We start from the raw sequence: 57,671 nt of genomic DNA on the forward strand, positions 1-57,671 counted from the left end.
TCCGCTCATGGGCGGCGCTTTTTCTTTTGCGCAGGGGGCCGCGGGCCCCGGGGAGGCCCGGGGCCCGCGGCCCCCTTTCTTTTATTTGCCGTGGCCACGCCGCAGGCGCACCCTGGCACTCCAGACGGGCCTCCTGCAGCCGGGGCGAGTTCTTTCCTTTGTTGCGCGCTGAATCTTCTATTGTTTTACCTGCGATAAGCCGTTTGCTTTCTGCTTGTTGGCTTTGCTACCCTCTCACCTGCGTGAAATTTTTGTCGGGACCACTGATTTAAGCCTTGCATGCTAATCTTTTCTTGAAGGTTTCGGCATATTGCGCTAGGATAAGCCCTGTTTGATGCTATTTCGCGTCGCGAATTTTTTTTGTGATTAATTGTTACTCTCTTTTTCTTTGGTGATTATTGTGCACTTAGCACATTCTCATATCTTGTTTCCCTATTTGAGGAGGACCCGTGAAGTTCTTTCTTGACACCGCTGACCTTGCGGAAATCGAGGAGGCTGCAAGCTGGGGCGCCCTTGCCGGCGTCACGACGAACCCGTCGCTTTATGCGCGCATCGGTGGAAAGCTCGATGACTTCCACAACCATATTAAGCGCATTTGCGACATCGTTGGCCCGGATTGCCCTGTTTCAGCTGAATCTGTAGCTATGAAGCGTGACGAGATTATCGCCGATGGTCGTGAGCTTGCGGCGATCGCGCCGAACGTGGTCGTTAAGGTCCCGACTATGGTCGAGGGTCTTGCTGCAACTCATACTCTTGCTGCCGAGGGCATTCCCGTTAACATGACGCTTTGCTTCAGTGTTCCGCAGGCTCTTCTCGCTGCTCGCGCCGGTGCTCGTTACATCAGCCCCTTCATCGGCCGATTCGACGACATCTCTGAAGACGGCCTTGAGCAGGTCGCCAATATCGTGACGGCGATCAACAACTACGATTTTACTGCCAACACGGTCAATGGCGAGCAGGTCGAGATCATCGCGGCCTCGATTCGCTCCGCGAACCATGTTACGCAGGCTGCCCTCATGGGTGCCGACATCGCGACCGTCCCCTTCGGCGTTCTGAAGAAGATGGTGCAGCACCCTCTGACCGATCGCGGTCTCGATTCCTTCCTCAAGGACTGGGAGAAAGTGCAGCAGGCATAAATTATGAGCGATAACGAAGTGGCGGAGACCAAAGCAGCTGAAGCTTCCGAAGCCCCGAAGAAGGCTGCTGACAAAACGACCTCCGCTTCCCCCGTGAAGCGCGGCCCTGGCCGCCCGCGGAAGGCGAAGGCTGAAGCTGCCGAGGCACCTGCGGAAGCTAAACCGAAGCGCGGCCCTGGGCGTCCTCGCAAAACGCCCGTTGTCTCTGAGGCTGCCGAGTCGGCTTCAACCCCGGCGCCTGCTAAGGCTGCCAAGGCTGCGGCTCAATCGGCTTCCGAGGCCCCTGCGGAAGAGAAACCCAAGCGCCGACCTGGTCGTCCGCGAAAGAACCCTCTTTCCGTTGATGCGGAAGGCACATCCAAGGGAGCGCCTGTGCGGGCGGCTGAAACCAAGGCGGGCGAGACTCCTGCTGACGGCGAATCGAAAGCGGCCAAGCCCGCTGTGCGTAAGACGACGTCTCGCAGGAGCGTTGAGCGCGCATCGGATGCGGATGCTTCTGAAGCTCTCACTGGGGAGGCTCGCAAGTCCGACGATCGAAACGACGAACAGGCTTCAGAGGCGTCTTCTTCCGATGCTTCCCATAAAGACTCGGCCTCACCCTCGAAGACCACGGTTCATGTGCGTCGATCCCGCGGGGAACAGAACTCCTCGAACGATCAGAAGCAATCCGGAAAGAACCATTCCGGTTACAACAAAGATCGCAACAACAACCAAAAGCAGTACCAGCAAAAGCACGGCAACGACCGCAAGCAGCGCCGCGGCCGCAACCAGCAGAACCGCGAGATCACTCCGAGCGTGAATCGTGAGGAACTTGCAGCGCTCAAGGTCGCTGAACTGAGGGCGAAGGCCGCCGAGCTCGAGCTGGATGTGACGGGCCTTAAGAAGGCGGAGCTTGTCGATGCGGTCTACGAGGCGAGCGTGAAAGCCGAAGGATTCATCGAGGTCACCGGCATTCTCGATATTATGCCCGATGGGTACGGCTTCCTGCGCACGCAGGGATACCTTCCCAGCGAGACGGATGCTTATGTGGGTCTTTCCATGATTCGTCGCAACGGTTTGCGCAAGGGCGACATGGTATGCGGGCAGACGCGCCCTGCACGCGAGAATGAGAAGTTCGCTGCGATCCAGAAGCTTATCTCGATCAACGGGAAGGCTCCTGAAGAGGGGTCGAAGCGTCCTAAGTTCTCCGACTTGACCCCCGTTTACCCCGATGAGCGCCTGGTCATGGAGCATGGCAAGAGCACGATTACCGCTCGTGTGATCGATCTTGCGGCGCCGATCGGCAAAGGCCAGCGCGGTCTTATCGTGTCGCCTCCGAAGGCGGGCAAGACGACCATCCTGAAGGATATCGCAGCTTCCATCACAGCGAACAACCCCGAGGTCCACCTCATGTGCCTGCTCGTCGATGAGCGTCCCGAAGAGGTTACCGATATGGAGCGCTCGGTTCGCGGCGAGGTGGTTTCCTCGACCTTCGACATGCCTTGCGAGAACCATATCGCCGTGTCGGAGCTCGTTATCGAGCGTGCGAAGCGTCTGGTGGAAATGGGTGAAGATGTTGTTATCCTCCTCGACTCCATCACGCGACTTGCCCGTGCGTACAACCTTGCGCAGCCCGCTTCCGGGCGCATCCTTTCGGGTGGTGTCGATTCGACGGCGCTCTATCCGCCCAAACGCTTCTTGGGCGCGGCGCGCAATATCGAAGGCGGCGGCAGCTTGACCATCCTCGCCTCTGCTCTCATCGATACCGGATCGAAGATGGACGAGGTTATTTTCGAGGAGTTCAAGGGAACGGGCAATATGGAGCTCAAGCTCGACCGCAACCTCGCCGATCGCAGGATCTTCCCGGCGATCGATCCGGTAACGAGTGGCACCCGCAAGGAAGATTTGCTGCTTGATCCGCAAGAAGCCCCGCTTATTTGGGCGGTTCGTCGTATCCTGTCGAATATGAACAACACGGAGCGCGCGATGGATATGCTGATCAAGTCGCTTAAGCGCACCGAGACGAACCAAGAGTTCCTCTTGCGCACGGCGAAAAAGGCGCAATCTGCTCATGGGAAGGTCGAAGACGGCTTCGAGCTGTAGCGCGATTGTCTGCGGCACCCCTAGATTTCGCGAAGCGCCGAGGATTTTGCTTTATCGGTAGACGCGCCGGGCATGTTCGTCCGGCGCGTTTTTTCATAAGGTAGTATGGAGTCAGGACGATTAGGAGGGAAGATGAACGACCAGCCCGAAAACTCTCGAGCGAGCGGCGTTTCCAACAATGCCAATGCTCCTTACGGCGCCTATCAGCCGCAACCTGGCAATCAGGCCTATTGGCAGCAGCCGTCGTACGCGCCGCCGTACGCCGCGCCGGTGCAACCGCAGAAGAAAAGCCGCGGTTGGATTGTCGCGCTTGTTGCAGTGGTGCTGCTGTTCGCCTTTCTGTTCACGGCGCTTGCCTCGTGCACGAGCGTGATGGCGGGGGCGAGCTCGTCGATGTTCGGGGCGGGTTCGCAAAGTGCGGTCGATTCGCTTTCCGAAGATGCTGTCGGCGTGATCACCATCGACGGGACGATCAACTACGACGGCTCCACGGCAAGCCCGGAAGGCTTGAAGGCCCAGCTCGATCGCGCGGAGAACAACCCGCACATCAAGGCGGTCGTCCTGCGCGTCAACTCGGGTGGTGGCACGGCGACTGCGGGCGAGGAGATGGCCTGCTATGTCAACGACTTTTCGAAGCCGGTTGTGGTCTCGAGCGCTTCGGTGAACGCTTCCGCAGCTTATGAGATTTCGTCCCAGGCCGATTACATCTTTACCGCGAAGACCACAGCCATCGGTGCAATCGGAACCGCCATGCAGGTGACTGACCTTTCGGGCCTGCTCGACAAGCTCGGTATCTCGGTTGAGAACATCACTTCGGCTGAAAGCAAGGATTCGAGCTATGGGACCCGCCCGCTCACCGAAGAGGAGCGCGCGTACTACCAGGCCATGGTCGACACTGTTAACGAGACGTTTATGGAGACCGTCGCGTCGGGTCGCTCGCTTCCGATCGAGCGGGTTCGCGAGCTTGCCACGGGTCTTACCTATACTGGCATCGACGCGGTTCAAAACGGCCTTGCTGACGAGATCGGCACAAGGGAAGATGCCATCGCGAAGGCGGCGGAGCTTGCTGGCATGCGCACCTATACGGTGGTGAGCCTCGAGCCCGAGTCCGACGATCTGTCTGATCTCGTCGGACTGCTTTCGAGCAGCAAGATGTCGAACGAAGATTTGATTGAAAGATTGAAGGAGCTTAACGGCAATGGCTCACAGCACTAACGAGAACCCGGTGGAATGGCCTGCACGCGCGGTCGTCACCGCGGGCATGCCATACGGCAACAAGCCGCTGCATTTCGGGCACGTCGGAGGCGTGTTCGTCCCGGCAGACGCGTTTGCGCGCTTCTTGCGGGACCGCATCGGCAAGGATAACGTCCGATTTGTCTCGGGAACCGACTGCTTTGGCTCCCCGATCAACGAGGGCTATCGAAAGCTCGTCGAGGCGGGGGAGTTCGACGGGAGCATCTCCGACTATGTGATGCGCAACCATGAGCGTCAGGCGAACACGCTGCGCTCGTACGGTATTAGCCTCTCGATTTACGATGGCTCGGGAATCGGTCACGCCGGCGAGGTCCATCAGCATGTTTCCGAGGCGTTCATCGAGAAGCTTCACGAGAACGGTTTCCTCCGCAAGGAATCGACACTTCAGTTCTACGACACCGAGGCGCAGACTTTTCTGAACGGTCGCCAGGTGGTGGGGCATTGCCCAGTCCAGGGGTGCAAGTCTGAGCACGCTTATGCGGACGAGTGCGATTTGGGTCATCAGTACGACCCGGTCGACCTCATCGCGCCGAAGTCGTCCGTTACGGGAACCGTGCCCGAGATGCGCCCCGTCGAGAACTGGTATTTCGACCTGCCCGCTTTCTCCGAGTTCCTGAAAAAGCATGTGGAGGAACTCAGGGCCGATCCCACGATTCGCGATGTTGTCCCGCAGACGATCGAGGAGTTCCTCACGCCTCCGGTCGTCTATGTGAAGAACGAGGCCGAGGAGGCGTATCGGGAGATTGCGGCGGACCTGCCGAAGCACGCCTTCCGCCCTGCGGAGAAGGGCAAGCAAAGCTTCGAGCTCGAGTTCTCGTCGATCGAGGACCGCGACGCGGCGCGACCGCTGCTCACGCGGGCGAACATCCGCTTCCGCATGGGAAAGACGCTCGTCCCCTTCCGCATCACCGGTAACATCGAGTGGGGCGTGAAGGCGCCGGTTATCGAGGGCGTCAGCGGACTCACCGTGTGGTGCTGGCCGGAGTCGCTGTGGGCGCCGATCTCGTTCACCATGGCCGTGAACGATGAGCTCGGTCTTCCGCGCTCGAGCTGGCAGGAGTGGTGGTGCTCAGACGATGCGGAGGTGTTCCAGTTCATTGGACAGGACAACCTCTACTTCTACGGTGTTGCCCAGCCGGCAATGTGGGAGGCGCTCAAGCCTGGCAATTTCTTCGGGGGCGAAGAATCTCCCGCGTTGCGCCAGACGACGCTCATCGCAAACCATCATCTGCTGCTCGGCAACAAGAAGGCATCGTCGTCGAGCGCTGTGAAGCCGCCCTCGGCCGACGAGCTGCTCGATTACTACACTCCCGAGCAGCTGCGCGCGCATTTCCTCGCGCTCGGGCTCGACCAGAAGTCGGTCGGGTTCAAGCCCAAACCGTTCGATCCCGACGAGTCGAAGCGCACCGATCCGCGTGTGGCCGACCCGGCGCTCAAAGAGGGAACGCTGCTCACCAACGTGTTCAATCGTCTGGCGCGTAGCTGCTTTTACGAGGCACAGAAGAACTTCGAAGGAATGATGCCGCTTTGCGCGATCAGCGAGGATGTCGTTGCGCGCGCCCAGAAGGCGATCCATACCTACGACGAGCTTATGCGCAAGGTCGAGCTGCACACGGTGATGTCGCTTATGGACGAGTTCATCCGCTACTCGAACAAGTACTGGACCGACGGCATCAGGGAAGCCGAGCTATCCGGCGACGACGATGCGCGCCGGCAGGTGCTTGCGGACTCGTTCTATCTTTTGCGCATCTGCACGCTGCTCATGCACCCGATCGTTCCGTTCGGTTGCGAGAAGATCTGCATGCAGATGAACTTCGATGCCGACGAGTTTTTCAGCTGGAACTATGACTTCGGGGGAATGGGCGAGCTGTGCGGCGCCGCCGAGCTCGACGAGGGGGCGCATCGCGTCCGCGAGCTTCCGCCGCGTTTTGATTTCTTCGAGAAGCACGAAAGCCAGATCAAGAAGAAGTAGCAGGTGTCTGCGCGATTGTGGCAGTGTGTTTTGATGCGGGTGGGAAAGCGCGCTTTTCCGCCCGCATTTTCTTTTGAGCTGAGCATTCTGCGGCAATTGCAACTAAGCTCAGCATCTTCGGTTCCGCCGTCCCGTTTCTCTTCCTCGAAAAGAAAACGCTAATTTGCTCTTGCAGGCGCATATGAAAGAGCGTTATAATTCAACGGTTTCTATATTACACATGCTTGCGCGACCCACGCCGCCAGTGGCCAACCGAAAAAGGCTGCGGTAGTTGGGGATGACCGCAGGCAGAGGATTAACGAATGGAGAAGAACATGACGAAAGTCAGCATTCAGTCGCTGCTCGATGCAGGCGCGCACTTCGGTCATCAGACCCGCCGCTGGAACCCCAAGATGAAGCCGTACATCTTCGGCCATCGCGGTGACATCTACATCATCGACCTCAAGCAGACCCTCATCGGTCTCGACCAGGCCTACACCTTCGCTTCCGAAACCGCCAAGAAGGGCGGCACCGTGCTGTTCGTCGGCACCAAGAAGCAGGCTCAGGAGCCCATCGCCGATGCTGCGAACCGCTGCGGCATGCCGTATGTGAACGCTCGTTGGCTCGGTGGCATGCTCACCAACTTCCAGACCATCCGCTCCCGCGTTGCCCGCATGGAGGAGCTCGAGGCCATGGACACCGACGGCCGCATGGCATCGCTTCCCAAGAAGGAGCAGATCCTGCTGCACAAGGAGCTCGCTAAGCTGCAGGCCAACCTCAACGGCATCCGCAACATGAAGCGCACCCCCGACGCCGTCTTCGTGATCGACACCAACCGCGAGGGCATCGCTATCCACGAGTGCAAGCGTCTTGGCATCCCCGTCATCGGCACGCTCGACACCAACTGCGATCCGGACGACGTCGAGTTCGGCATCCCGGCCAACGACGACGCCATCCGCTCCGTGCGCCTGCTCGCCGACTTCGTGGCTGACGCCGTCATCGCTGGCACGGGTGCTCCCGTGACCGCTGCCGAGATGGAGGCCGCTCCTGCCGAGGAAGCTCCTGCTGCTGAATAGCACGAACGTTTAGCTCCAGCCGCGCGCTCGATAGAGGGCGCGCGGTCTTTTCATTCATCTTTCACTTGAGAGAAAGGAACATCCGTGGCTGCAATTACCGCTGCAATGGTCAAAGAGCTCCGCGAAATGACCGACGCCGGCATGATGGAGTGCAAGAAGGCGCTCGTCGAGGCCGATGGCGATATGGACAAGGCCGTTGACGTTCTTCGTACCCGTGGTCTGGCCGCTGCTGCCAAGAAGGTCGGCCGTGCCACCAACGAGGGCACTGTTATGGCCATCGTTTCCGACGACGCAACCAAGGGCGCTGTCGTCGAGCTCAACTGCGAGACCGACTTCGTCGGCATGAACGAGAAGTTCAAGGGCTACGCTGAGAAGATCGCCCGTGCCGCTATGGCCGCCAACGTCGAGGACGTTGAGGCTCTGAAGGCTGTCGACGCCGAGGGCGAGACCGTCGAAGACGTGCTCACCGACGCTATCCACACGCTCGGCGAGAACATGAACCTCGCTCGCGCAGCCGTTGTCGAGGCAGGTGGCGTCGCCTCCTACATCCATGGTGGCGGCAAGATCGGCGTTCTCGTGACGTTCGACGTCGAGGGCATCGACCCCGCTTCCGACGAGTTCCAGCACTGCGGCCGCGACGTCGCTATGCAGGTTGCTGCCGCTTCCCCGGTTTCCGCAACCCGTGAGTCCGTCCCTGCCGAGGTCGTCGCGCACGAGATGGAGATCTACAAGGCTCAGGCTGCCGAGTCCGGCAAGCCTGAGAACATCCAGGAGAAGATCGCCACTGGCCGTCTTGAGAAGTTCTACAAGGAGAGCTGCCTCACCGAGCAGGCTTTCGTCAAGAACCCGGACCAGAGCGTCACCGACTACGTCAACGAGGTCGCCAAGAAGCTCGGTGGCACCATCAAGGTGACCGGCTTCAAGCGCTTCATGCTTGGCGAATAGTCGACACGCTTTTTTCTGGCGCATCGGTGGGTTTTCGCCCCTGCGCTGCAACCAAACGCTTTACTTGTGAAGGCTCGCTCTATGCGGGCCTTCGCTTTTTATAATGGATGGACTGGAATGTTGATATTGCACGGCTTGGCCCCGGGGGCCGCCTTTCCGTGCATCGTGATAGAAGGTGTCCTTTCATGGAAGAGGAAATCATCGTTTCGAGCAACGGGGTGCTCGAGGGGGAAGTCCGCGTATCCGGCGCGAAGAACTCGGCGTTGAAGCTTATCGCCGCAGCGATTCTCGGACGGGGCAAGACGGTGCTCCACAACGTGCCGCGCATCTCCGATATCGAGATCATGTCCGAAGTCCTTGCTCATCTCGGTGCCGATGTCGAACGCGGCGCCGACCATTCGCTGTCCGTCGACACGTCCACCGTCGATAAATACGAGGCTCCTTACAAACTCGTCTCGAAGATGCGCGCGAGCATTTCTGTCCTTGGACCGCTTATCGGGCGCTTCGGCGAAGCCCGTGTCGCCATGCCGGGCGGCTGCCAGATCGGCGCGCGCAAGATTGACATGCACCTCGTCGGGCTCGAGGCGTTAGGCGTCCACTTCGACAACGCCCACGGAGTTCTCCATGCGACGACGCCGAACGGCCTGCATGGCGCCCACGTGATGCTCGAGTTCCCGAGCGTCGGCGCAACGGAGAACACGCTCATGGCCGCCGTGGTGGCGAACGGGATGACGTTCATCGAGAACGCGGCGCGCGAGCCCGAGATCGTCGACTTGGCGAACATGCTCTCGAGCATGGGCGCCCATATCGAGGGTGCAGGCAGCTCCACCATCGAGGTACACGGTGTCTCCCTCGATGATTTGGGGCCGTGCGAACATATCGTGGTGGGCGACCGCATCGAGGCGGGAACGTTCCTTGTCGGAGGCGCGCTTACCGGCGGTCCGGTCACGGTCAGGGGGATTGACCCATCGTTTCTGCGCATGGCGCTCATGAAGCTCGAGGCCATGGGGTGCGAAATCACCACTGGCGAAGATTTCATCACCGTCTTGCGCACCGAACCCCTTCGCGCGGTCGACATCCAAACGCTTCCGCATCCTGGGTTCCCGACCGATCTGCAGGCACAGTTTATGTTGCTGGCGTCGCTCGCCGAGGGGCCTTCAGTCATCACGGAGAACGTTTTCGAGAACCGTTTCATGTTCGCCGCCGAGCTCTCGCGCATGGGCGCCGACATCACCATCGAGGATCATCATGCGCTCGTCCGCGGGGTCGAGCTTCTGCAGGGTGCGCCCGTGAAGGCGACTGACCTTCGCGCGGGAGCCGCCCTGGTGCTCGCTGGCATCGTCGCCGAGGGCGAGACACGCGTCAGCCATATCTATCACATCGACCGAGGGTATGAGGACTACGTCGGCAAGCTGCGCGGGCTTGGCGCGGACGTATCCAGGCTCGCCGTCGACGAGAGCCTCTAGGCGCCCATTGCGATGTTCGGCAAGAAGAAGGGCTTTAGCGCCTCGCAATCGAAACATACCTCCCGTAAAATGACGTCCCACACCATCGGCACGCATGTGGCGAAGGGTGGCGCTCCGCGCCATTCGCGCGGGATGAACGCCTCGTCGGTCGGGTTCTCAAGCGATCGCAAGAAGCGTCGTGCCGCGCGCGGCATCGTCGATCATGTGACCCCCCAGACCGCTTCAGGCGAGAACTATCGTGCCTATTCCCGCCGCGTGAGCAAGCGCGGCTATATCCAGAGCGCCCAGCGCAAAAGCGGGATGCGACGCGCCGCTGTGGGTGTCATCTCGGTGATCGTCATCATCGCGGTCGCGGTTGGCGTCGGCGTCACCGTCTTTTTCAACGCATCGAACTCGAAGCTGTCGCTTGAGCATTCGAATGCGAGCAGCGCGCTTACCGCCGCCAAGGAAGGGTCGCCCTACTACGTTCTCGCCGCGGCGAGCCTCGGCTCTCCCAAAGGGGGCTCCGATGTGTCGAGCGAGGCATACATCCTTGCGCGCGTGGACGAGTCCACGCGGACGCTCACGCTCGTCTCCATCCCCGGCAACCTTGCCGTAAGCCTCTCGGACGGCAAAACCCATCCGCTCTACGACGCCTATGGAGTAGGCGGTGACGAGGCGCTCGTGAAGGCTGTCTCGTCCTTTGCGGGAGTGGGCATATCCCATCTCGTGAAGACGAACGAGGAGGGCATCCGCTCGCTCGTCGATTTGGTGGGCGGTATCGGCATGACGCTTCCCGAATCCGTCGACGATCCGTATGCGGGTAGCATCTACCTTGAGGCGGGGGAGCAGGTCCTCGATGCCGAAAGCTCGCTTGTCGTACTTCGCGCAAGCAATTATGCGAAGGCGTCCGAGACGCAGGCCTCGGTGCGCACGTCCTTCGCCTACGCGATGGCGCTACGCCTGCTCGAGGCGGGCGGGCTCGACTTCGCCACCGAGCTCGACGGAATTGCGGGCAACGTGCGGACCGATCTGTCGTCTTCGCAGGTGATTGATTTGGCGAACGCGTTTCGCCCCTTAGGTGAGGCGACGGTGTACACGGCATATGTGCCGGGAAGCGAAAGCGAGCAGGACGGCGCGAGCCTGTTCAAGGCTTCCGATTCCCAATGGAAGACGGTTATGGAAAGCGTTGATGCCGGAACCGATCCGAACGCTGTCGAAGAGGCGGAGACGGTGAGCGACCCCACCGGCATCAAGGTCGAGATCCGCAACGGCGGCGGCGTCACTGGCGTCGGGGCGAAGATGGGCGAGATCCTCGGCAACGCGGGATTCACCATCGGGACCATTGGCAACGTCGCCGATGCCGGCACCTACAACGAGACGCTCGTGATCTATCGCGACGAGGCGTACAAGGCGGCGGCGAACACCATCGTGAAGACGATCGACGGCGGGCGCGTCGTCAACGGCGGCGACTACTACACCTTCGATGCGAACGTCCTTGTGGTGATCGGCAAGGACTGGCAGCCGATTCAGTAGCGACAAGTTGCACCGACCTTGCGCTTCGCGTGCGCGCGGCGTTGGGGCGGCGGCTTGTGGTACTATAGCGAATTAAGAGAAACATCCAGTACTCGAGAAGGAGCAACGATGGTTGAGAAGACCGATGTGGCCGCGGTTTTGGAGCTTATCCGACCGAGCCTTCAGGCGGACGGCGGCGACGTGAAGCTGATCGACGTCAGCGAAGACGGCATCGTCACGGTTGAGCTTCAGGGCGCTTGCAAGGGCTGCCCGATGTCGGAGATGACGCTTGCCAACGGCGTCGAGCGCATCTTGAAGGAGCGCGTGCCGGGCGTCGAGCGCGTCGTGCCGTACCACGAGGGATACTAGTCGATTACTTGTGAGACGCGAGAAGGGCGGGGTATCCCGCCCTTCTCTTTATTTCGGGCAAGCTGTTCAGGGCAGAGGTCGCGCGTCTTGTCGCGCGGTTGCCGGGACGGTAGTGCCAGTGAAGGAGGAGAAGGTGTCTCATTGCTGGGAGATGCGGGGTTGCGATGACGAGATGCAGGAACGCTGCCCTCACAACACGCCGGGCGAGCCGTGCCCTGCCGACTGCCATTACGCTGCATGCCATCGTCCGACGCACGAGGTCTGCGATGATTTCGAGCTGCTGCTCAATCCTGATTTGGGCTACGACGCGGCGGTGAAGGAAGTGTGCCATTTCTGCACGTTCTTCCTGACGCACGGCCCGAGCATCAAGGAGTGCCCGCGCCAGGAGCACAAGCTCGGCGCGCGCAATCGATTCATCCTGTAGGACGCCTTGTGCCCAAACACTGCTACAATGAAGTAAACACGACCGACTGCGATGAGGAGGCGAGAGCTGTGGTTCGAACGCTGAGCTGTCCCACGTGCGGACAAAGCGACCTGGACGTATGCCGCTACGACTCCATGATGGTCCTTCGCAGCGATGTCGCGATGTTCACGGTCACATGCCCCCGATGCGGTGCGTCCGTCTCGTCGGTCCAGACGATTCCTTTGGCCCTGCGCGAAGAGGTGCGCTTCGCCGCCATCGAAGTGGGCGCTGGAATGGGAAGGGACTAGCTCCTTGCTCAACGAAATCTATCAAAGCCTTGACCCGATCGCGTTCTCGGTCGGGCCTTTTTCTGTGCGCTGGTACGGTATCGCATACGTGCTCGGATTCATCTGCGCCGCTCTCGTGCTCATGAGCACGGCGAAGCGCTGGCGAGTGCGCGTCGACTCGGATGCGCTCATCACCATCATGCTGTGCGTGGTCGTGGGCGTCATCGTGGGCGGACGTCTGGGGTACGTCCTGTTTTACGGAGACGGCTACTACCTGCAGCATCCCGCCGACATCTTCGCGCTCTCGAAGGGCGGCATGAGCTTTCACGGCGGGCTCATCGGCGCGCTGCTCTCGGGAATCGTCGCCGCGCGTTTCACGCATATTCCGTACCTCACGCTGGCTGACCTCGGTTGCATCGGGGCTCCTATCGGGCTGTTCTTCGGGCGCTGCGCCAACTTCGTGAACGGCGAACTGTGGGGCGCGCCGACCGATGCCGCATGGGGCGTCGTGTTCGGGGGGCAGGCGGGAATGATGCCCCGCCATCCTTCCCAGCTTTATGAGGCGGTGCTCGAGGGCGTCGTCATCTTCCTTGTGTTGTTCGCGCTTTCGCGCAAGCGTCCGCCGCACGCCCAGGGGACCTTTCTCGGCGTGTTCCTCATCATGTACGGGTGCTTCCGCTTCGCCATCGAGTTCGTGCGCGAGCCCGACGTGCAGCTAGGGTATCTGTGGGGCGGTTGGCTCACGATGGGGCAGGTTCTCTCGGCTCCGCTTATTGCGATAGGCATTGGCGTGCTGCTTTATGCGCTTATTGCGAAGAAGTCTCAACAAGGACTTCCAGAATTGAAACAAAGCGAGTAACATATGCAGCAGAGCAAGGCTATGACACGAGAGGAGCCTTGTTTGCAGTAGCCACGCGCTTCCCGGATGGGGACGCGCGGGGCACAGACGAGAAAGGGATACGTTATGGACGTCACGTTCTATAAATGCAACCACTGCGGCAACGTTGCCGTGAAGCCCTTCGACAAGAAGGCCCCGCTTTCCTGCTGCGGCGAGAAGATGACCGAGCTGGTCGCGAATTCCACTGATGCGTCGGTTGAGAAGCACGTCCCCGTCGTGAGCGTTTCGGGCAATGCCGTTCACGTCGAGGTCGGCAGCGTGGCCCATCCGATGACCGACGAGCACCTCATTGCGTTTATCTGCTTGGTTACCGAGAAGGGCTACCAGATCGCGGAGCTGACGAGCGCCGACAAGCCGGAAGCCGACTTCGCTATCGCCGAGGGCGACCGCGCGATCAAGGTCTACGAGTACTGCAACCTGCACGGTCTGTGGGTCGCCGAGGTGTAGCGAGCGGGGGAGCGCTTGAGGCGTGCCCACTGCTTGCGTTGCCGCGCATTTTGTCTCTCCGTGTTGCAGTTGCGTGACGAGATGGGCGTTTGGCGACGCGCTTGGGGTTGTGCACTCTGAAGTACGAGCGTTTTTTTTCAAATGGCGGGCTTGCATTGTTTTGCAGGCTCGCCATTTCGTGTCTCTGGCTCCATTTGCGAGACGAGTGGATTCTGCGAACAATACAAAGCCAGCGAGCGCGCGAAGCGACAATCCTGTTTTTGAAGCCAAAGACTATTCTCAAAATGGTGTGAAGGAGGTTCTATAATTAGCGAATGATTATAATAAGGGCTTCCTGAGGTAAGGAGATGTTGCGAAATGGAAGAACGGATGCATTTGGTTCATTCTGCGTGCGCGCTTGGGGTTTCAGCTGCGCTCGTATTGACGCTTTGCGCAGCTCCCCAAGCAGCATTCGCGTCGGAGTCCGCCGATTCGCCCGATGCAAGTCTCAGTGCCCTTTCGGCCTCTGCTGATGAAAGCCAAGCGCCGTTTTCCGACGTTTCGGACGGCGAATGGTATGCGCAGGTTGTCGATCGCGCCTATACGCTGGGACTTTTGACTGGATATGAGGGTACGGATTTGTTCGGTCCTTTCGATGATATGACGCGCGGGCAAATGGTCGTGGTACTGAAGCGCTTGTTCGACGGTGCTGATTTTTCGGGAACGCCGTATTGGGGAAGCCATGCTGATGAGCTTCGCCTCGATTTTCCATCCGACAACGAAACGGGCTTCACCGACGTTTCCGACGGCGAATACTACACGGCGGCAATCAACTGGGCGGTGCACTACCACATCGTGTCAGGATACGACGGCGCGGATAAGTTTGGTCCGAACGATCCGCTCACGAGGGAGCAATGCGCGAAGATGATAGCGAGCTGGCTCGGTTTCTACGACTACGACCCCTCTGCAAGCTACCCCGACTGGGATAGAAGCGACGAGGTATTTCTCGCATATTCCGACGCGGGCGATATCTCACTTTGGGCACGCAATGCGGTGCTTGCCGCACGTCAAAATGGATGCATGACAGGCGTGCCGGACGACAGCGGTCTGCCGCAGTTTTGCCCGAAGCGCTCTTTGGAGAGATGCGAAGCGGCGAAAATCGCCGTCGTGCTTCACGAGACGATGCACGGGCAGATTTAAGCGCCACTTTTGTGCGGGCGGTGAATCGATGGGATTCGCCGCCCGTTTTATATTGCATTGTTTATGCGCTGTGGTATCATAAACAAGCTTGTCTCGCCTTGGTCGGAAACCAAGGCATGGTAAAGGAGAACCAACATGAAGCAAGGAATCCATCCGGATTACGTCGAGTGCACCGTCAAGTGCACCTGCGGCAACACGTTCACGACCCGCTCCACCAAGTCCGAGCTGCGCGTTGACATCTGCAACGCCTGCCACCCGTTCTTCACGGGCCAGCAGAAGTTCATCGACACCGGCGGACGCGTCCAGCGCTTTGCCGACAAGTTCGGCTCCGCGAAGGACATGGTTGCCGAGCGCGAGGCTGCCAAGAAGGCCAAGCGCGCTGCCGCTGTCGCCGAGGCAGAGGCTGCCAAGAAGGCCGAGCGTGAGAAGAAGGCTGCCGAGAAGGCCAAGCGTGCTGAAGAGTACGCCAAGAAGGCTGAAGAGGAAGCTGCCCGCGCTGCCGAGGCTGCTGCTACCGCCGAGGCTGAGGGCTCCGCCGAAGAGGTTGCCGCCGACGCCGAGGCTGAGGCCGCTCTCGAGGTCGAGGCTCCCGCAGCCGAATAGCTTTTCCCCTGGGAAAAAGCAAGCCCGAACAGCTCAGCTGTTCGGGCTTTTTCTTTTGCCGAAAGGTGGGATCTCGGCTTATAGGACAAAAAGTGTGTCTCATTTAGGGGCATCGGCGCAGGTCGATGCCCCTTTCTCGTTCGTTTAAATTCGTCGGCCCTATTTAAGCACTCGGACAAAATGTGTGTCCTCGCGCTCGCCGTTCCTCCAGATGGATAGCCTTTTCCTGGAACGTTAAAAACCTTCTGGAAGAGGTGGGTCATGAAGGCGGTCAAATGCCCTTGCTGCGGCGGTCCGACGAAGAGGAACGGCAGGACCTCGTCGGGGGCCCAGAGGTGGAGGTGCGCCGCGTGCGGCGCTTCGGCCACCGTGCGCTACGACGACTCGTCCGCCCGCCTCGAGGAGTTCCTGTCGTGGCTGATGTCGAAGGGCACCCAGCTCGAGATGCCGGGCGCCGGCCGGACCTTCAGGCGGCGGACCTCGGAGTTCTGGGAGGTCTGGCCCATGCCCGTGCCCGACGGGGAAGCCCACCGCGTCCTTTTCGTCGACGGGATCTGGCTGGCGGAGCGCCTGGTCGTGCTGATCTGCTGCAGCGGCGAGCGCGTCGTCTCGTGGTACATGGCGGAATCCGAGAGCTCAAGGGCGTGGTCGGCGCTCATGGAGCCGATACCGGCCCCCGACGTCGTGGTCACCGACGGCGGGAGCGGCTTCGCGAAGGCCGTGCGCGCGACCTGGCCCCGAACCAAGGTCCAAAGATGCGTGTTCCACGCGTTCTCCCAGGTCAAGAGGTGCACGACGACGAGGCCGAAGCTCCAGGCGGGCAGGGAGCTGTACGGGATGGCCCTCGACCTCATGCACATCGAGACGCTGCACCAGGCGGAGCTGTGGCGCGAGCGCTACCTCGACTGGTGCGGCTTCTGGGCGGACTTCCTCGAGGACACCACGATCGTCGACGGGAGGCGGGCCTACACCCACGAGAGGCTCAGGAAGGCGAGGAGGTCGCTGTCCTCGCTCGTCTCGGCGGGGACGCTCTTCACCTACCTCGACCCCGAGCTCACGAAGGCCGGGCCGCTCCCGGCGACCAACAACAGGATAGAAGGGGGCGTTAACGCCCAGCTCAGGGCTATTCTCCGCAACCGCAGGGGGCTTACGTCCCTGAAGCGCGTGAAGGCTGTGTTCTGGTGGTGCCACGCGCATTCCGGCGACGCGAGGACCGCCAGGGAGAAGCTGGCGACCATGCCGAGGGACGCCGACATAGACCTGCTCTACGACGTCTACTCGTCATCCCCGAAGCAAGGCGATGGGAGGCCGGAATGGGGTGACAGGGCTGTCTGGGAAGAGCTCCACAGCAAGGACCCCTTCCCGTTCTGGCTGGATTAGAATGAGAGGAACATGTGTTCTATCGAGACACACTTTTTGTCCTATAAGCCGGGATCTCGGCAGGCCATGGGCCGCGCGGGAGGGCTGGGAGCCAGCCGCAAGGGCGAGCCACAAAAAGAAGCAGGCCGCGGGGCTGGAATCTGCCGCTGACTACAGGGCAGGGTCACCAGCGTTAGTCGACGCCGATCATGAGGTCGGTGGACTTCACGATGGCGATCGCCTTGTTGCCGACTTCCAGGCCGAGCTCCCCGATCATGTCGTTGAAGACCGAGCCGGTGATGATATTGCCGTCTGCTAGCGTGAGGGATACGCGCCCGTCCGTCTTCCCCGGGCGAACCGTGGTCACGGTGCCGACGAGCTGGTTTCGGGCCGACAGGTTGTCAAGGGGCTCGTCTCCGCGCGCGAACATGACGTGGCTCGCCTTTATGACGGCGTATGCCGGCATGCCCTTCTTAAGGTCGAGATCATGAATGGCCTCCATGGTGATGACAGAGGTAAGGGCCGTCTCTCCGACCTTGATCGAGACGACTCCGCTCACGGCGCCGATCTCGACGTCGGTGATCGTGCCCTTCAAGACGTTTCGTGCTGAAATGCGCATAGTTCCCCGTTCGCTGTTCGTATCGGTCATTCCCCGCATAGGGGGGTTGCTCCTATCAAGTATAGGCAATGCTCCCAGTGCGCACAACCGCGCTAGTCAAGCTACCTAATCGACGTTCCAGGCAATGAAAGCCCAGGTGATGGTTCTCGGCTCGCGAAGGCGAAGGGCTCCTTGCGGAATTCCCCTCTCCCCAGGTTTGCCGGCGTCCTCGTTCTCGACGATTTGCGTCTCGAGCCAGGGTTTGAGCTTCGAGAGCGCGATCTGCGTGCGCGTCTCGGGCAGGAGGGTGCACGCTTTGCGCACCATGTCGTCGTACTTGTGCAGTGCGTCGTCGAAGGTTTCGAACGTGTCGTGCCGGGAGCTCTTGATGTAGGTGAGTTCGGGCTCGAATCCCATGCTCGAGAGGATGTTCACGGCGTAGAGGTGGTCGCGGCCGACGCGCGAGGCGAGGCCGAGCGCCTCGATCACGTGGTCGTCGGTTCGCGGGGAGGCGCCGGTCGGCAGCGTGATGCATACGCGGCGACGGGCGACCATGGTGAGCTTTAAGAGCGCGGCGCGCATATCGTCGACGGCGATCGAGCGCGATGCGGTGCACACGTCGTGCGATTTCGGGGCGATGCCGTGTTCCTCCCAGTCGTCTTCCCAGCTCATCTGCTCGCAATGCACGCTTTTTATACCACGTGCCTCAAGTTCCCCGCGAAGGATGGAAAGCATCCCTTCCGAGAAGTCAGCGGCCGTGACGGCATGCCCCGCTTCCCCGAGCGGCAGGGCGAGAGCACCTGTCCCGCAGCCCATGTCGAACACGCTTTCCTCGGGAGCGACTCCTGCGCGCTCAAGAAACGAGTTCACGTAGGGATTGGGATAGTCTTTGGACGTGAAGGTCTTCGCGCGCTCGTTCCAGTAGACCGCGCTGTCGCGGTGGCGCCGCGCTTTTTGCAGCTGCATCCATTCAGCGTTCCAGTCGGTGGTGGTGAGCAGGGGGGTGAAGCTCTCTGTCATGGGAAGCTGCCTTTCTCGGGGAGATTTTCGCATTGGGGCGAATCGGAGGCGACCCGATGCGCGCGTTTGCCTATCATGTTAGCGGACAATAGCCGATGGTGGGCGAAGACGGCCCTAAAAACTGCGGGTTGCCGCCATCGGGAAACGAGGAATCGTGAACGATACCAAGGAAGAGGGGGAGCTCTCTATGCATGTTGAGCTTTTGTATCATACGCCCGACCCCGAGCGCGCGATCGCCACTGCGGCGCGGCTGTGCTATGCGCCGGTTGGTGCGGCCGAGCTTATGGAAACAATGCCTGAGGAGCGCATTCGCAGCGTGCTTACGACCATCATGGAGAGTGGGCACTTCTCCACGCTCGAGCACGCGAGCTACACCTTCGCTGTCGATGGCGTCTCCCGCGCGCTCACCCACCAGCTCGTGCGTCACCGCATCGCGAGCTTCAACCAGCAAAGTCAGCGCTACGTGAAGTTCAAGGACGGCGTCGACGTGGTCACGCCCGACACCATTGCCTCCGATCCCGAGCGGAAGGCCCTCTTCGACGAGGCCATCGCCGCCGCCGTCAGCGCGTACGAGAAGCTGCTCGACGCGGGCGTGCCTGCCGAAGACGCCCGCTACCTGTTGCCGAACGCTGCGGAGAGCAAGATCGTCATCACCATGAACGTTCGCGAGCTGCTGCATTTCTTCAAGCTGCGCTGCTGCAACCGCGCCCAGTGGGAAATCCGCGACATGGCGCACCGCATGCTCGAGCTTGCCCGTCCCACGGCGCCGTTCATCTTCGCCGACGCGGGCGCCCCTTGCGTTTCGGGCGCATGCCCTGAGGGCAAGATGAGCTGCAAAAACCCGTACCCTCGTGTGGAAAGGAGCTAGCGGACAGGTGACTCGCGAGAAAAGCGACCTCTCCCGCGCGTTCTCGGAAGACGGCGCGCGCAAGACCCACGTCGGCGGGCAGGCACTGCTCGAGGGCATCATGATGCGCGGCAAGTACAACTGGTCGGTCGCCGTGCGCGAGCCCTCCGGCGCTGTGTACACCGAAGAGCACGACCTGGCGAGCGGGAAGGAGAAGAACGGCTGGCTGTACTGGCCGCTCGTGCGCGGATGCCGTGCCCTGGTCGAGTCGCTCGTCTTGGGCTTCAAGGCGTTAGAGATTGCGACCCTTCACGCCTATGCGGAAGAGGATGAAGGGGAAGAAGGCTCCTCTATACGCACCGCGGCCTGCCCACAGGCAACCTCGTGCTCAGGCAGTCCTGCTTGCACGGAGGCGCCAAAGGGCACTTCCGGCTCGTACGGAACTGAGCGCGAGGCCGCCTGCGAGCAGGGGCCGGAGCATGAAGTCGCCTCCGGGCAGCCCGCGCGTCAGGAATCCGATCCTGAATTCTCCTGGAAGGACGATTTCGGACGCCCCGACACCGTGATCGACGCACTCGGCGCGCAAAGCTCACTTGAGGTGGTGGGAGAAGCCGAGGGCGACGCTTCCGAGCCCATCGCAAATAGCAAGGATGCTCACAATATCCCAAGTACGAAGGAGCCCGAGCCCGAGTTCGGCAAGAAGGAGATGGCCATCTCGATGGTTTGCGGGCTCGTGCTCGGTGTCGTGCTCTTCATCGTGGCGCCCGCCTTCATCACGAATCTCATCGTGGGTGAGTACGACGGTAACACGCTTCTGTGGAACATCGTCGACGGCGTGCTGCGCGTTGCCGTGTTCGTCTTCTACATCTGGCTCATCGGGCGCATGTCGGAGATCAAGCGCATGTTCGGCTACCACGGCGCGGAGCACAAGACCATCCACTGCTACGAGCACGGCTTGCCGCTCACGCCCGAAAACGCGCGCAGCTTCCCCCGCCTGCACGTGCGCTGCGGAACCGCGTTCCTCATCATGGTCATGCTCATCGCCATCTTCGTGTACACGGTGGTGCCCTTAAACGCGCTCATCGCCGCGTGGGGCGTGCCCGATGGCGCGCCAAAGCTTGCGCTCGTCATCTTGTCGCGTATCGTGCTCATGCCGGTGATCGCGGGCGTGTCCTACGAGATCACGGTCAAGTGGGCGGGCTCGCATCCGGACAACCCGCTTGTGAAGGTGGTGCTTTGGCCTGGCATGCAGATGCAGTACCTCACCACGAACGAGCCCGACGACGGCATGCTCGAGTGCGCAATCGCCGCTATGAAGCTCGTGCTCGAGCGTGAGGAGGCCGAAGCGGCGCGGGCGGCGCAAGTGGAGCAGGCGACGCAGACGGCGTAGGGCCCAGGGCGCTTTCCCCCGTGCCGTTTTCGCAATAGGCCCCAGGCTCGCCTTCCAGGTTCTCGAGACGAAAACTCCGTTTCGGGAACCTTTTTTGGCCCAGCGTCCTCAAATCGTGTATGCTAAGGCGCGTTATGCGCAACGTTTGGACGCTGCGCGCGATAGGGTAGGAGAATCCCCGCACACGTAAAAACTGACGAATCGGGGCAATCGTGTGAACGATTTCCAGTGCGCGACAGGCGCTCTGGGGCAAGGAGGACCAAGTGAAACTGGTCGTAACGGAGAAAAACGACGCCGCAACCAAGATTGCGAGCCTTTTGGGCGCGGGCAAGCCGAAGGCCGACAAGGTGTATTCGACGCCGATCTACCGGTTCGAGGTGGACGGCGAGGAGTGGGTGACCATCGGTCTGCGCGGCCATATCCTGGAGCCTGACTTCACTCCCAACCTGGTATATAAGAAACGCGGCGGCTGGCAAGGCGTGACCGTCGAGGGCGAGACCGTGCCCGCCGATGTGCCCGCAAGTCTGGCCAAGCCCCCCTTCAAGAAGAAAAAGCCCTTCACCGAAGACGGCGTGGAGCTCAAAGGGTGGAAGATGGACGCGCTGCCGTACCTGGTCTACGCGCCAATCGAGAAGCTTCCTAAGGAAAAGGAAATCATCCGCAGCCTGAAGAACCTCGCCAAGAAGGCGGACTCCATCGTGATCGCGACGGACTTCGACCGCGAGGGCGAGCTCATTGGCTCCGATGCGCTCTCGTGCATCCAGGAAGTGAACCCTACCGCCCCCGTCTCGCGTGCCCGCTATTCCGCCTTCACGAAGGAGGAAATCACCCACGCGTTCTCCAACCTCGTGGAGCTTGACGTCAATCTGGCGTCCGCCGGTGCATCGCGCCAGGATATCGACCTTATCTGGGGCGCGGTGCTCACGCGCTACCTCACCCTCGTGAAGTTCGCGGGCTACGGCAACGTGCGCTCGTCGGGCCGCGTGCAGACGCCGACGCTCGCCCTCATCGTGGCGCGCGAACGCGAACGTCTGGCGTTTGTCCCCGAGGACTACTGGGTGATCAAGGGCGCCTTCGACGCCGCCGAGAAGACCGGCCCCACACCAGGCGAGGGCCCGCTTGCCTTCGAGGCGCCCCACGCCACGGCGCGCTTCAAGGACGAGGCGCAGGCGAAGGCCGCCATGGCCGCTGTCGAGGGGGCGACAAGCGCGAAGGTGCTCTCCATCGAGAAGCGCTCGCGCAAGCAGCAGCCGCCCGTTCCCTTCAACACCACAAGCCTTATGACCGCAGCGTCGGCGGAGGGCCTTTCCCCTGCACGCACGATGCGCCTCGCCGAGAGCCTCTACATGGACGGCTACATCTCCTATCCGCGCGTCGACAACACGGTGTACCCGAGCTCGCTCGACTTGGAGGAGGTCGTGAAGACCATCTCCGGTAACCCGGCCTACGCGCCGTTTTGCAAGGAGCTGCTCGCGAAGGGGCCGCTTACGGCAACCCGCGGCAAGAAGGAGACGACCGACCACCCGCCGATCTACCCGACGGCCATGGTCACGCCCGACGATCTGCCTCCTGCGGAGTACAAGCTCTACAACCTGATCGCCCGCCGCTTCTTGGCGACGCTCTCCGAAGCCGCCGTCGTCGAGGGCACTAAGGTCACGCTCGATATCTCAGGCGAGCACTTCACCGCGAAAGGCGACGTTCTCGTGCACGAGGGCTATCGTACCATCTACCCCTACGGCATGAAGAAAGACGAGCAGCTGCCTGCACTCGCCGAGGGCCAGCAGATCGCCTTCAACGGCGCCACCTGCACGAAGAAGCAGACCGAACCGCCCGCCCGCTACAGCCAAGGCAAGCTCATCCAGGAGATGGAAAAGCTCGGGCTCGGCACGAAGTCCACGCGCCACAGCATCATCGAGCGCCTCTACACGGTGAAGTACATCCAGAACGACCCCATCGAGCCCTCGCAGCTCGGCATGGCGGTGTGCGACGCGCTCGACAAGTTCGCGCCGCATATCACCCACTCGGAGATGACGGCGGAACTCGAGGCCGAGATGGACAACATCGCCGAAGGCCAGAAGACCAAGGCCGATGTGGTCATGAACTCCCGCAACCTGCTCTCCGAGCAGCTGGCCGACCTCATGCCTCATTCCGAGGAGGTCAAGGACGCCCTCGCCGACGCCGTCGCGGCCGACGCGTACGTGGGCAAGTGCCCCAAATGCGGTAAGGACCTGCAGATTCGCGCTTCGCAGAAAACGCGCGGGATGTTCATCGGATGTGCCGGGTGGCCCGACTGCGATGTGACCTACCCGCTCCCGAAGGGCAAGATCGAGTCGATGGAGGAGCTGTGCCCCACGTGTGGGATGCCCCAGGTGAAGGTGACGGCCTTCCGGTCGAAGCCGCGCGTCATCTGCATCGACCCGAACTGCGAGACCAACAAAGAGCCCGATGTGGTCGTCGGCGAGTGCCCGGTGTGCAAGGCCGCCGGCAAGCAGGCGAAGCTCATCGCGCAGAAGAACCCGCGCACGCTCAAGCGCTTCATCCGTTGCGAGAACCATGACGAGTGCGGCGTGGGCTACCCGCTGCCCCAGTACGGCAAGCTCACTGCCACCGACGAGGTCTGCGAGCATTGCGGCGCGCCGCTTGTGATCGTGACGACTGCTCGAGGACCGTGGAAGCTCTGCCCGAACTTCGACTGCCCGGGCAAGGAGCAGGACGACGCGGAGAAGGCGACCTCGAAGGGGAAGAAGACCGCTGCGAAGAAGCCTGCCGCAAAGAAGGCGGCGACGAGCAAGGCTGCGGCCAAGAAGCCCTCGACCCGCAAGGCGTCATCGAAGACGGCGGAGAAATAGCGCTATGCCCGAGAAGACGAGCGAGAAGACGGCGGCCCGCCTTGAAAAGCAACCTGTCGCTAGGTCGCGGACAGGTGCGAAGTCTGCGGCAGCGCCGAAGGTAGACCGTCGCATCCTCTTCACGAAGGGCCTCATCAAAGAGGCGTTTCTGGAATTGAAGAAGTCGAGTTCGCTCGCTGATATCAAGGTGACCGACCTCTGCGAGCGCGCGGGAATCGGGCGCGGCACGTTCTACCGCCATTACCGCAACATGACCGAGGTGCTCGACGAGGTGCTCGACGACGCCTTTTCGCAGTCGAGCTCGCTCGCTCGCCATCTCGTTTCGCGTGAGATGCGCACGGCGGGCGCATGCTCTGGGTGCGATATGCCGTTTTGCCAGTTCGTGCGCGAGAACAAGCACTATTCGGGCATCTTTCTGGACGAAAGCCTCACGCGCATCGTCCTTGACAAGATGGTCGATAGCCAAAAGGGCGTCTACCTGCGCGCGATGCAGGGTATCTGCGATTTGAGCGAAGGGGAGCTTGCCGATCTTTTGTACTTCCAGTCGAGCGGATGCCTCTCCGCGGTGCGTCGCTGCATCAACGCAAGCCCGGAGGAATGGGCGCGCACGCAGGCGGCGATCGACAACTTCATCCTAGGCGGCCTGGCGGCGAGCACGCGCAGGCTGTAAGCGCTGCTTGCGCGAGAGAAAAGAAGCTTGGGCCCCGAGTTCATCATTCCACGCTGCGGGGCCGGGCTTTTGCGTTTTCGCGTTGTGGAGTTTCGCCGATGCGGGGCCTTACAGCTGCTCTCCCGCCTCGATTGCCCGGTAGAGGTCGCCGCCTTGGGAATCGACGGCCACAAAGACGGGGAAGTCAACGAGCTCGATGCGGCGCAGCGCCTCGGTCCCCAAATCGTCCCAGGCGACGGTCTCGCTTTCGGTCACGTGCTTCGCGAGCAGGGCAGCGATGCCGCCGACGGCCGCGAAGTAGACGCAGCGGTTGCGCACGCAGGCGTCGATGACGGCCTGGGAGCGCTTTCCCTTCCCGATGCAGGCGGCAAGCCCCGCGTCCATGAGCTCGGGCGTCGCGAAATCCATGCGGCTTGCCGTCGTGGGGCCGACGCTCCCGAGCGGGCGGCCTGCGGCTGTCGGGGTGGGGCCGGCGTAGAAGATGGTCTCGCCCGCAAGCCCGAAGGGAAGCTCGCCTGTCTCCCGCAGGGCCGCGAGCATGCGCTCATGCCCCGCGTCGCGGCTCGTGAACACGGCACCTGTAAGGTGCACCTCCTGCCCGATGCGCAGCTCGGCGAGCTTTTCCCGATCGGCCGGCAAGGTCATGCGGATAGGTTCGCTCATGGTTAGTCCTCCCAGCTCAAAAGGTCGATCGAGGCGCTGCGCATAGCCGAGCACCCCATGTTGACGGCAACGGGGAGCGCCGCGATGTGGCATGGCGCCGTCTCCAGGTGCACGGCGAGCGCCGTGGTCTTGCCCCCGAGCGCGCCGGGGCCGATGCCGGTTGCGTTTATGGCGTCGAGCAGCTCGCGTTCGAAGGCGGCGTGCTCGGGCGTTGCGGCGGGGGTTCCGATCTCTCGCAGAAGCGCATGCTTGGCAAGCCCCGCCACCTTGTCGAAGGTCGTGCCCACGCCCACGCCCACGACAAGCGGCGGGCAGGCGTTTGCGGCTTTTTCGCGCACGCAGTCGAGCACGACCTTCCTCACGCCCTCGATTCCCGCGCCTGGGGCGAGCATGACCACGCGCGAGGCGTTGTCCGATCCGCCGCCCTTCAAAAGGACGTGCAGCGTCGCACCGTGTCCCGGTTTCGTCGCTATCTCTGCGAAGGCGGGCGTGTTGTCGCCCGTGTTCGCGCGGTCGAAAAGCGCGTCGCGCACCACGCTCATGCGCAGACGCCCGTCGGTGTAGGCGCGCGCGACCGCGTCGTCGACCTGCGAGAGGATGTCGCCGGGGATGGAGAGCTCCTCGCCAACCTCGAGCCTCACCCAGCAGGTTCCCGTGTCCTGACACAGGGGCACGCCGTCCTCGCGCGCGATCTGCGCGTTCTCCAGCAGGCAGTCGAGCACCGACTGCGCGCGCGGCTGCTCCTCGATCTTCCGTGCGGCAGTAAGGCCGCAGAGCACGTCTTCGCGCAGCCCGACTGCGGCAGCGCGAATCGCGTCGTAGGTCGCGTTCGCCACGCGCTTCGCCGTGAGGGTGTTGTTCTCGCGTTCCACTCGATTTCCCTTCTCGTCTTGCAAACGCGTTGAGTGTAGCACGAGCCGCCGCCTTTCGCTTGGGACCTCGAACAGCGGCAGGGTGAGCGCCTGTTGCCGTGTTGGCCCCGCCCCGCTCGATGGATTGCCTGTGCGCTTGCCCGCGCGGATTCGGTACTGCGGCACCGAAGCGGTATACTTTTACGGTTGTATAGAAGCGCGCAAGGGCGCGTGCGAAGCGAGAAGGCTCGGAGGTAAGGCATGGATATCGCGCAGGAATCGCTGCGTTTGCACGAAGAGTGGCAAGGCAAGCTTGACACCGTTCCCAAGATGGAGATCAAGACGCGCGAGGATCTGGCGCTCGCCTATACGCCGGGCGTCGCCGAGCCGTGCAAGAAGATCGCGGCGGATCCCGCGCTCGCCTACACCTACACGCAGAAGGCGAACACCATCGCCGTCGTCTCCGACGGGTCGGCGGTGCTCGGCCTGGGCAACATCGGTCCTTTGGCCGCGATGCCCGTCATGGAAGGCAAATGCGCGCTGTTCAAGGCTTTCGGCAACGTGAACGCCGTGCCCATCTGCCTGGATACCCAGGACGTCGACGAGATCGTCGAGACGGTCAAACGCCTCGCTCCCGCGTTCGGCGGCATCAACTTGGAGGACATCTCGGCACCGCGCTGCTTCGAGATCGAGAACCGCCTTATCGACGAGCTCGATATCCCCGTGTTCCACGATGACCAGCACGGCACCGCCATCGTCGTGCTCTCCGGCGTCATCAACGCGCTCCGCCTCACGGGCAAGAAGAAGGAGGAGTGCCGCGTGATCGTGAACGGCGCGGGCTCAGCGGGCATCGCCATCGCCAAGCTCATGCTAAGCTACGGCTTCAAGAACCTCATCCTGTGCGACAAGTGCGGCATCATCTGCTCGAAGTCCGAGGGCGTGACTGACGCTCAGCGCGCCATGCTTGAGGTGACGAACCTTGCGGATGAGGAGGGAACCCTCTCCGACGCGATGCGCGGCGCCGACATCTTCGTCGGCGTGTCCGCCCCGAACATCGTGAGTGAGGAGATGGTCTCCTCCATGAACGACGATGCGATCCTCTTCGCGATGGCCAACCCCGTTCCCGAGATCTACCCCGACGTGGCTCGCCGCGCGGGCGCGCGCGTCGTCGGCACGGGCCGTTCGGACTTCCCGAACCAGATCAACAACGTGGTCGCCTTCCCCGGCATCTTCAAGGGCGCCCTCGAGGCGCGCGCGACGCGCATTACCAACGACATGAAGCTCGCCGCTGCCTCCGCGCTCGCCGCTCTCGTGTCTGACGAGGAGCTTTGCGAGGACTTCATCATGCCCGAGCCCTTCGACCCGCGCGCCGTCGAGGCGGTTGCCGCCGCTGTGCGCGACTGCGTGGCGGACTAGGAGCCCATGCCGTTGACGCCCGAAAGACATACCGCCGAGCCTGCGCAGCCCGTTTCGGAGCGCGAAGGCTTTGATGCGCAGGGGGCGCCCGTAAGCGGCCAGCCCGAGGGAAACTCCCCCCGCGGCGTCTTCGTCACGTTCGAGGGCGGCGATGGCGTAGGAAAATCAACCCATATCCGCTACGTTGCCGACGAGTTGCGCCGCGCGGGGCGCGAGGTTGTGTGCCTGCGCGAGCCCGGCGGCACGGGCATCGGCGAGTCGCTTCGCGCGATGGTGCTCGACCCTGAAAACGGCGAGATATCGAGCGAGGCGGAGCTCTTGATGTACGAGGCCGCCCGCGCCCAGCTGGTCTGCGAGGTCATCCGCCCCGCGCTCGAAAGGGGAGCGGTGGTGCTCTGCGACCGCTTCGCGGACTCGACTATCGCCTACCAAGCCTACGGGCGCGGCCTTCCCCTCGATTTCGTACGACGAGCGAACGCGTTCGCCACGGGCGGCATCGTTCCCGACCGCACCATCCTCCTCGTGCTCGGCGATACGCGCAAAAGCCTTGCCCGGGCGACAGGGGCTGGCGCGGGCGATCGGATGGAGCAGGCAGGAGAAGTATTTCATTCGCGTGTGAACAGGGCTTTCCTGAAACTTGCCAAGCGCGACCCAAAGCGAATCCGCATCGTTCGCTCTAGCTCGTCACGCAAGGCGACCGCCGCTGCCGTCGCCGCCGAGCTTGTCGATATCCTCCCCGAGCTTTCCGCCCGCGCGGAGGGCGCGACGCACCCCCAGCCTTCTGGGCCTCACGCGGAGGGCGCGGCCAAGGGCAAGCCCCAGGCGAAGCGCAAGCGCGGCGGTCGGGGAAAGAGGGGGCATCGTGGCTGACGCGTTCGAGAACATATTCGGCCAACCGCGCGTGCGCGACTTCTTGCGCGCGAGCGTCCGCGGCGGGCACGTGAGCCAAGCGTATCTGTTCTGCGGCCCCGCCGGATCGAACAAGACTGCAGCCGCATACGCGCTCGCCCAGGCGTACCTTTGCCCGAAGGGGGCAAAGGGTCCGCGCGGAGGTTTGTGCGGGGCGTGCGATGCCTGCTCGCGCATTGCCCGACGCAAGCATCCCGATGTGCGCTACTATGCGCCCGAGGGTGCGGGCGGCTATCTGGTCGAGCAGATTCGCGAGATTGTGTCGGACGTCTCCTATGCTCCCATCCAGGCGAAGTCGAAGGTCTATATCCTCGACCGCGTGGACATGCTGGGCACCGCCGCGGCGAACGCCTTCCTAAAGACGCTCGAGGAGCCGCCTGCAAACGTGATGATCGTCCTTTTAGGCCGCACGCGCGAAAGCGTGCTCCCGACGATCGTCTCGCGCTGCCAGGTCGTTCCGTTCCGCCATATCCCTGCAACCGAGGCCGCGGGCATCATCCGCCAGAACACGGGCGCCTCAATCGAGACCGCGCGCATCGCCATCGAGGCGTGCTCGGGGTCGATCACGCGCGCGTGCGAGTTTTTGAAGTCCAACGACAGCCTCGCCTTCCGGAGGGGCGTGGTCGATGCGATGTCACGGCTCGCCACTGCCGACGATTGGGATATCATAGAGCTCGCTGCCGGTCTCGTGAGGGCTGCGAAGGCACCGCTCGACGATGTCCGCGCGGCGCTCGAGGCGGAGCTTTCCGAGAACGCCGATTTCCTGGCCAAGTCGGCGATCCGCCAGATCGAGGCGCGCAACAAGCGCCAGATCACGGCGAAGACCTCGCAGGCGCTCCATCAGGTTTTCTCGATTGCGAGCTCTTGGCTGCGCGATGTGATGGCAACCTGTGCCGGAACGCCTGAGTTCATCGTGAACGTCGACGTCAAGGCGCAGATCGAGATGGCCGCCGCGCGCACCGACGAGGCCCGAGCGGCCGCCGCGCTGGCCGCGCTGCGCGAAAGCGACGAGGCTATCTCGTATAATGTTTCCCCAGAAACGTGCATCGATGCGATGCTGTTTGAAGTGAGAGAGGTTCTGTATGGTTCGAGTCGCGCCCATTAGGCTCGCATTCAATCCGCGCACGCTGTGGTTCGACCCGCGTGATCTGGATATTCATAACGGCGACGACGTGGTGGTGCTCACCGCGCGCGGCGTCGAGTTCGGCCATGCCGCAGGCGACGTCTTCGAGATTGACGAAGACCAGGTGAAGAAGCTGAAATCGCCGCTCAAGCCCGTGAAGCGCATCGCCACGCCCGAGGACGTGGAACGCGCCGCCGAGATGGAGCGGCTCGGTCGCGAGGCGCTGCCCATCTTCAAGGAGATGGCCGCCGAGGCGAACGAGGACATGCATCCGGTGTCGGTGGAATACCTGCTCGAGGGCGACAAGGCGGTCTTCTACTTCGAGGCGGAGGAGCGCGTCGACTTCCGCGAGCTCGTGCGCAAGCTCGCCTCGCGCTTCCATGTGCGCGTCGACATGCGCCAAATCGGCGTGCGCGACGAGGCGCGCATGGTCGGTGGTCTCGGCCACTGCGGCCAGGAGCTGTGCTGTGCCCGCTTGGGCGGCGAGTTCTGCCCTGTGTCCATTCGCATGGCCAAGGAGCAGGATCTCTCGCTCAACCCGCAGAAGATTTCCGGCGTGTGCGGGCGCCTCATGTGCTGTTTGCGCTACGAGTTCGACGCGTACAAGGACTTCAAGAGCCGCGCCCCCAAGCAGAACGCCACGGTGAAAACGCCTGATGGCCCGGCGAAGGTTGTCGACCTGGACGTGCCGCGCGAGGTCGTCTCGGTGCGCCTTGAGGGCGAGAAGCCCGTTCGCGTGCCGCTTTCCGCCTTCGATGCGCCCGAGGAGGGAACGCGCCCGAACACGATCGGGCAGGAGGCGTGGGACGAGGCGAACGCTCCCGAGGAGCCGGAGTTCACCTCCAACACGCTCTTCTCGACCGACCAGTTCACCGGCAGGGACAAGCTTGCGGAAGCGGGCAGCGTGCGCCGCACGGGTTCCTCGAAGCGCTCGCGCAAGGGCGCTGCTGAAGAGCGCCCGGCCGAAGAGCCGCATCGCGGGCGCCGTCGTCGGTCGACGAAGGTCTCCGCGGAAAGCGATCGCTCAGCCAAGCAGGATTCCCGGGAGAAGAAGCAGGACAATCAGGCTTCTCGCGGGTCCTCTTCCAAGCGCAAGCCGCGTCGGCGCCCCGATCAGAAGGCGGGCGAGAGCAAGCAGGGCAAACAGTCTTCGGAGCGCTCGGCCAAGCATCAGAAGCCGCAGCGCGCCAAAGAGGAGGGGAAAGGCCAGCAGAAGTCGGGTCCCCGCCCTGGCCAGAAGTCCTCGGGTCTTCGCACGAAGCCTCAAAAGCAGGCATCGTCTTCGGGGTCGCGTCAGCAGGGAGAGGGCGGCCAGCGTTCTGCGCAGGGCGGCACTCCCTCGCAAAACGAGCATCGTCGCGCGCGCAGGCGCTCGCACAAGGCCGGCGGCAGCTCGCAAAACGAAGGCTAAGGAGAGCAAATGCCCATCGACTACGCGCTTTTAACGGACTTGTACGAGATCACGATGGCTCAGGGCTATCGCGATTCCGGGCATGAGAACACCGAGGCATGTTTCCATATGTATTTCCGCGACACCCCGTTCAAAGGGGGCTATGCCATCGCATGCGGCATGGCGCAGCTTGCGGACATGGTGGACACTTACGCCTTCTCGGGCGAGGACATCGACTATCTCTCGAAGATTCCCGCTCCGGGCGGCGGCGCGCTGTTCGCCGCCGATTTCCTGGAATGGCTGCGCGACTTCAAGCTGACGGTCGATATCGATGCCGTGCCCGAGGGGCAGGTCGTGTTCCCGAACGAGCCCCTCGTGCGCGTCAAGGGCCCGATCATGCAGTGCCAGCTGCTCGAGGCGGCGCTTCTCAACTGCGTGAACTTCCAGACGCTCATTGCGACCAAGGCCGCGCGTGTGTGCCTTGCGGCGCAGGGTGCGCCCGTGGCCGAGTTCGGCTTGCGCCGTGCCCAGGGCGCGGGCGGCGGCCTGTGGGCGTCACGCGCGAGCATCGTGGGCGGCTGCGCATCGACTTCGAACGTGCTCGCGGGCAAGATGTTCGATCTCCCCGTGTCGGGCACGCACGCCCACTCGTGGGTCATGGCGTTTCCCTCCGAGCTCGAGGCGTTCCGCGCCTACGCGGAGGCGTTCCCCAAAAACTGCACGTTGCTCGTGGACACCTACAACGTCGAGCAGGGCGTCGACAACGCGATCACCGTCGGCCTTGAGATGCGCGAGCGCGGCGAGAGGCTTTCGGGCATCCGCATCGACTCGGGCGACTTGGCATGGCTTGCGAAGCTGGCGCGCCGCAAACTCGACGCGGCGGGCTTGACCGACTGCGGCATCGTGCTTTCCAACGATCTCGACGAGTACACGATTCAGTCGATTCTCGAAGAGGGTGCCCAGGTGAGCGCCTGGGGCGTGGGCACGAAGCTCGCCTGCGCCTACGATCAGCCCACGCTCGGCGGCGTCTACAAGCTTTCCGCGACGCGCAAGCCGGGCGGCGAGTGGGTCGATCACCTGAAGATCTCCGAGTCGGCTAAAAAACTTACGTTCCCTGGCGTTCTCGATGTGCGCCGCTACTACCACGAGGACGGCTACATCGCAGGCGACATGGTGTTCGACACCAACGCCGGTGTGCAGGAGTGCGAGACGATCGTCGATCCGCTCGACTCGCTGCGCCGCAAGCGCCTGGGAGGTAAGCGCTTCGAGACGCTGCTCGTGCCGCTCGCGCGCAACGGCAAGACGGTGCTCGCGCCTAAGTTCCGCGATGCGCTCGCCGCGAGGGAGCGCGCGAGGGCGGGGCTTGCCACGCTCGACGAGAGCCAAAAGCGCATGCTCAACCCGCATTCGTACCCGGTAGGACTCGAACACGGGTTGTTTGAGCACCGAAGCGACCTGGTCGCGAAGTTGCGCGGCTTCGAGTAGCGGGTGGAATCTGATACGCCGGCGCCTCGACGAGCGGCGCCGCATGAGATAGGAGAATGAATGCCAGCCTGCAACCTGATTATCGATTCCTGTTGCGATCTGCCTTTCGAACTGGTCGATCGCGAAGGTATCGAGCTGATCGAGTTTCCCTACATCGCCGGTGACGGCGAGCATTCCGATGATATGTATCGCTCGCGTTCCGCGCAGGACTTCTTTGATTCGATGCGCAACGGCGACGAGCCCTCGACGGCCCAGGTTCCGATCACGATGTACCAAGACGTGTTCACCCGCGCGATCGAATCCGGCGTCCCGACGGTGTGCCTGAGCTTCTCAAGCGGCCTGTCCGGCAGCTACAACACCGCTATGATCATCCGCGACCAGCTTGTGGCCGAGCATCCCGAAGCCGAGCTGTACGTGGTCGACACGCTGTTGGCATCGATTGCCGAAGGGTTCTTGGTCTATGAGGCCATTCGCCAGCGTGACCGGGGGCTTACCGCCAAGGAGATGGTGGATTGGGCCGAGGAAGCGCGCTACTACATCGACGCCGAGTTCATGGTCGATGATCTTGAGGCGCTCCGCCGTGGTGGCCGCATCCCCGCCTCGGTTGCGCTCGCCGGATCGAAGCTCGACGTGAAGCCGCTGCTTAACATCGCGCTCGATGGCAAGCTTTCGCTCACCGGCGTCGCGCGCGGACGGAAAAAGGGCATCAAGCAGCTTGCGGAGTACTACGCAAAGCATGTCGCGGACGAAGGGGCAGCTCGCTTCGCCGTCATTGGCAACGCCGACTGCCCGAAGGATGCCGATCGCCTGAAAGAGGCGCTTTCGAAGATCGACGAGAACATCTTGTTTTTGGAGAGCAGCATCGGCCCGGTCATCGGGTCGCATGTGGGGCCGGGCATGCTGGCCGTGGTGTTTTGGGGCAAGGACCGCCGCGAGGAGCTTTCCGTGGCAGACCGCATCGCCCGTAAAGTGAAAGGCAATTAGGGGGTCCCATGCGTTATATCTTTTTCGGTGACGAGAACTTCCATGACGATATCGCCGTGCGCTTGGCGAACGCCGGTTTCGAGCGCTGCGCCGATATCGAGGAGGCAAGCGCCGTCATCACGTTCTGCACCTCGCAGTCGGCGCTCGAGGACGCGTACTTCGACGAAGGAGGGTTCGTCCAATCGGCGCATCCTGGTGCGGTGCTCATCGACTTCTCCGCATCGACGCCAGGTTTCGCGCGCGAACTCGGCGCGGTCGCCACGGTGAGCGACTTGGGGTTCGTCGAGGCGCCCATTGCTCTTGAGGACATGCTCGATCCGCGCCCCTTCGACGAGGAAAACCTCGTTTGCTACGTCGCTGGCGAAGAGGACGCTGTCGCCGCGGCGCAAGGGCTTCTCCATGCGGTCTGCGGTCGCGTGGTGGAATGCGGCGCTGCGGGAACGGCACAGCTCATGCGTGCTGTTCGCACTCTGCAGGAGGCGGCTGCCGTCGTCTCCGCAATCGAGGCGAACGCGCTGGTCCGTGCCGCGCACCGTGCCGCTTTGGGCAACGGCCTCTCCGATGTCGCGATTTCCGGCCTCTCCGAGCCCGCCGAGCGCATGCTCGAGGCGGTTCGCGAAAAGCGCTTCGAGGGCGCGTTCACGGCGGAGATGTTCCTCTCGGAGCTGCAGGCCGCGCTCGCAAGTGCCGACGATGCCGATTTGATCCTTCCGCAGGCGGAATCGACGATGCACCTCGTGGAGCTGCTCGAGGTGATCGGAGGCTCGTTCAAGTCGCCGGCAGCCTTGGCTTTGGTCTACGGTGAGGAAGCCGAGTGCGCTGAGAACGGCCTTGACTGGTCTCGTGCTGAGGAAGCATATGGTCAGGGTGCTGACGATGGCGACGACTACGGCTACGATGACGAGGAAGACGATTGCGGCTGCGGTCATCATCACGACCACGGCGGATTCGGGTACTCGGCGAACTAGTTTGACCTGTCCGCTCGGGAGCATGCGGCGGCGTCTGCTCTCGAGCTGCTGATATTGGCTTGGCCCCTATGCGCTTCACGGCTAATTCGGCGGGTCGGGAGCTCGGCGGGATAAACGTTAGGCTTGTCCGCCTGCGAGCACTCGCGCCACCTCCGTGCTCAGACAGTCCTCGCTGCGCTGCGGAACTGCGCGCGGAGGCGCCGCCGAATACTCGCAGGCTACATATTGCGGCTTGACTCGATGGACGGAATAGCAGTTTCGACGAGCCGAGAATTGCCTCCGCGCGCAGTTCCGCACGACGCGAACAGTCCAGTGGACTGTTCGCCAAAGCAGGACTGTTTGAGCACGGAGGTAATCTCGGCTTGTCGAAACGACGGGAATGAATGATGCTTCAAAGCGAAATCGACATATCTTCTTGCGACCTTTGCCCTCGCGTGTGCGGTGTTGACCGCAGCGCGGGGGCTCGTGGTGTTTGCGGGGCCGATGGGCGCCTACGTATCGCCCGCGCTGCGCTGCATTTCTGGGAAGAGCCGCCGATCAGCGGCACGCACGGGTCGGGCACGGTGTTCTTCTCGTGGTGCCCGCTTCGCTGCGTGTACTGCCAAAACGCCGTTATTGCCGACGGCGAGGCGGGGGCTGAGATATCGATTGAGCGTCTGGCGCAGATTTATTCCGAGCTTCAGGCGAAGGGCGCGCTGAATATCAATCTTGTGACGCCGACCCATTACGCGCCGCATGCGCGAGCAGCGCTCGATTTGGCGCGGGGGCAGGGGATGGACCTCCCCGTCGTTTGGAACACCTCGGGATACGAGACGGTTCGCGCCGTTCGTGAAAACCGAGGTTATGCGGATGTGTATCTTGCCGATTTCAAATACGCCTCCTCCGAGCTTGCCGCGCGATACTCAAAGGCTCCTGATTATCCTCAGGTCGCCCTCGATGCTCTTTCTGCTATGGTCGATGAGCTGGGCGACCCTTGCTTTGACGAGTACGAGGGTGACGAGCGTATAACGCGCGGGGTGGTAGTGCGCCATCTGATGCTGCCCGGTGCGCTCGAGGACTCGAAACGTGTGGTTCAAACGGTGTGGAAGCATTTCGGCAGTTCGGTTCTGCTCTCGCTTATGAACCAGTACACTCCCGTTTTGGCGGACAGTGCCAACTCGGGCGACGCCTGGGCCTGCCGCGAGCTTGAGCGCTGCCCTGAGCTTGCCCGTCGCGTTCCCGATGAGGACTATGAGCGGCTGCTCGATTTTGCCGACTCGCTCGGAATCGAGGATTATTTCTGGCAGGAGGGCGGTGCTGCCGAGGAGAGCTTCATCCCCGCCTTCGACCTTGAGGGCGTATTGAGCGAGTAGGCTCCTGTCGATGCGTCGCCGCGCTCGTCCATTTCAGGCATATGCTTCCAGAATCGTTTCGGCATGAATTGCCGGCGGAGCTCGGGGTGGTAGCGCGCATCGACGGAGACGGCGTCGTAGAACCGCTTCCACGCTTGCTGCATCATCTCTTCGTCACCTGCTTTTTCAGGGAGATTGACTTCGTCGGCTTGAACGAGCTGCCACCCCGATCCGTCGTAGATTCCCGCTATGCGGTGCGCTTCGTCGTAAATCATGAAGGGGGCGTCGTTGAAGCGCGCCGAGAACCAGCCCATAAGCAGCGGTACGACCGATGCCTTCGGGGAGCAGCGGGCGAACCATACGTTGCCCTCAAGGCGTTCGAAGCGCAGAAATTGCTGCAGGTAATGCCGCTCATTCATTACCGATCGGTCGAGTGCGACAAGCGGGGCGACGGCCGGGTGTGCGATTTCTCCGATCGCCGCTTGTCGTACATCGGCCCTCATAGCGTAGCGAATGAACCGATAGACGACGGTGCCTGCTTGGGCGTCATCTGAAAGCGATGCGTGCAGCACGGCGTTGAATCCTGCTTTCCCCGTTGTGCGCACCAGCCCGCGTTTGACGCGTTCGGCGAGCTTGGCGTCGGACTCTATCGTGCGCACGCTTTGCCCAAGACGCGGTTGAAACGAAGATTCCCGTGCGATATCCTCAGGGTCCTCATGGTTCGCGTAGGCTTGGAACACCGCGGTGAACAGCCCCTCAGGCGTTCCGTCGTAGACATAGGCGACGTGGGAGAGCGGCTCTTCTGCGGCGATCATGCGCAAACCTTTTGCTTGTCGATGGCATGCTGCCACCCGAACAGGCCGTCGGCTTGGCTGGCGAGGGTGCTTTTCTCAGGGAGGCTGCGAGGGCTTGAGCTTGATACACTTGTCTTCTGCGCGGTCGTACGGGTACCGCTTGCGCCTGCCTCATGCGAGGTTTCGAGGGCATCGCTTACACCCGTCTTTGCTGAGTACGCGGACGTGCCATGTGCATTCGCCCCTCGTGATGCGTCGAGCGCGTTGTATTCGCGTGCAATCGCCCCTTGCGTGTCATAGAGCGCGTCGCGTTCGCGTGTTCCTTCTATTCGCTTCCTACATAAACCTTGTCCCTCAAGTGGGTCGAAGAGGCTCAGCTGCCTCTGGCATTGCTTCGCCGCGCGCCGTCCATGTTTTCCTCCGTCGATGGGGGCGGCAAGCTGCGCGCGCAGGGCACCTGGGGTGAAGGGCGTGCCTGCGCCTGCGTACTTCCCGTTGCAGGTGATGAAGAACCGCGCACGTTTGTAGGCAATGCCGAGTTTTCGCAGCTCGGGCTCGTGCAGGCAACAGGTTCGCCGGGCTTTCACGATAAGGCGCGCCCCGCGTGGACCGATGCCGGGCACGCGCAGGAGCATTTCGAGCGGGGCCGTGTTCACCTCTACGGGGAAGTGCTCCAGGTGGTTGACGGCCCAGTTCGCCTTCGGGTCGAGCTGCGGGTCGAGGTAAGGGTTGTCCTCGTCGATTATCTCGCTCACGTCGAACTTGTAGAAGCGAATAAGCCAATCGGCCTGGTAGAGGCGATGCTCGCGATCGAGCTCCACCGCCCCCGATGCGGGCGGGCGCTCATCGGAGGTTACCGGCAGGTAGGCGCTGAAGAACACGCGCTTGAGCGAGAGCGTGCGATAGAGCGCCGCCGATAAATTCAGGATTTGAAAGTCGTTCTCGGGTGTGGCGCCGATGATCATTTGCGTGCTTTGGCCTGCGGGGACGAAAGCCCGCTCGCGTTTCGCCGGTCGATTTTGCGAGTAGTATGTCGTGTTCTTGCGTACGAGCGCGCGCGTGTCGGCATCTTCTGCCATGGAGTCACGAATCTGACGCATCGGAGCCAGAAGTTGTTGCTTGCGCTTTTGCGGACACAGAAGCGCAAGGCTTTTCTGGGAGGGGAGCTCTAGGTTCACGCTCATGCGGTCGGCTAGGCGTCCTAACCGGTCGATCAGCTCGGGCGAGGTGCCGGGCACCGCCTTCGCATGGATGTACCCGCGAAACCCGTATTCATCGCGCAGGATTCGCAGCGTTTCGATCAGAAGCTCGGTCGTGTAATCGGGGCTTTTCAGAACGCCCGAGCTTACGAACAGCCCCTCGATGTAGTTGCGCCGATAGAAGGAAATCGTCAGGTCGGCGAGTTCGCGGGGGGTGAACGCGACACGAGCGACGTCGTTGCTCGCGCGGTTCACGCAGTAGGCGCAGTCGTAGACGCAGACGTTGGTCATGAGCACCTTCAGAAGCGAGATGCAGCGCCCGTCGGGGGTGAAGCTGTGGCAGCACCCCGCGGCCAGGGCGTTTCCCAGCTGCCCGCGCCGTGCTCCTCGGTCGACACCGGAAGATGTGCAGGCTACGTCGTACTTTGCGGCGTCAGCGAGAATTTCCAGTTTGTCGGCGATATTCATGGGTACACCTGTTCGTTCGAATATTTGTTCGTATTTTAACAAGCTTCGAACCGATGTGCAATGCCCGCGCCTTTCTTTCCCGATGAAGGAGAAAATTCGCCATAATCCCTGTTCGCAGATAGATAAGCGCGCTATCATTAGCTCACAAGGCGATCGCTGCATCGCCGTCTTCTGGATTGCGTTTTACACGCACGATGGGGAAGGGGCAGCCATGCTCTATGACAATATCTTAGTTCCCTACGATGGTTCGGCGTCTGCCGATGCGGCGCTCGAGGAAGCGGCCCGCTACGCGAAAGAGGATCCGGGCTGCGCGCTTCACGTGCTGCAGATTTCGGACATCGAGCATCAGGTGATCGAGCGGCTCGATTCTTCGTATGGCGCGGCGGTTCCCGTTGGCATGAGAGAGGCTTTCGAGGATGCCCAAAACGAGGCTCAAAGAAAGCTCGAGCGCGACGTTCGTCTCGCGACGCGCGGGCTTATGAACGAGATCCACGTTGAGGTGCAGATCGAGACGACGATCGGTGTGCAAATCGTCGCGTATGCGGCGGCGCACAACATCGACCTCATCATCATGGGATCGCGCGGCCTCGGCGGTTTGCGCGGCATCCTGGGCAGCGTATCGAGCTTCGTGCTGAAAGAGGCGAAGGTTCCCGTTCTCGTGGTGAAAGATTAGCGAGCGAAAAAATCCCCCATCTGGAAAGGATGCACCGCCAGATGGGGGATTGCTTTTGCGTGGTGCCGGCGGCAGGAATCGAACCCGCAACCTACTGATTACAAATCAGTTGCTCTACCGTTGAGCCACGCCGGCATGTGATTTGCGCAAGCAAACATGATAAGGCAAAACGCGCCAACTGAAAAGAGGGAAATGCTGGAAGGCGCCGGAGTGCAGCAAGGGGCGTATCGAGGTGGCGTTGGGGCTATCCCATATTACGCCCAGGTCCCGATGACGAGAGCCATTACTACAATGAACTCTTTTCTGGCAGCGATGGCTTTGCGTGGGGGCATGGCAAGATAAGAGGTCCTGCGTGCAACATACATGAGATAGGAGCCGAAGAAAATGCTATCGAAATCTAGTGATAATCGAAATCGGGGGTTATGGGGGTGCAAGAATCACGTGCTGCGTTTACTCTGCGCCGTTTTGGCTGCATGCTTTTCCGCGTTAGCCGTTTTTGCGCTGGCTGCTTGCTCCTTGAGCGACGGCGGCAACGCATCTCCCCATGTGGATAACGGAAAGCTGCGCATTTATTACGAGGAACCTTACGAGATTGTTCCCAAGGGCAGCTTCTACCATGAAAAGGGATTCGGCATGTTTCTCGAGGTGTATAGCTCGCTCTTCTCTTCAAAAGAAGTGAGCGGTCTTGACTCGACGTTTTTGGTGTCGGGGGAGGAGGAAGACCATATCTTTCGGTCGCTCTCGATGTTTTCCGAGGTCGATGATGGCGATGTCTCCAGCCAAGATGTGAAAAGCGTCATCGATAACTTCACGCTTCCGCGCCCTGAAATGACCGATCCGAGATTTCGCCTTGTTGACGATATCGACAAAGGAAACGGTGAGTCTATCCTCATTTACGCCGCATATGAGAAGGCGTACAAGGACAAGGCCGGAGAGATACGCGCCGCAAGCTATTTTTGGAACGATTGGCTCATTGGCGTGGGCGTGACGTATCTCGGACCGGTTGAGGGAGAGGACCGCGCGCAGGAAGTCGCTCTTGCCGAGAACATGCTGAGAAACGTAGAAATCATCCATTAACGAGGCGCCGGGCGAGAGGTGCCGCTTGGCTGGGTCGGGCGAGGAGGTGCGGCCCGACATGCCCCGGAGCCTTCTCGCCCGCTTAACCAAGTGGTTGCGCTATTCCTTCGCGCCCCATTCTTCGTAATATGCGTCGATAGCAGCTTTGATGTCGTCGTTGATGAGGACCTCACCCTGCACTTCGCGGTTGTAGAGGTACTCGGTCACTTCGGCCATGTTCACGATGCTCGCCGTGGGGAAGCCGTACTTCTCCGACACCTCGTCGCAGGCGCACTTCACGCCGCCCTTGCCGACCTCCATGCGATTGAGCGAGACCATAAGGCCTTTGACCTCGATATTCGCGGCGCCGGTGATGAGGGGGTAGGTCTCGTCGATCGACTTGCCCGACGTGGTGACGTCTTCCACCATGACAACGCGGTCGCCGTCTTCGAGCACGTGCCCGAGCAGGTTGCCGCCCTCGCCGTGGTCTTTCGCTTCCTTACGATTCGAGCAGTACTTCACCTCTTTGCCGTAAAGCTCGTAAAGCCCCATCGCCGTCACGACCGACAGGGGGATGCCCTTGTACGCGGGGCCGAACACGACGTCGAAGTCGAGCCCGAAGTTGTCGTGGATCGCGCGCGCGTAGGAGAGCCCCAGACGATGCAGCTGGTCGCCCGTCACATAGGCACCTGCGTTCATGAAAAACGGGGACTTGCGGCCGCTTTTCAACGTGAACTTGCCGAACTTGAGCACGTGGCTTTCGACCATGAACTCGATGAACTCCTGCTTGTACTGCTCCATGGGACGTCCTTTCCCTGTCGTGCGCGTGGCCGCGCTATTCGTTTTCGCGGTATGATTCCACTATACAAGAACTCGACGCCTGCGGCAGGCACTGCTCGCCTGCGGGCGGATTTCCCGAAAGGCGTTCACGTGATTTACCTCGACAATGCGGCGACGACGCTCAAGAAACCCGACGGTGTGGCTCGCGCGGTGGCCGACGCGATCGGCTCGTTCGGGGGTCCGGGGCGCGGGTCGCACGCGGCGGCGTTCGCGGCGAGCATGGCTGTATTCGAGGCGCGCTCTGCTGTGGCAGGGCCGCTCGGCGCGCCGGACGCTTCCCGCGTATCGTTTACCATGAACGCTACAATGGCGCTCAACATCGCCCTTGCGGGTCTTTTGCCTGATGGGGGGCGCGCTATTACCACGGCTGCGTCGCACAACTCGGTGCTGCGGCCGCTCTTCCGCGCTCGCGATATGCGCGGGGCCCGGGTGGAGGTTGTCCGCATTCTGCCTGATGGATCGCTTGACTGGGAATCCTACGAGCGCGCGCTTGAGGGCGGGGCGAACCTGGTCGCCGCCACGCACGCGTCGAACGTGACGGGCGATGTGTACGATGTCGCGCGCATGGCTGCGATGGCGCATGACGCGGGCGCGCTGTTCGTTCTGGATGCGGCGCAGACGGCGGGCGCGATGCCGGTTGATATGGCCGCGCTCGGGGTGGACGTGCTTTGCTTCACCGGGCATAAAAGCCTCTACGGCCCGCAGGGGACAGGCGGACTCATCGTTCGCGAGGGGCTTGAGGTGGAGCCGCTTCTCGAGGGCGGGTCGGGCGTGCACAGCTTCGACGAGCGCCAACCGTCCTTCATGCCCGAGGCGCTTGAGGCGGGGACGGAGAACGCGCACGGCCTGGCGGGGCTTGCCGTTGGTGTGGAATACGTGGCGCAGAAAACGCCGGCTGCGATCGCTGCCCAGGTGTCGGGGCTTGTCGAGCGCTTCGAATGCGGGCTGGGGAGCATTCCCGGGATCATGGTGTACGGCGGGCACGCGAGCTTTGGGCGCTCGGGAATCGTCGCCTTCAACATCGGCGACGCCGACTCGGGCGAGGTCGCCGCGCGACTCGATGCTGATTTCGGCATCTGCACGCGCCCCGGTGCCCACTGCGCGCCGCTTATGCACAAGGCGCTCGGCACGGCTGAGCAGGGCGTCGTGCGCGTGAGCTTCTCCAGCTTCAACACGCAGGTTGAGGTGGACGCCGCGCTTGAGGCTGTGGAGAGTATTGCGCGTCAAGCGAGCTAGCGAGCGCCGTGCGGCGCGGCGGGCGCGCGGTGGCGCGGTGGTGGCGGGCGCGCAGTGGCGCGGCGGGGTCGCGCGGTGCGATCGCTCGGGGTGCAGTGGCGGGCGCGCGGTGGGGTTGTGTACAAAAACGACGATAGTTTTCAAATATAGTATGGCTACTAATTAAAATATTCCCCAAAATCTAGCAAAGTGGGGAATATCTCTGCGCATTCCGTTAATTGAGGCGACGAAGTGAGGGAATGCGCCGCGAGACTATCTCTTGTTTTGCAAATTATCGTCATTCTTGTACAGCTAGAGTCCTAATTAATTGAACGGCAGAGCGCTGACCTGCGGTTTTTAATTATAAAGGAGTCTAACAAATACGATTTATCGCGTTCCCACCTAAGAAGGCGAGCTTTAGTTGTGCATATTGCGTGCGCGGTGTTCTCGTGAGTCCGATTTCGTACTACAGTACAATAATAGTACGAAATCGGACTAAAGGGCAAGGATGAGCAAAGGGAATTCGACGCTCGACATAAACGCGATGGGCAACTCAAACGCGGCAAGCTCGGCGGACACGACCGCGCCAGGCGAAGCGAGGTTGGCAAGTGCAAGCCCGCTGAGCGACTCGAGCCCGATGGGCGCTTCGAGCCCGCTGGGCACTTCTATCCCAGGTAATATCGCGCGTGCCTACGAGGCGTTCGGCAGTTTTTGGCGCGAGCAGAACCAGCTCTATCGCGACGTTGCGACGTCGTTCGGAATCTCCGAGAGCGCGTTCAGTATCCTGTACGCCATTTTCCTTGCGGGCGAAAAGGGCATCTCGCAGCGGGATATCTGCGTGCAGATGTGTATCGGCAAGCAAACGGTGAACAGCTCCATTCACAAGCTCGAGCGCGAGGGAGTGGTTGAGCTCAAGAGCGGTCCGGGCCGTCGCGGTCTGCTCGCGCATCTGACTCCGGTGGGCCTTGAGCTCGCCGAGCGCACAATCGTCCCTATGGTCGAGGCGGAACTTGCGGCGCTGAGGGAATTCGACGACAGGGAACTCGAACTGTCGCTTCTCCTCGGACGGCGCTACACCGATGCTCTGCGCTCGCATTTCGCGGATATCCCTGGGGTGCGCCTGACCTCGCAAAACAGCAAGACCGCGCTTCTGGATGGCGAAGCTGCGCCCCGAGGGGTCAAGGCTGTAGCGCAAGGCGACGCTTCCGCATCTCGAAACGACGGAGCTGCCAAGCGCGGCGGGGAGGGCGAGGCTGCGCCCTCGGGCGGGTGTCTTTCCACTCCGAATAAAAAGGTACGATAAGCCATGGCCATCCAGATATCCGACCATTTCACGCTTGGGCGGCTCGCACGCTTCACCGCCCCCACCTGCGCCATGATGCTCTTCACCTCGATCTATGGCGTGATCGACGGCCTGTTCGTGTCGAACTTCGTCGGCAAGGAATCCTTCGCTGCCTTAAACCTTGTCTATCCGCTGTTCATGATGCTCGGCGCGCTCGGGTACATGTTCGGCACGGGAGGCACGGCGCTCGTCGCCAAAACGATGGGGGAGGGCGATGACAAGCGCGCCCGCGGGCTGTTCTCGCTTATCGTGTACGCGACGCTCATCGTGGGCATCGCGTGCGGGATTGTGGTGTTCCTGGCCGTAGGGTCTGTCGCTGGTGCATTAGGTGCCGAAGGATCGCTGCTTGAGGAATGCGTCGTGTACGGCAGCATCCTGGCGTTCTCGCTTCCTTTCTTCATGTTGCAGGAAACTTTCCAGAGCCTGTTGACCGCTGCGGGCAAGCCCAAGGTGGGGCTTTGCGTCATGGTGGTTGCCGGCGTTGCCAACATCGCGCTCGACGCCCTGTTCATCATCGTGTTCCAGTGGGGCCTGGCGGGTGCTGCCCTGGCGACGGCGATAAGCGAGGTCCTTGGCGGTGCGATCCCGTTCCTCTATTTCGTGCGGCCGAACTCGAGCACGCTGCGCCTGGGTCGTCCGCTTATCGACGTGCGGGCTTTGGGGCGCGTCTGCGTGAACGGCTCGTCGGAGCTTGTCTCGAACCTTTCCATGTCGCTCGTGTCGATGGTCTACAACTTCCAGCTGATGGCCTACATCGGCCCTGATGGCGTCGCGATTTACGGCGTTATCCAATACGTTGCGTGGATCGCGGTGTCGCTTCTCATGGGCTTCACGGTCGGCTCCTCGCCCATCATCAGCTACCATTACGGCGCGAAGAACTCCGCCGAGCTCAAAGGCTTGTTCCGCACCTGTCTTGGCGTGATGGTGGCGGGGGGCGCGCTGATCACCGTACTCACGCACCTCTTCGCGCACCCGCTTGCGGCGGTGTTCGTGGGATACGACCCCGCCCTGTGCGAGATGACCGTCTCTGCCCTCGGCGAGTATTCGCTCGCATTCATCTTCGTGGGCGTGAGCATTTTCGGCTCGGCGTTCTTCACGGCGCTCAACAACGGCCTCGTCTCGGCGCTCATATCGTTTTTGCGCACGCTCGTGTTCGAGTGCGCGGCAGTGATGTTTTTGCCGGCGATCATCGGCGTCGACGGCATCTGGCTTTCCATCGTGGTCGCCGAGATCGCGTCGATGTTTCTTACCGGCGGCTTTCTCGTCGGCCTGCGCAAGCATTACGACTACGCCTAGCGCCTGCCGCATCGTGACGGGCGCGTCTAACCTAGCGCCCGCCGCGTTGCGGAAGGCGCCCGTCCGCTTTCGCCCGTCGTGTCCTGCCCGCGCGCTTTGTGAGGATAATGCGGTGATGGGAGTGCTGTTGTATCATGGGGGCGAACAATGAGCGTCCGTTCGCGGGCGCCGCAAAAGGAGAACCTGTGGAACAAAAACCCTCATTTGACAAGCGCTTTGCGCTGCTTATCGACGCGGACAACGTGTCATCGAAGTACATCAAGCCCATTCTCGACGAGCTTTCGAAATACGGCACCATCACCTACAAGCGCATTTACGGCGACTGGACGAGCACCCTGCACGCCAAGTGGAAAGATGCGCTGCTCGACAATTCCATCACACCGATTCAGCAGTTCAGCTACACCGTCGGCAAGAACGCCACCGACTCGGCCATGATCATCGACGCGATGGACATCCTCTATACGAACTCGGTCGAGGGCTTCTGTCTCGTGTCGAGCGACAGCGATTTCACGCGCCTGGCGAGCCGTATCCGCGAGAGCGGCCTTACGGTGATCGGGATGGGCGAGAAGAAAACGCCCACGCCGTTTCGCAAGGCATGCGACATCTTCACCACGCTTGAGCTGCTCATCGGCGAGGCGCGTCGCGACAAGGCCAACGGCTCCTCGTCGAGCCTGACCATCGAGGAGGTCGAGCGCGCAGTCGTCGATATCATCACCGACAACCAGAACAACGGGAAGTCGACGGGCTTAGGCGAGGTGGGAAGCCGCCTGCTCAAGCGCTACCCCGACTTCGACGTGCGCTCGTTCGGCACGAACCTGCTCTCGAAGCTTCTCGGCGAGTTCAAGAGCGTCACTATTCGCAAGGACGGCTCGAACGTGCGGGTCGAGCTTGCGGAAGGCGTCGAGCACGAGCGTGCGGCGGCTGAGAAGCCTTCTGATCCCGAGGGCGCTGGCGAGCAAGCGGGCGAGCAAACTGAAACTGCGAGCGCTTCTGAGGATTCGGAGAGCGAGGGAGGCGAGGATGCGTCCTCGCACAGCTCGAAGTCGCGCCGTCGCCGCAGCCGCCGTCGCAAATCATCCAAGGTTTCTGGCGCTGACCAGGGTGAATCTGCCGACACGAAGACTGATGAGGCAGCCGATGGACGGCAGGAGGTAACCTCCGAGGCTGCTGAGTCGCAGGCGGTATCGACCGATCAGCAGGGCGAGTCCAGCGATTCGCCCGCAGGGGAGCAAGAGGCCGCCTCCGATGCGGCTGACGCCTCGCAGGCCGAAGAGGCAGGGACTCAGGATACGGCAGCTAATGAGGCTAAACCGGCTGAGAGCGATGGGGCGAGCAAGAAAAAGGCGTCCACCGCGCGAAAGAATAAGGCGGCTGCTGGAGATGACCGGGCTGACAAGGCGCAGGCTGCCGACGAGGCGAACCGCGCCGGCAAGGCTCAGGCTCAGACGGCAGGTGAGTCCGCTGAAGGCGGCAAGGCCCAGGCGCCCGCGAAGCGCCGCCGCAGCCGTTCGCGCAAGGCCTCTGCAACTCCTGCGACTCCCGACGATTTCATTCGCGCGGAAGTGGCCGAGGCGGGCAAGGACGGCATTGCCGTTGCCGAGCTCTCCAAACGCGTGCGCACGCGCTTCAAGTCCTTCAAGGTCCGTGAGCTCGGGTATCCGCATCTTGCTGGCTATCTTGCCGACGTCGAGGGCGTGCGCGTGTACAAGCAGGGTCGCGAGAACTGGGTCGCGAAGGAGTAGCGCGTTCCTCTGCGGAGGGGCGAAGTGTCCTTCAATCGGGAGTGGAACGCCCTTGACGGTGGGAGCGTACCCTCGACGGTGGGGCACGCGTCTTCCTCTGGGGCCGCCGGGGCTCGCCGCTTACTTCTCGCCGCCTGCTGCCAAATCGTGGCTCGCGACGAAGGCGGCCAGGTCGTCTTCCCAGGTGGGCATCTCGAACACGCCCGTCAGGCGCGCCATCATGTTGTCGAGCTCGATGCGGTAGCCGTGCTCGGGCTTGCTCGCTCCGCGCAGGTTGCCAATCGGTTCTCCCACCAGCTCGAAGGCGCGCTCGAAGAACTCGAAGCGGCTCGTCACGCCCGTGCAGGCGGCATGGAAGGTGCCGAACTCGTTGGACTCCATGACGGCCACGACGGCCTTGGCGAACGTATCGGCCGAGGTGGGGCACGCGAACTGGTTCGCGGGCACGTACACGGTGCGACCCTCGCGGCTCGCCTTCAGCGCGCGAGGGAGGATGTCGTCAGGCTCGGCGGTGTAGACCCATGACGAGCGCACGATGATGTGGCGGCGGTTGAGCTCGCACACGAACCGCTCGCCGGCGAGCTTCGACTTGCCGTAGACGTGCGGCGGGTCGGTCGGGTCGAACTCGTTGAAGGGATGCTCGGACATGGCGGGGAACAAATCGTCGGTTGACAGGTGCACAAGCGTCGCCCCCACCGAGGCGCTCGCGATGGCGAGGTTGCGCGCGCCGAGCGCGTTCACCTGATAGGCTCGGTCGGGGTTGGCCTCGGCCTCGGTACGGCTTGCAAGAGCGGCGCAGTTGATGACGAAAGAGGGCTTCTCCGACTCGGCGAAGGCGAGGCTTCGCTGCAGGTCGACGATATCAAGTTCCCTATCGGTCGTCACGACGCGATATCGATCGTGGTCGAGTCGCGCGTTGATCGTGCGGCCCATGCGCCCGGCGGCGCCGGTGATCCATACGGTTGCCTGAGGCTCAACGCTCATGGACGGATGCTCCTTCGTTGTGCGGTTCGTTTTCGTTTCGCCTTCCGAAACCGCACTATCTTAACGCAAGTTTCGTGCTTGCGGTTGCGCAAGCGTTTTCATCGCTTATTATGTTTGTTTGGCTTGTGTTTCGAATTGCGCAAGCGAGGAAATCAACGGTTCAGGCGGGATGGCCGCCTGGCATGGGGAAGGACTCTCATGAATATTGCACTACCCGATGGCTCGGTAAAAGAGCTCGCTGCCGGCGCGACCGTCGCCGACGTTGCGGCTTCCATCGGCGCGGGCCTTGCGAAGGCTGCGCTGGCTGGCAAGGTCGATGGCACACTGGTCGACCTCACAGCAACCGTGACGGATGGGGCAACCGTTGAGATCATCACCGCGAAAAGCCCCGAGGCGCTTCACATCATGCGCCACTCCTGCGCCCACATCATGGCGGAAGCCGTGCAGGAGCTCTATCCCGGCACGCAGATCGCCTTCGGCCCTGCGACCGACGATGGCTACTTCTACGATTTTGAGCTTCCTAACAATATCTCCTCCGACGACTTCGGCGCCATCGAGAAGAAGATGGCCGAAATCGTCAAGGCCGACGAACCCTTCGTGCGCGAGGTCGTGAGCATCGACGAGGCGAAGAAGATCTTCGCTGACCAGCGCTTCAAGTTGGAACACATCGACGACTTGACCGACCAGGAAATCTCGATCTACCGCCACGGGTCCTTTGTCGATTTGTGCGCCGGCCCGCACGTCCCCTCCGCCGGCAAAATCGGCGCCTTCAAGATGATGAAGCTCGCCGGTGCCTATTGGCGCGGCGACGCGACGCGCGAGCAGCTGCAGCGCCTCTATGGCACGGCCTTCTTCAAGAAGTCGGAGCTCGAGGAGTACCTGCACAACCTCGAAGAGGCCGAGAAGCGCGACCATCGCCGCATCGGCCGCGAGATGGACATCTTCATGATGCGCGACGAGGCGCCTGGCTTCCCGTTCTTCCTGCCCAACGGCATGATCTTGAAGAACACGTTGCTCGACTACTGGCGCGAGATTCACAAGAAGGCCGGCTACGTGGAAATCTCCACGCCGATGATCATGAACAAGCAGCTGTGGCAGACGTCGGGCCACTGGGACCACTACAAGGACAACATGTACTCGACGGTCATCGACGAAGAAGAGTACTGCGTGAAGCCGATGAACTGCCCGGGCGGCGTGCTCGTGTACGCGTCCAAGCCGCATAGCTATCGCGACCTGCCTATTCGTGCGGGTGAGATCGGACTGGTGCACCGCCACGAGATGAAGGGCGCGCTGCACGGCCTGTTCCGCGTGCGCTGCTTCAATCAGGACGATGCGCACCTGTTCGTGCGTCCCGACCAGCTGACCGAGGAAATCGTGGGCGTCGTCAAGCTCATCGACTCGGTCTACCAGCAGTTCGGGTTCACCTACCACGTCGAGCTTTCCACGCGCCCCGAGGATTCGATGGGCTCTGACGAGGATTGGGCCGCAGCCGAGGCCGGCCTTAAGACCGCGCTTGAAGAGCTCGGTATGGAATACGAGGTCAACGAGGGCGACGGCGCCTTCTACGGCCCCAAGATCGACTTCCACCTGAACGACTCGCTCGGACGCACCTGGCAGTGCGGCACCGTGCAGCTCGACTTCCAGATGCCGCAGAACTTCGATCTGGAATACACCGACGCGGACGGCTCGAAGAAGCGCCCGGTCATGCTCCATCGCGTGTGCTACGGCTCGGTCGAGCGCTTCATCGGCATCCTGATCGAGCATTATGCGGGCAAGTTCCCCGTGTGGCTCGCGCCGATGCAGGTGAAGGTGCTTCCCGTTTCCGAGAAGAGCCGCGATTACGCGCACAAGGTCGCCGACGCGATCGAGGCAGCCGGCATCCGCGTCGTGGTGGACAACCGCGACGAGAAGATTGGCTACAAGATCCGCGAGGCGCGCTCCATCGACCGCGTGCCCTATATGGTGATCGTGGGTGAGAAGGAGGCCGAGGAGGGCACCATCTCCGTGCGCGACCGCACGAACGAGACGCACCCCTCCACGATCGAGGACTTCTGCGCGAAGGTGTGCGAGGAGATTCGCACGCGCGCATAAACCTCGTGTGGCCTGGTGTGATTGGCTGTTGCGGCGGGCTGTCCTGCGATGGGCGCCCGCCGTTTTTGTTGATTTCGGTTGGAGGATGGGAAGATGCGCACGGCGGCATGTCGTTTGCACAAGGGGTTTTCACTTGAGAAGCGGATGGAAGGCGCGAAGGCAGCGCTCGAGTTCGAGCCGTCCGCTCGCCGGGGGGCGTGGCGCCTTTGGGCACCTGAAGGGGACGTGCGCCCAGATGACGAGGCGTTTTCCCGCGTCGTGCTCGATTTGGGGTGCGGCAAGGGCGAGTACACGGTGGCGCGTGCCGAGGCCGATCCTGAGACGCTTTTCGTGGGCATCGACGTCGACCCCATCTGCGTGATGCGCTCGGCCGAGGCGGCATGCGAGGCGGGCGCGGGAAACGTCGTCTTCCTGCACGATGAGGACCCTGACGTTCTCGAGCTGTTCGACGAGGGGGAGCTAGCAAGTATCCTCATCAACTTCCCGACGCCGTTTCCCAAGAAGAAGCGCGCGCCCCGTCGTCTGACCTATCTCGATCGCCTGATGAAGTACCGCCGCGTGCTTGAGGAAGGCGGCACCGTGCGCATGCGCACCGACTCCACCCCGTTTCGCGATTTCTCCTTGACGCAGCTTGAGCTGGCAGGCTACAAGATCGAGTGGGAAACCGACGACGTGCGAGGGATGTTTCCTGATGAGCCGTGGAGCGGCTACGAGCGCAAGCTCGTGGCGAAAGGCGCGCCGGTCGTGGGCTTTTGCGCGGTGCCGGGGCCTGCCCCCGAGCATGTGGAGCAAACCGCGCCGCTCTCGCTTGTGAGCTATCTTCCCGAGGATTTGGAGAACCTCGACTACATCCCCTTCGGCATGCAGGGCTCGATCGACAACATCGTCGGCTACAACGCGAACCGTCGCAAGAAGGGGCTGCCCGACTGGCGCCCGCCTGTTGTCTAGCGGGGCTAGCGTCCTGCGCGATTGGCGCCCGCCCGTCGTTTAGCCAAGTTGGTAGAATTGCCCGTCCCGCCCGTGCGCGGCAGATGATAGCATGGGGAAACGACACCGGTTGGGAAGGGGCGTTTCGTGAGCAGTCCATCAATGCGGGGCTATTGCGACAAAATGCGGCAGGCGAACAAGGAGGCGCGGGCGACGGTTATCGCGCTGGCCTGCATTATCATCGTGTGGCTTGTCGGCGGCTTCGGGCTTGCCGGAACGGATATCGAGGTGTTCCACACGCCGCTTTGGATCATCGGCGGGTGTGTGGCGCCATGGATCGCCGCGATCGTCGCCGCGGTCGTGCTGAGCCGTCGCGTCTTCGTCGATTTCGACTTGGACGACGATTCGGTTAATGCCTCCACCTCCGATGGGGCATGCGAGGAGGGTGCGCGCCATGAGTAACCTCGTTGCACTCGTGCCCCTTGTCTTATTCCTTATCCTTGCGCTTGCGGTGAGCCTTGTTGTGCGCCGGCGCACGCATGTGGCCGGCGGCGGTTTCGTGAAGGAATACTTCATCGGCAATCGCGCCCTTGGCGGATTCGTACTCGCTATGACGACGATCGCAACCTACGGCTCGGTGAGCTCGTTTGTGGGCGGCCCCGGGCAGGCGTGGCTCGTTGGCTGGGGCTGGGTTTACATGGCAGTCGTTCAGGTCACAGCCCTCGTTCTGCTCTACGGCATCCTGGGGAAGAAAATGGCGCTCGTCTCGCGCAAGCTCGATGCCGTCACCGTGATCGACGTCATCCGCGCGCGCTATTCCTCTAACGCGCTCGCCAACGTGAGCGCGGTCGTGGTCGTGCTCTTCTTCGCGGCGACGATGGTCGCGCAGTTCGTGGGCGGCGCGAAGCTCTTCGAGGCCGTCACCGGGTACTCGTATCTGGTGGGGCTCGTGCTCTTCGGCGTCGCGGTCGTGCTGTTCACCACCATCGGCGGCTTCCGCGGGGTTGCGGTGACCGACGCGATATGCGGCGTCGCCATGCTCATCGGCATTTTCGTGCTCGCAGCGGGCATCCTCACCGCCGGCGGCGGCTACGAGAACATCATGGACACCATCCGTGCAAACCGCCCCGAGATGCTCGAGCCCTTCGGCGGCGGCTTCATGCCCGCGTCGCTGTACTTCACGCAGTGGCTGCTTGTGGGCATCTTCACGTTCGTCCTGCCCCAATCGGCGGTGCGCTGCATGGGCTTCAAGAACACCAATGCGCTCCACGGCGCGATGATCATGGGCACGGTCATCATCGGCCTCATGATGATCGGCGTGACCTCCCTCGGCGTGCTGTCCGCGGGCGTGCTCACGGGCGATCTCGCCAGCTATGGCGGCAGCGTCGACAATATCATCCCGCAGGCCATCGCGCAGACGCTTCCGCCCTGGCTTGCCGGTGTGGCCATCATAGGCCCGATCGCGGCGTCGATTTCCACGGTGTCGTCCCTGCTCATTGCTTCGTCTTCGGCCATTATCAAGGACGTCTACCTGCATCACTGCGAATCGACCGGCAAAAAGCCCACCGAGCGCACCATCGCGCGGTCAAGCCAAGCCGTCACGCTCTGCGTGGGTGCGATCGTGTTCGTGCTGGCCGTCGTCCCGCCCGACGTCATCTGGAAGATTAACATGTTCGCGTTCGGCGGCCTTGAGACCGCGTTTTTCTGGGTGCTTGTGTGCGGTCTGTTCTGGAAGCGCGCGGGGAAACGGGGCGCGCTGCTATCGATGATCGGCGGCACCGCCTCGTACTGCTTGTGCATGGCGCTTGGTTTCAAGGTGATGGGCTTGCACCAAATCGTGATCGGCATCACGGTCGCGGGCGTGCTCATGGTGTTAGGAAGCCTCCTCGGGCGGCGCGATGCGGCGGAGGAGAAGCGCATGCGCGAGGTGTTCTTCCCCGAGTAGAGGGTTGCGAAGGGAACTGGTTGTTGCATAAAGAAGCCGGGCCGCGTGGGTGCGACCCGGCTTCGTGCGTTGTGGCCAGCTGCGACTGAGATTCTCCCGCGGCGGCTTCGCGCGACTGGGCTTCTCGTACCTCGGCTGCTGCGTTTCCTGCCGTTTCGCCCGTCGGCTTGCCGCGGGCCTCGTTAGCGTTCCTTCTTTTCGCGGTTCATCATGCGGCCAATTTCGCTTTGTCGGCGCCGATGCTCGCGAACTGCCGCCTGAGCGAGCCTCTTGCGGCGTTCTTCGCGCTGTTGCGCCGCTTTCTCGACGATGTCGCCGCGCGGTCCTTCCTCGATGTACTGCTCGATTTCGTCTTTGTGCGCAGCGATGTCCTGGGCCGCAGAATCGAGCAGCGCATCAAGCGCGCGCTTGCGTTCGGTCTTGCGCTGTAGGGCGAAAGCTGCTTCTTGCCAGGGGATATCCTCGTCCTTCGATTCGCTTGCGTGCACGGCGAGGCGTGCGGCAGCTTCCTGGCGCACCATCATGCGCTCCATATCCAAGTGCTCGTGCAGAATCGTGCGGATGTCGCTCGGGTGCGCGGCGATTTCCTGCACCGCGGCAATCGGCTTCGCGTCGATCACGCGGTAGGTGAGCGATGCCAGAAACGGCATGAGGAACACGGTCACGGCACCTGCGGCGACGAGCGTGCCCGCGACGTCTTGGGTCATCGCGCCCGCCTTCGCGGCAACCGACGTCACCGCGACGATGAGCGGCAGCGCCGTCGTGCAGTAGAGCGCCACGGTGATGCGGTTGTGCATGGATAGCTTGTCCTCGCCCTTGCCGAGCGAGAGCGCCACGACGATAGGCACGGCCCGCACCAAGAGCAGCGCGCAGATGAACAAGACGAGCAGAAGCGGGTTCTCGCCCACGCCGGCGAGGTCGATCTTCGCGCCGGAAACGACGAAGAACACGGGGATGAGGAACCCGTAGCCGATTGCGTCGAGCTTCGACTCGAGCTCGTTGTCTCCTTCGGGGATGACATAGCGCAGGATGAATCCCGCGGCGAACGCGCCGAGTACGATATCGAGCTGAAACACGGCCGATACGGTGACGAGCCCGATCAAAAGCACTACCGTCACGCGCACGAACGCCTGCGAGGTGGTGTTGCGCTTGCTCGCGAGGAATCGATAGATGCGATGTCCGCCGCGGCGCGCTTTGGCGGGCACGATCGCCATGATCACGCAAACGAGTATGAACACGGCGAGGATGAGCAGTGTCTTCCACTCGCTGCGTGACGAGAGCAGGAGCGCCATGGCGAGCACGGGGCACAGCTCGCCCCAGGTGCCAAACGACAGGATGCCCTCGCCGACGGGGGTCCCCTCGAGGTCTCGCTCCTTGATGATCGGCATGAGCGTGCCGAGCGCCGTCGTGGTGAGCGCGATGGCCACAGCGAGCCCGTCGATGTGGCTTACGGAGAGGCTCGGCGACAAAAGCACGAGAACAAGCGCGATCGCCATGCTGATAAACCAGGTGGCAAGCCCCTTCTTCCCCTGCTTTCCCGAAAGGCTCTTCGGGTCGATCTCATAGCCTGCAAGGAGGAATAGGAATGCGAGGCCGAGCTCGGAGAGCATGTCGATCGAGTCGGTCAGCTCGATGATTCCCGCCATGTAGGGCCCTAAGAGCGCGCCCGCCAACAGCAGGATGACGGTTTCGGGGACGAGCCCGCGCGGGACGAGCTTGGCGATGATGGGGGCTGCCGCGGCGACGAGTGCGGCGGTGAACAGCGATATGAAGTCGGTGGGCATGGGGTCTTCTCTGCTGACGGTTCGGCGGTCTGTTAGTCTGCGAGGTACTCCTGCAGTTTCGGCCACAGCCGGGCCGCTTCGGCAAGCCCCTGCTCGTACAACGCGAGTAGCTTCTCGGTGTCGTGTTCCATGGAGGATACGGTGACAGGCTCGGGCGGGCGAATCACGAAGATGCGCCCCGCTGCTTGTTCGCGCTCGATCCAGCGGTAAAGGCGGTTGTACTCGTAGTGGCGATACTGCAGGCGATCAATATAGTACGGGTAGTCGGCGTAGCGCTGACGCATGAGCGCCATGAGCTTGTTCGGCTTCTTCTCGTAGCCGGCGGCTTGGGTGAGCACGACGATGTGCTTTTTCGCGTCGGTGAGCATCGAGTGGAGAAGCGGCACGCTGTCGGAGGTGCCGCCGTCGAGAAGCAGCTTGCCGTCTGCCTCGACGATTTGGCTTACGAGCGGCATCGATGACGACGCGATGAGATAGGGCAGGTCATCGTGGTAGTCGCGCACCTCGTGGTAGTCGGCCTCGCCGGTTTCGAGGTTGGTCGACACGGCTTCGAATCGGATGGGCGAGCGGCGAAACGCCTCGTAGTCGAACGGGTCGAGCACGTCGGGGATCTCGTGGAAGGCGAACTCGCGGCCGTAGGCGTTTCCCGTGCGGACGAAGCTCTGCATCGACAGGTAGCGGTTGTCGGCGGCGTACTTCACGTTGATCAGGCTTGACCTGCCGGGCGCACCCGCCACGTAGTTCCCGCCACAAAGCGCGCCCGCCGACACGCCGACGACGTATTCGCAGAAAAGCTTCTGGTCCATGAAGAAATCGAGCACGCCCGCGGTGAACTGCCCGCGCATCGCCCCGCCTTCGAGCACGAGGTTCGCGTGGGCAAGCGGTACACCCTCCCACGCGGGCGCCTTGTGCGCATGGACGGGCTCGCTGCCGCCTTCGCCCGGTTCTCTGTTCTCATCTGCGGTGCTGGTCGCGCAATTTGAAAGCTGGTCTTCCGTAGGCTCGCTCATAGGGCACCCTTTCTCTTATCGGGTGCCATTATAGTTCAGTTTCATGCCGTTCCAGTAACGCCTCGTTTACGTTTCGCGGGTAAGCGATACAATACGTTAGTGCAAGCGTCGGGCGTAACGCTCGACGCGGAACCTGGTTTCAAATCACTTGTTCAGGAGGAAGGGAACATGAGCGAAATGGTAACTTCTTCGGATTTCGATGAGAAGGTTCTGAAATCCGACGTCCCCGTTCTTGTGGATTTCTTCGCGACATGGTGCGGCCCGTGCCGCATGCTCGGCCCCGTGATCGAGGAAGTAGCCGCTGAGAAGACCGGCGAGGCCAAGGTGTACAAGCTCGACATCGATCAAAGCCCCGACATCGCGCAGCGCTACGGCGTGATGAGCGTGCCGACGCTGATCCTGTTCGAGGGTGGCGCGCCGAAGCGCCAGATGGTGGGCGTGCAGCCGAAGCAGAACGTGCTCGCGCTGTTCGCGTAAACTGTATTATCCGAGCGCAATGGGAAGGCGCTGTGGGGCGACGTTCGCCTTGCAGCGCCTTTTTGCGTTTCGAGGGTATACTCTGTGAGAACGGGATGCAATCGGGTGAAAGGCGGAAATGCCATGAACGAAAACGACGTGCTCGACGTGGCGGTGATCGGCGCGGGGCCCGCTGGGCTCACGGCAGGGCTCTATGCGGCGCGCGCGGGGCTTTCAGTCGCCATTTACGAGAGGATTTCCCCTGGTGGACAGCTTGCTCAAACCGAGCGGGTGGAAAACTACCCGGGCTTTGCTGAAGGAGCAGACGGCTTCGAGCTCGCTTGGGCGATGAAGGAGCAGGCCGAGCACTTTGGCGCGACCATCGTGAGCGAGGAAGTGACGGCGGTCGACTTCTCGGGCGAGGTGAAGACGCTCACGACGCCTTTCGGCCAACATAAGGCGAGAAGTGTCATCGTGGCGACGGGCGCGCGGCCGCGCAAGATGGGCCTTGCGGGGGAAGATGAGCTCGCTGGACGCGGTGTGTCGTATTGCGCGACCTGCGATGGCAACTTCTTCCGCGGAAAAAGCGTGTGCGTGCTCGGCGGCGGGAACACTGCCGCGGCGGACGCGAAGTACCTCGCGCGCATCTGCGAGCGCGTCTACCTCATCCATCGCCGCGACACGCTTCGCGCCTCGGCGGTCGACCGCGAGCGCCTCTCCTCGCTTCCCAACGTCGAGTTCGTGTGGAACTCGCGCATTGCCGATCTGCGCTCGGAAGAGGGGCGTCTTTCCGCCGTGAAGGTCGAGGATGTGGCAACCGGAGCGCGGAGGATGCTTCCTGCCGAAGGGCTGTTCGTCGCAATCGGGACGATTCCCAACACCGATTTTCTCGAGGGCGCGCTTTCTGTTGACGAGGGCGGCTACATTGTGGCCGATGAGTCGGGCACTACGAGTGTGCCCGGCGTGTTCGTGGCGGGCGATGTGCGCGCGAAGGGCTTGCGCCAGGTGGTGACGGCCGTCTCCGACGGGGCGATAGCCGCCGAGAGCGCCGCCGCATACGTCGCCTCGCGGTAGCGGGTGAGCGGGAGTGCGGGTGAGGCTCGCTGGCGAGCGAGCCATGCGCTCGGCGAGGCCGTTTGCAAAAGCGAAGGTAAAATCACGTTTGACGCGAGCGAGGCACTGTTTTAGTAGGGCCCATATTGGGGTATAGTGTCGGAGGCGTATAAGCTTGCGATAACGAGGAGAGAGATGATAAGTTCGCTTCGAAAGGGCATCGTCGCATTTGCGATGTTCGCACTACTCAGTACGATTCCTGCCGTGGCCTGGGCTGATGGCACTATCAACGCGGAACCCGTCGCGAATGGGGCGCTTCAGGCGGGCCAGGTTGCCACCTGGGACTGCTCCGATGGGGGCATCGCTCCCGAGAGCGTTTACGGCCGCGTGGACAAGCCGACGGTCACCTTCGTCACGCAGGGCACGTTCTATCAGGACACTGCCCGCAACATGCTCGATTATATCAACGAGGCCCGCAGCGCAGTGGGCGCGGCCCCTCTGACGTGGAGCTATGAGCTCGAGGTCTGTGCGATGCAGCGCGCCGCCGAGATTTCGATCAGTGGAATTTACGGCCCCTTCTTCAGCCATACGCGTCCGAGTGGCGAGGATTGCTTCACCGTGGTCGAAGATGTCATGCTGAGCAACCCCTACTCTGCGCTCGGCGAGAACATCCTTGGGACAACGTACGACGTAGCGGAAGCTAACGATTGGTGGACAAACTCCCCAGGTCACTATGCGAACATGATCAACGAGGAATTCAACACGGTCGGCGTTGCGTGCTTCGATGGCTATTGGGTCGAGGTCTTCGGCTATCAACCGTTCGAGACCACCGAGCAAGCTGCCGTAAACGGAACCTACAATGTTAATCTCGAAATGGGCCAGTGCAACCTGGGCCTGTTCTTCCCCGATTTCGAGGCGGGCGAGTGGTATGCCGATACCATGGTGTACATGCTCAACAATGGTCTCATCACGGGCTACAACGACGGCACTCACCGACTGGGCGTCTACGACTCGATCAAGCGCGGCGACGTTGCGATGATCTTGTGGCGTATGGCGGGCAAGCCGGACGTTTCGGTGGAGCAGTTCTATGACGTGCCCAGCGACTCGTACTATTCGGATGCAATCAACTGGGCCCGTGCGGCGGGAATCATCGGCGGCTACACGGACCCCGTTGACGGCACTCCGCTTAACTTGTTCGGACCCGAAGACTACGTCACGCGCGAGCAGTTCGCGGTGATGATCGCTAAGTACGCAAACATTCTCTACGGGGTCAATTTGTCGAGCGACGGCTCGAAGCTTGCTTCCATGCCCGACGCTTCGTCGGTGAGCCCCTGGGCGCGCGCCAGCTTGGCC

The 57,671-nt window shown here is 62.1% G+C and carries 51 protein-coding genes and 1 tRNA gene (1 of these 52 running past the window's edge); 41 read left to right on the forward strand and 11 right to left on the reverse strand.

All coding sequences use genetic code 11. The features are described from left to right. Window positions 1–449 precede the first annotated feature (449 nt). From Q0I65_RS05360 to Q0I65_RS05435, 16 genes are all read left to right on the forward strand, one after another. Window positions 450–1,136, forward strand: coding sequence for a transaldolase family protein (locus tag Q0I65_RS05360; protein WP_296060819.1), 687 nt, complete (start codon window positions 450–452; stop codon window positions 1,134–1,136). Between the two features lie 3 nt (window positions 1,137–1,139). Further along, window positions 1,140–3,218 carry a transcription termination factor Rho gene (rho, locus tag Q0I65_RS05365; protein WP_296060821.1) on the forward strand — a complete coding sequence of 693 codons (2,079 nt, stop codon included), beginning with the start codon at window positions 1,140–1,142 and terminating at the stop codon, window positions 3,216–3,218. A 132-nt stretch (window positions 3,219–3,350) separates the two neighbouring features. After that, window positions 3,351–4,433: a signal peptide peptidase SppA gene (sppA, locus tag Q0I65_RS05370; protein WP_296060824.1), complete on the forward strand. Its 1,083-nt coding sequence runs from the start codon at window positions 3,351–3,353 to the stop codon at window positions 4,431–4,433. Beyond that, entirely contained in the window at window positions 4,417–6,444 is a 2,028-nt protein-coding gene (locus Q0I65_RS05375; RefSeq protein WP_296060827.1) for a class I tRNA ligase family protein, read from the forward strand. Before sppA ends, Q0I65_RS05375 begins: the two co-directional genes overlap by 17 nt. 314 nt (window positions 6,445–6,758) lie before the next feature. Continuing rightward, on the forward strand, window positions 6,759–7,499 hold the full coding sequence (gene rpsB, locus Q0I65_RS05380; RefSeq protein WP_296060830.1) for a 30S ribosomal protein S2: 741 nt from the start codon (window positions 6,759–6,761) through the stop codon (window positions 7,497–7,499). An 84-nt stretch (window positions 7,500–7,583) separates the two neighbouring features. Then, a complete protein-coding gene (tsf, locus tag Q0I65_RS05385) occupies window positions 7,584–8,444 on the forward strand; it encodes a translation elongation factor Ts (protein WP_296060832.1) in 861 nt (286 codons plus the stop codon). Between the two features lie 185 nt (window positions 8,445–8,629). Next, window positions 8,630–9,910, forward strand: a complete 1,281-nt coding sequence (murA, locus tag Q0I65_RS05390; RefSeq protein ID WP_296060834.1) for a UDP-N-acetylglucosamine 1-carboxyvinyltransferase — start codon at window positions 8,630–8,632, stop codon at window positions 9,908–9,910. A gap of 69 nt (window positions 9,911–9,979) precedes the next feature. Continuing rightward, a complete protein-coding gene (locus Q0I65_RS05395; protein ID WP_296060837.1) occupies window positions 9,980–11,425 on the forward strand; it encodes an LCP family protein in 1,446 nt (481 codons plus the stop codon). A gap of 108 nt (window positions 11,426–11,533) precedes the next feature. Continuing rightward, a complete protein-coding gene (locus Q0I65_RS05400; RefSeq protein WP_158049420.1) occupies window positions 11,534–11,773 on the forward strand; it encodes a NifU family protein in 240 nt (79 codons plus the stop codon). Window positions 11,774–11,891: 118 nt separating this feature from the next. Further along, a complete protein-coding gene (locus Q0I65_RS05405; RefSeq protein ID WP_296060848.1) occupies window positions 11,892–12,197 on the forward strand; it encodes a hypothetical protein in 306 nt (101 codons plus the stop codon). A 68-nt stretch (window positions 12,198–12,265) separates the two neighbouring features. After that, window positions 12,266–12,484 carry a UDP-N-acetylmuramoylalanyl-D-glutamate--2,6-diaminopimelate ligase gene (locus Q0I65_RS05410; protein WP_158049418.1) on the forward strand — a complete coding sequence of 73 codons (219 nt, stop codon included), beginning with the start codon at window positions 12,266–12,268 and terminating at the stop codon, window positions 12,482–12,484. 4 nt (window positions 12,485–12,488) lie between these two features. Beyond that, a complete protein-coding gene (gene lgt, locus Q0I65_RS05415; protein ID WP_296060855.1) occupies window positions 12,489–13,322 on the forward strand; it encodes a prolipoprotein diacylglyceryl transferase in 834 nt (277 codons plus the stop codon). 105 nt (window positions 13,323–13,427) lie between these two features. Further along, window positions 13,428–13,808, forward strand: a complete 381-nt coding sequence (locus Q0I65_RS05420) for a desulfoferrodoxin family protein (protein WP_296060858.1) — start codon at window positions 13,428–13,430, stop codon at window positions 13,806–13,808. Window positions 13,809–14,165: 357 nt separating this feature from the next. Continuing rightward, window positions 14,166–14,987, forward strand: coding sequence for an S-layer homology domain-containing protein (locus Q0I65_RS05425; protein ID WP_296060861.1), 822 nt, complete (start codon window positions 14,166–14,168; stop codon window positions 14,985–14,987). 135 nt (window positions 14,988–15,122) lie between these two features. Further along, complete coding sequence (gene rpmE, locus Q0I65_RS05430) at window positions 15,123–15,590, forward strand: 50S ribosomal protein L31 (protein WP_296060864.1); 468 nt, start codon at window positions 15,123–15,125, stop codon at window positions 15,588–15,590. Window positions 15,591–15,851: 261 nt separating this feature from the next. Further along, a complete protein-coding gene (locus Q0I65_RS05435; RefSeq protein ID WP_296060867.1) occupies window positions 15,852–16,970 on the forward strand; it encodes an IS1249 family transposase in 1,119 nt (372 codons plus the stop codon). A 172-nt stretch (window positions 16,971–17,142) separates the two neighbouring features. On the opposite strand, the gene Q0I65_RS05440 is transcribed toward Q0I65_RS05435, so the two are convergent. Continuing rightward, complete coding sequence (locus tag Q0I65_RS05440; protein ID WP_296060870.1) at window positions 17,143–17,568, reverse strand: TOBE domain-containing protein; 426 nt, start codon at window positions 17,566–17,568, stop codon at window positions 17,143–17,145. 105 nt (window positions 17,569–17,673) lie between these two features. Next, window positions 17,674–18,567 (reverse strand): class I SAM-dependent methyltransferase, encoded by an 894-nt coding sequence (locus Q0I65_RS05445; RefSeq protein ID WP_296060873.1) that lies wholly within the window; start codon window positions 18,565–18,567, stop codon window positions 17,674–17,676. A 187-nt stretch (window positions 18,568–18,754) separates the two neighbouring features. On the opposite strand from Q0I65_RS05445, the gene thyX reads away from it, so the two are divergent. The 4 genes from thyX (at window position 18,755) to Q0I65_RS05465 (ending at window position 24,323) form a co-directional block, all read left to right on the forward strand. Beyond that, complete coding sequence (gene thyX, locus Q0I65_RS05450) at window positions 18,755–19,435, forward strand: FAD-dependent thymidylate synthase (RefSeq protein ID WP_296061016.1); 681 nt, start codon at window positions 18,755–18,757, stop codon at window positions 19,433–19,435. Window positions 19,436–19,442: 7 nt separating this feature from the next. Next, window positions 19,443–20,804: a DUF1385 domain-containing protein gene (locus tag Q0I65_RS05455; RefSeq protein WP_296060876.1), complete on the forward strand. Its 1,362-nt coding sequence runs from the start codon at window positions 19,443–19,445 to the stop codon at window positions 20,802–20,804. A gap of 263 nt (window positions 20,805–21,067) precedes the next feature. Then, window positions 21,068–23,653 carry a DNA topoisomerase I gene (locus tag Q0I65_RS05460; protein WP_296060879.1) on the forward strand — a complete coding sequence of 862 codons (2,586 nt, stop codon included), beginning with the start codon at window positions 21,068–21,070 and terminating at the stop codon, window positions 23,651–23,653. 4 nt (window positions 23,654–23,657) lie between these two features. Then, window positions 23,658–24,323 carry a TetR/AcrR family transcriptional regulator gene (locus Q0I65_RS05465; protein WP_296060882.1) on the forward strand — a complete coding sequence of 222 codons (666 nt, stop codon included), beginning with the start codon at window positions 23,658–23,660 and terminating at the stop codon, window positions 24,321–24,323. Window positions 24,324–24,431: 108 nt separating this feature from the next. On the opposite strand, the gene Q0I65_RS05470 is transcribed toward Q0I65_RS05465, so the two are convergent. After that, window positions 24,432–24,986 carry a FumA C-terminus/TtdB family hydratase beta subunit gene (locus Q0I65_RS05470; protein ID WP_296060885.1) on the reverse strand — a complete coding sequence of 185 codons (555 nt, stop codon included), beginning with the start codon at window positions 24,984–24,986 and terminating at the stop codon, window positions 24,432–24,434. 2 nt (window positions 24,987–24,988) lie between these two features. Then, on the reverse strand, window positions 24,989–25,858 hold the full coding sequence (locus Q0I65_RS05475) for a fumarate hydratase (protein ID WP_296060888.1): 870 nt from the start codon (window positions 25,856–25,858) through the stop codon (window positions 24,989–24,991). A 240-nt stretch (window positions 25,859–26,098) separates the two neighbouring features. On the opposite strand from Q0I65_RS05475, the gene Q0I65_RS05480 reads away from it, so the two are divergent. The 8 genes from Q0I65_RS05480 (at window position 26,099) to Q0I65_RS05515 (ending at window position 35,464) form a co-directional block, all read left to right on the forward strand. Further along, window positions 26,099–27,253, forward strand: a complete 1,155-nt coding sequence (locus Q0I65_RS05480; RefSeq protein ID WP_296060890.1) for an NADP-dependent malic enzyme — start codon at window positions 26,099–26,101, stop codon at window positions 27,251–27,253. A gap of 6 nt (window positions 27,254–27,259) precedes the next feature. Next, the gene (tmk, locus tag Q0I65_RS05485; RefSeq protein ID WP_296060892.1) at window positions 27,260–28,123 is read left to right on the forward strand and encodes a dTMP kinase; all 864 of its coding nucleotides are present in this window, start codon (window positions 27,260–27,262) and stop codon (window positions 28,121–28,123) included. Next, the gene (locus Q0I65_RS05490; protein WP_296060896.1) at window positions 28,116–29,267 is read left to right on the forward strand and encodes a DNA polymerase III subunit delta'; all 1,152 of its coding nucleotides are present in this window, start codon (window positions 28,116–28,118) and stop codon (window positions 29,265–29,267) included. Before tmk ends, Q0I65_RS05490 begins: the two co-directional genes overlap by 8 nt. Beyond that, on the forward strand, window positions 29,245–30,696 hold the full coding sequence (ricT, locus tag Q0I65_RS05495; RefSeq protein ID WP_296060899.1) for a regulatory iron-sulfur-containing complex subunit RicT: 1,452 nt from the start codon (window positions 29,245–29,247) through the stop codon (window positions 30,694–30,696). The genes Q0I65_RS05490 and ricT overlap by 23 nt, the downstream gene beginning before the upstream one ends. A 9-nt stretch (window positions 30,697–30,705) precedes the next feature. Continuing rightward, complete coding sequence (locus Q0I65_RS05500; protein WP_296060900.1) at window positions 30,706–32,160, forward strand: nicotinate phosphoribosyltransferase; 1,455 nt, start codon at window positions 30,706–30,708, stop codon at window positions 32,158–32,160. Between the two features lie 60 nt (window positions 32,161–32,220). Next, a complete protein-coding gene (locus Q0I65_RS05505; protein WP_296060903.1) occupies window positions 32,221–33,144 on the forward strand; it encodes a DegV family protein in 924 nt (307 codons plus the stop codon). An 8-nt stretch (window positions 33,145–33,152) separates the two neighbouring features. After that, a complete protein-coding gene (locus Q0I65_RS05510) occupies window positions 33,153–34,112 on the forward strand; it encodes an NAD(P)-binding domain-containing protein (RefSeq protein WP_296060908.1) in 960 nt (319 codons plus the stop codon). Between the two features lie 383 nt (window positions 34,113–34,495). Beyond that, window positions 34,496–35,464 carry a radical SAM protein gene (locus tag Q0I65_RS05515; RefSeq protein WP_296060911.1) on the forward strand — a complete coding sequence of 323 codons (969 nt, stop codon included), beginning with the start codon at window positions 34,496–34,498 and terminating at the stop codon, window positions 35,462–35,464. On the opposite strand, the gene Q0I65_RS05520 is transcribed toward Q0I65_RS05515, so the two are convergent. Both Q0I65_RS05520 and Q0I65_RS05525 read right to left on the reverse strand, forming a co-directional pair. Further along, window positions 35,386–36,258 carry a TIGR03915 family putative DNA repair protein gene (locus Q0I65_RS05520; RefSeq protein WP_296060915.1) on the reverse strand — a complete coding sequence of 291 codons (873 nt, stop codon included), beginning with the start codon at window positions 36,256–36,258 and terminating at the stop codon, window positions 35,386–35,388. The genes Q0I65_RS05515 and Q0I65_RS05520 overlap by 79 nt on opposite strands. Beyond that, entirely contained in the window at window positions 36,255–37,904 is a 1,650-nt protein-coding gene (locus Q0I65_RS05525; protein ID WP_296060918.1) for a putative DNA modification/repair radical SAM protein, read from the reverse strand. The genes Q0I65_RS05520 and Q0I65_RS05525 overlap by 4 nt, the downstream gene beginning before the upstream one ends. Window positions 37,905–38,115: 211 nt before the next feature. Between Q0I65_RS05525 and Q0I65_RS05530 the strand changes: the two genes are divergently transcribed. Beyond that, complete coding sequence (locus Q0I65_RS05530; RefSeq protein ID WP_296060921.1) at window positions 38,116–38,577, forward strand: universal stress protein; 462 nt, start codon at window positions 38,116–38,118, stop codon at window positions 38,575–38,577. 60 nt (window positions 38,578–38,637) lie between these two features. On the opposite strand, the gene Q0I65_RS05535 is transcribed toward Q0I65_RS05530, so the two are convergent. Beyond that, window positions 38,638–38,712 (reverse strand) — tRNA-Thr (locus Q0I65_RS05535). A gap of 249 nt (window positions 38,713–38,961) precedes the next feature. Between Q0I65_RS05535 and Q0I65_RS05540 the strand changes: the two genes are divergently transcribed. Then, on the forward strand, window positions 38,962–39,654 hold the full coding sequence (locus tag Q0I65_RS05540; protein WP_296060924.1) for a hypothetical protein: 693 nt from the start codon (window positions 38,962–38,964) through the stop codon (window positions 39,652–39,654). A gap of 99 nt (window positions 39,655–39,753) precedes the next feature. Here Q0I65_RS05540 and pyrE read toward each other — a convergent pair whose 3' ends face one another. Then, window positions 39,754–40,434 (reverse strand): orotate phosphoribosyltransferase, encoded by a 681-nt coding sequence (gene pyrE / locus Q0I65_RS05545; RefSeq protein ID WP_296060926.1) that lies wholly within the window; start codon window positions 40,432–40,434, stop codon window positions 39,754–39,756. 129 nt (window positions 40,435–40,563) lie between these two features. Here pyrE and Q0I65_RS05550 point away from each other — a divergent pair, with 129 nt between their 5' ends. From Q0I65_RS05550 to Q0I65_RS05565, 4 genes are all read left to right on the forward strand, one after another. Then, entirely contained in the window at window positions 40,564–41,709 is a 1,146-nt protein-coding gene (locus Q0I65_RS05550) for an aminotransferase class V-fold PLP-dependent enzyme (protein WP_296060928.1), read from the forward strand. Window positions 41,710–42,196: 487 nt separating this feature from the next. Continuing rightward, window positions 42,197–42,991 carry a MarR family transcriptional regulator gene (locus tag Q0I65_RS05555; RefSeq protein ID WP_296060932.1) on the forward strand — a complete coding sequence of 265 codons (795 nt, stop codon included), beginning with the start codon at window positions 42,197–42,199 and terminating at the stop codon, window positions 42,989–42,991. A gap of 3 nt (window positions 42,992–42,994) precedes the next feature. Continuing rightward, complete coding sequence (locus Q0I65_RS05560; protein ID WP_296060934.1) at window positions 42,995–44,326, forward strand: MATE family efflux transporter; 1,332 nt, start codon at window positions 42,995–42,997, stop codon at window positions 44,324–44,326. Between the two features lie 185 nt (window positions 44,327–44,511). Next, window positions 44,512–46,068: an NYN domain-containing protein gene (locus tag Q0I65_RS05565; protein WP_296060937.1), complete on the forward strand. Its 1,557-nt coding sequence runs from the start codon at window positions 44,512–44,514 to the stop codon at window positions 46,066–46,068. A 120-nt stretch (window positions 46,069–46,188) separates the two neighbouring features. Here Q0I65_RS05565 and Q0I65_RS05570 read toward each other — a convergent pair whose 3' ends face one another. Then, window positions 46,189–47,052 (reverse strand): NAD(P)-dependent oxidoreductase, encoded by an 864-nt coding sequence (locus Q0I65_RS05570; RefSeq protein WP_296060938.1) that lies wholly within the window; start codon window positions 47,050–47,052, stop codon window positions 46,189–46,191. Between the two features lie 198 nt (window positions 47,053–47,250). On the opposite strand from Q0I65_RS05570, the gene thrS reads away from it, so the two are divergent. The 4 genes from thrS to panF all read left to right on the forward strand — a co-directional run bounded on the left by thrS (window position 47,251) and on the right by panF (window position 52,015). Beyond that, window positions 47,251–49,143 carry a threonine--tRNA ligase gene (thrS, locus tag Q0I65_RS05575; RefSeq protein ID WP_296060940.1) on the forward strand — a complete coding sequence of 631 codons (1,893 nt, stop codon included), beginning with the start codon at window positions 47,251–47,253 and terminating at the stop codon, window positions 49,141–49,143. A 144-nt stretch (window positions 49,144–49,287) separates the two neighbouring features. Then, window positions 49,288–50,091 carry a methyltransferase gene (locus Q0I65_RS05580; protein WP_296060943.1) on the forward strand — a complete coding sequence of 268 codons (804 nt, stop codon included), beginning with the start codon at window positions 49,288–49,290 and terminating at the stop codon, window positions 50,089–50,091. A gap of 126 nt (window positions 50,092–50,217) precedes the next feature. Continuing rightward, window positions 50,218–50,532, forward strand: a complete 315-nt coding sequence (locus Q0I65_RS05585) for a YhdT family protein (RefSeq protein WP_296060945.1) — start codon at window positions 50,218–50,220, stop codon at window positions 50,530–50,532. Beyond that, window positions 50,525–52,015 carry a sodium/pantothenate symporter gene (gene panF, locus Q0I65_RS05590; RefSeq protein WP_296060946.1) on the forward strand — a complete coding sequence of 497 codons (1,491 nt, stop codon included), beginning with the start codon at window positions 50,525–50,527 and terminating at the stop codon, window positions 52,013–52,015. Before Q0I65_RS05585 ends, panF begins: the two co-directional genes overlap by 8 nt. Window positions 52,016–52,197: 182 nt before the next feature. On the opposite strand, the gene Q0I65_RS05595 is transcribed toward panF, so the two are convergent. Both Q0I65_RS05595 and Q0I65_RS05600 read right to left on the reverse strand, forming a co-directional pair. Then, window positions 52,198–53,799 carry a cation:proton antiporter gene (locus Q0I65_RS05595; RefSeq protein ID WP_296060949.1) on the reverse strand — a complete coding sequence of 534 codons (1,602 nt, stop codon included), beginning with the start codon at window positions 53,797–53,799 and terminating at the stop codon, window positions 52,198–52,200. A gap of 32 nt (window positions 53,800–53,831) precedes the next feature. Further along, complete coding sequence (locus tag Q0I65_RS05600; RefSeq protein WP_296060951.1) at window positions 53,832–54,809, reverse strand: patatin family protein; 978 nt, start codon at window positions 54,807–54,809, stop codon at window positions 53,832–53,834. 168 nt (window positions 54,810–54,977) lie between these two features. On the opposite strand from Q0I65_RS05600, the gene trxA reads away from it, so the two are divergent. The 3 genes from trxA to Q0I65_RS05615 all read left to right on the forward strand — a co-directional run. Then, window positions 54,978–55,286, forward strand: coding sequence for a thioredoxin (trxA, locus tag Q0I65_RS05605; protein WP_296060954.1), 309 nt, complete (start codon window positions 54,978–54,980; stop codon window positions 55,284–55,286). 123 nt (window positions 55,287–55,409) lie between these two features. Further along, entirely contained in the window at window positions 55,410–56,339 is a 930-nt protein-coding gene (gene trxB, locus Q0I65_RS05610) for a thioredoxin-disulfide reductase (protein ID WP_296060958.1), read from the forward strand. Between the two features lie 174 nt (window positions 56,340–56,513). Beyond that, window positions 56,514–57,671: the 5' portion of a CAP domain-containing protein gene (locus Q0I65_RS05615; RefSeq protein WP_296060960.1), read on the forward strand. It continues 132 nt past the right edge of the window; the window shows 1,158 of its 1,290 coding nt (coding positions 1–1,158); the start codon lies at window positions 56,514–56,516; the stop codon falls past the right edge of the window.

Source organism: uncultured Ellagibacter sp. (assembly GCF_934643285.1).
Lineage (GTDB): Bacteria > Actinomycetota > Coriobacteriia > Coriobacteriales > Eggerthellaceae > Ellagibacter.

Bases quoted from the DNA above. Each gene is read 5' to 3' on its own strand.
- rho (WP_296060821.1), top strand. From the start codon at position 1,140: ATGAGCGATAACGAAGTGGCGGAGACCAAAGCAGCTGAAGCTTCCGAA.
- sppA (WP_296060824.1), top strand. From the start codon at position 3,351: ATGAACGACCAGCCCGAAAACTCTCGAGCGAGCGGCGTTTCCAACAAT.
- Q0I65_RS05375 (WP_296060827.1), top strand. From the start codon at position 4,417: ATGGCTCACAGCACTAACGAGAACCCGGTGGAATGGCCTGCACGCGCG.
- rpsB (WP_296060830.1), top strand. From the start codon at position 6,759: ATGACGAAAGTCAGCATTCAGTCGCTGCTCGATGCAGGCGCGCACTTC.
- murA (WP_296060834.1), top strand. From the start codon at position 8,630: ATGGAAGAGGAAATCATCGTTTCGAGCAACGGGGTGCTCGAGGGGGAA.
- Q0I65_RS05395 (WP_296060837.1), top strand. From the start codon at position 9,980: ATGACGTCCCACACCATCGGCACGCATGTGGCGAAGGGTGGCGCTCCG.
- Q0I65_RS05400 (WP_158049420.1), top strand. From the start codon at position 11,534: ATGGTTGAGAAGACCGATGTGGCCGCGGTTTTGGAGCTTATCCGACCG.
- Q0I65_RS05420 (WP_296060858.1), top strand. From the start codon at position 13,428: ATGGACGTCACGTTCTATAAATGCAACCACTGCGGCAACGTTGCCGTG.
- Q0I65_RS05425 (WP_296060861.1), top strand. From the start codon at position 14,166: ATGGAAGAACGGATGCATTTGGTTCATTCTGCGTGCGCGCTTGGGGTT.
- rpmE (WP_296060864.1), top strand. From the start codon at position 15,123: ATGAAGCAAGGAATCCATCCGGATTACGTCGAGTGCACCGTCAAGTGC.
- Q0I65_RS05435 (WP_296060867.1), top strand. From the start codon at position 15,852: ATGAAGGCGGTCAAATGCCCTTGCTGCGGCGGTCCGACGAAGAGGAAC.
- Q0I65_RS05440 (WP_296060870.1), bottom strand. From the start codon at position 17,568: ATGCGCATTTCAGCACGAAACGTCTTGAAGGGCACGATCACCGACGTC.
- Q0I65_RS05445 (WP_296060873.1), bottom strand. From the start codon at position 18,567: ATGACAGAGAGCTTCACCCCCCTGCTCACCACCACCGACTGGAACGCT.
- thyX (WP_296061016.1), top strand. From the start codon at position 18,755: ATGCATGTTGAGCTTTTGTATCATACGCCCGACCCCGAGCGCGCGATC.
- Q0I65_RS05465 (WP_296060882.1), top strand. From the start codon at position 23,658: ATGCCCGAGAAGACGAGCGAGAAGACGGCGGCCCGCCTTGAAAAGCAA.
- Q0I65_RS05470 (WP_296060885.1), bottom strand. From the start codon at position 24,986: ATGAGCGAACCTATCCGCATGACCTTGCCGGCCGATCGGGAAAAGCTC.
- Q0I65_RS05480 (WP_296060890.1), top strand. From the start codon at position 26,099: ATGGATATCGCGCAGGAATCGCTGCGTTTGCACGAAGAGTGGCAAGGC.
- tmk (WP_296060892.1), top strand. From the start codon at position 27,260: ATGCCGTTGACGCCCGAAAGACATACCGCCGAGCCTGCGCAGCCCGTT.
- ricT (WP_296060899.1), top strand. From the start codon at position 29,245: ATGGTTCGAGTCGCGCCCATTAGGCTCGCATTCAATCCGCGCACGCTG.
- Q0I65_RS05500 (WP_296060900.1), top strand. From the start codon at position 30,706: ATGCCCATCGACTACGCGCTTTTAACGGACTTGTACGAGATCACGATG.
- Q0I65_RS05505 (WP_296060903.1), top strand. From the start codon at position 32,221: ATGCCAGCCTGCAACCTGATTATCGATTCCTGTTGCGATCTGCCTTTC.
- Q0I65_RS05510 (WP_296060908.1), top strand. From the start codon at position 33,153: ATGCGTTATATCTTTTTCGGTGACGAGAACTTCCATGACGATATCGCC.
- Q0I65_RS05515 (WP_296060911.1), top strand. From the start codon at position 34,496: ATGATGCTTCAAAGCGAAATCGACATATCTTCTTGCGACCTTTGCCCT.
- Q0I65_RS05520 (WP_296060915.1), bottom strand. From the start codon at position 36,258: ATGATCGCCGCAGAAGAGCCGCTCTCCCACGTCGCCTATGTCTACGAC.
- Q0I65_RS05525 (WP_296060918.1), bottom strand. From the start codon at position 37,904: ATGAATATCGCCGACAAACTGGAAATTCTCGCTGACGCCGCAAAGTAC.
- Q0I65_RS05530 (WP_296060921.1), top strand. From the start codon at position 38,116: ATGCTCTATGACAATATCTTAGTTCCCTACGATGGTTCGGCGTCTGCC.
- Q0I65_RS05540 (WP_296060924.1), top strand. From the start codon at position 38,962: ATGCTATCGAAATCTAGTGATAATCGAAATCGGGGGTTATGGGGGTGC.
- pyrE (WP_296060926.1), bottom strand. From the start codon at position 40,434: ATGGAGCAGTACAAGCAGGAGTTCATCGAGTTCATGGTCGAAAGCCAC.
- Q0I65_RS05555 (WP_296060932.1), top strand. From the start codon at position 42,197: ATGAGCAAAGGGAATTCGACGCTCGACATAAACGCGATGGGCAACTCA.
- Q0I65_RS05560 (WP_296060934.1), top strand. From the start codon at position 42,995: ATGGCCATCCAGATATCCGACCATTTCACGCTTGGGCGGCTCGCACGC.
- Q0I65_RS05570 (WP_296060938.1), bottom strand. From the start codon at position 47,052: ATGAGCGTTGAGCCTCAGGCAACCGTATGGATCACCGGCGCCGCCGGG.
- thrS (WP_296060940.1), top strand. From the start codon at position 47,251: ATGAATATTGCACTACCCGATGGCTCGGTAAAAGAGCTCGCTGCCGGC.
- Q0I65_RS05580 (WP_296060943.1), top strand. From the start codon at position 49,288: ATGGAAGGCGCGAAGGCAGCGCTCGAGTTCGAGCCGTCCGCTCGCCGG.
- panF (WP_296060946.1), top strand. From the start codon at position 50,525: ATGAGTAACCTCGTTGCACTCGTGCCCCTTGTCTTATTCCTTATCCTT.
- Q0I65_RS05595 (WP_296060949.1), bottom strand. From the start codon at position 53,799: ATGCCCACCGACTTCATATCGCTGTTCACCGCCGCACTCGTCGCCGCG.
- Q0I65_RS05600 (WP_296060951.1), bottom strand. From the start codon at position 54,809: ATGAGCGAGCCTACGGAAGACCAGCTTTCAAATTGCGCGACCAGCACC.
- trxA (WP_296060954.1), top strand. From the start codon at position 54,978: ATGAGCGAAATGGTAACTTCTTCGGATTTCGATGAGAAGGTTCTGAAA.
- trxB (WP_296060958.1), top strand. From the start codon at position 55,410: ATGAACGAAAACGACGTGCTCGACGTGGCGGTGATCGGCGCGGGGCCC.